The sequence below is a fragment of the Tepidiphilus baoligensis genome (assembly GCF_012911495.1).
GTDB classification, from domain to species: Bacteria; Pseudomonadota; Gammaproteobacteria; order Burkholderiales; family Rhodocyclaceae; genus Tepidiphilus; species Tepidiphilus olei.
In genome coordinates this window covers 280,833-337,200 of record NZ_JAAAUB010000001.1, presented here as the reverse complement: position 1 = coordinate 337,200, position 56,368 = coordinate 280,833, and the positions used below count along the sequence as shown (strand labels likewise).

Annotated in this window: 54 protein-coding genes, 1 tRNA gene, 2 pseudogenes and 1 riboswitch (2 of these 58 only partly in view); of the genes and pseudogenes, 26 read left to right on the top strand and 31 right to left on the bottom strand. The window is 65.4% G+C overall.

From position 1 onward, the window contains the following. Together mutL and GV368_RS01695 are read left to right on the top strand one after the other, a co-directional pair. On the top strand, positions 1 to 991 hold the 3' portion of the coding sequence (gene mutL / locus GV368_RS01700; RefSeq protein ID WP_169114910.1) for a DNA mismatch repair endonuclease MutL. Its footprint begins 887 nt before the window's first position; the window shows 991 of its 1,878 coding nt (coding positions 888-1,878); its start codon lies beyond the left edge, outside the window; its stop codon occupies positions 989 to 991. A gap of 253 nt (positions 992 to 1,244) precedes the next feature. Continuing rightward, positions 1,245 to 2,612: a KamA family radical SAM protein gene (locus GV368_RS01695; protein WP_169114908.1), complete on the top strand. Its 1,368-nt coding sequence runs from the start codon at positions 1,245 to 1,247 to the stop codon at positions 2,610 to 2,612. A gap of 18 nt (positions 2,613 to 2,630) precedes the next feature. Here GV368_RS01695 and GV368_RS01690 read toward each other — a convergent pair whose 3' ends face one another. Beyond that, positions 2,631 to 3,218 carry a YqaA family protein gene (locus GV368_RS01690; RefSeq protein WP_142805253.1) on the bottom strand — a complete coding sequence of 196 codons (588 nt, stop codon included), beginning with the start codon at positions 3,216 to 3,218 and terminating at the stop codon, positions 2,631 to 2,633. A 61-nt stretch (positions 3,219 to 3,279) separates the two neighbouring features. Here GV368_RS01690 and miaA point away from each other — a divergent pair, with 61 nt between their 5' ends. Continuing rightward, positions 3,280 to 4,242: a tRNA (adenosine(37)-N6)-dimethylallyltransferase MiaA gene (gene miaA, locus GV368_RS01685; protein ID WP_169114907.1), complete on the top strand. Its 963-nt coding sequence runs from the start codon at positions 3,280 to 3,282 to the stop codon at positions 4,240 to 4,242. Here the strand turns inward: miaA and purM are convergent. Next, on the bottom strand, positions 4,239 to 5,303 hold the full coding sequence (purM, locus tag GV368_RS01680) for a phosphoribosylformylglycinamidine cyclo-ligase (protein ID WP_142810651.1): 1,065 nt from the start codon (positions 5,301 to 5,303) through the stop codon (positions 4,239 to 4,241). The two genes, miaA and purM, sit on opposite strands and share 4 nt — an antisense overlap. Positions 5,304 to 5,429: 126 nt before the next feature. Here purM and GV368_RS01675 point away from each other — a divergent pair, with 126 nt between their 5' ends. The 9 genes and pseudogenes from GV368_RS01675 (at position 5,430) to panC (ending at position 12,553) form a co-directional block, all read left to right on the top strand. Continuing rightward, a complete protein-coding gene (locus GV368_RS01675; RefSeq protein ID WP_142805250.1) occupies positions 5,430 to 6,512 on the top strand; it encodes an AI-2E family transporter in 1,083 nt (360 codons plus the stop codon). After that, positions 6,509 to 7,243 (top strand): DnaA regulatory inactivator Hda, encoded by a 735-nt coding sequence (gene hda, locus GV368_RS01670; RefSeq protein WP_169114905.1) that lies wholly within the window; start codon positions 6,509 to 6,511, stop codon positions 7,241 to 7,243. The genes GV368_RS01675 and hda overlap by 4 nt, the downstream gene beginning before the upstream one ends. A 2-nt stretch (positions 7,244 to 7,245) precedes the next feature. Then, a complete protein-coding gene (locus GV368_RS01665; protein WP_169115005.1) occupies positions 7,246 to 7,941 on the top strand; it encodes a histidinol-phosphatase in 696 nt (231 codons plus the stop codon). Beyond that, a complete protein-coding gene (gene pcnB, locus GV368_RS01660) occupies positions 7,938 to 9,314 on the top strand; it encodes a polynucleotide adenylyltransferase PcnB (RefSeq protein WP_169114903.1) in 1,377 nt (458 codons plus the stop codon). Before GV368_RS01665 ends, pcnB begins: the two co-directional genes overlap by 4 nt. Then, positions 9,311 to 9,810: pseudogene (folK, locus tag GV368_RS01655) on the top strand (2-amino-4-hydroxy-6-hydroxymethyldihydropteridine diphosphokinase). The gene pcnB and the pseudogene folK overlap by 4 nt, the downstream one beginning before the upstream one ends. Next, positions 9,807 to 10,169 (top strand): DMT family protein, encoded by a 363-nt coding sequence (locus GV368_RS01650; RefSeq protein WP_169114901.1) that lies wholly within the window; start codon positions 9,807 to 9,809, stop codon positions 10,167 to 10,169. The pseudogene folK and the gene GV368_RS01650 overlap by 4 nt, the downstream one beginning before the upstream one ends. A gap of 2 nt (positions 10,170 to 10,171) precedes the next feature. Next, positions 10,172 to 10,810, top strand: coding sequence for a deoxynucleoside kinase (locus GV368_RS01645; protein WP_169114899.1), 639 nt, complete (start codon positions 10,172 to 10,174; stop codon positions 10,808 to 10,810). A 69-nt stretch (positions 10,811 to 10,879) separates the two neighbouring features. Further along, on the top strand, positions 10,880 to 11,698 hold the full coding sequence (panB, locus tag GV368_RS01640; RefSeq protein ID WP_169114897.1) for a 3-methyl-2-oxobutanoate hydroxymethyltransferase: 819 nt from the start codon (positions 10,880 to 10,882) through the stop codon (positions 11,696 to 11,698). Between the two features lie 18 nt (positions 11,699 to 11,716). Continuing rightward, on the top strand, positions 11,717 to 12,553 hold the full coding sequence (gene panC / locus GV368_RS01635) for a pantoate--beta-alanine ligase (protein ID WP_169114895.1): 837 nt from the start codon (positions 11,717 to 11,719) through the stop codon (positions 12,551 to 12,553). 10 nt (positions 12,554 to 12,563) lie between these two features. Here the strand turns inward: panC and GV368_RS01630 are convergent, their stop codons facing one another. From GV368_RS01630 to GV368_RS01615, 4 genes are all read right to left on the bottom strand, one after another. After that, complete coding sequence (locus GV368_RS01630) at positions 12,564 to 14,363, bottom strand: TonB-dependent receptor domain-containing protein (protein WP_169114893.1); 1,800 nt, start codon at positions 14,361 to 14,363, stop codon at positions 12,564 to 12,566. Positions 14,364 to 14,430: 67 nt separating this feature from the next. Then, a riboswitch (cobalamin riboswitch) is annotated at positions 14,431 to 14,645 on the bottom strand. 6 nt (positions 14,646 to 14,651) lie between these two features. Next, the gene (pepN, locus tag GV368_RS01625) at positions 14,652 to 17,420 is read right to left on the bottom strand and encodes an aminopeptidase N (RefSeq protein ID WP_169114891.1); all 2,769 of its coding nucleotides are present in this window, start codon (positions 17,418 to 17,420) and stop codon (positions 14,652 to 14,654) included. 10 nt (positions 17,421 to 17,430) lie between these two features. Then, entirely contained in the window at positions 17,431 to 17,874 is a 444-nt protein-coding gene (locus GV368_RS01620) for an RDD family protein (protein ID WP_169114889.1), read from the bottom strand. A 265-nt stretch (positions 17,875 to 18,139) separates the two neighbouring features. Further along, positions 18,140 to 18,931, bottom strand: coding sequence for a class II glutamine amidotransferase (locus GV368_RS01615; protein WP_169114887.1), 792 nt, complete (start codon positions 18,929 to 18,931; stop codon positions 18,140 to 18,142). 131 nt (positions 18,932 to 19,062) lie between these two features. Between GV368_RS01615 and rplU the strand changes: the two genes are divergently transcribed. From rplU to proB, 4 genes are all read left to right on the top strand, one after another. Further along, positions 19,063 to 19,374 (top strand): 50S ribosomal protein L21, encoded by a 312-nt coding sequence (rplU, locus tag GV368_RS01610; protein WP_028874848.1) that lies wholly within the window; start codon positions 19,063 to 19,065, stop codon positions 19,372 to 19,374. A 24-nt stretch (positions 19,375 to 19,398) separates the two neighbouring features. Next, entirely contained in the window at positions 19,399 to 19,662 is a 264-nt protein-coding gene (gene rpmA / locus GV368_RS01605) for a 50S ribosomal protein L27 (RefSeq protein ID WP_028874847.1), read from the top strand. A gap of 93 nt (positions 19,663 to 19,755) precedes the next feature. After that, positions 19,756 to 20,841, top strand: a complete 1,086-nt coding sequence (gene cgtA, locus GV368_RS01600) for an Obg family GTPase CgtA (RefSeq protein ID WP_169114885.1) — start codon at positions 19,756 to 19,758, stop codon at positions 20,839 to 20,841. Further along, entirely contained in the window at positions 20,828 to 21,961 is a 1,134-nt protein-coding gene (gene proB, locus GV368_RS01595; RefSeq protein WP_142810143.1) for a glutamate 5-kinase, read from the top strand. Before cgtA ends, proB begins: the two co-directional genes overlap by 14 nt. A gap of 1 nt (position 21,962) precedes the next feature. Here proB and GV368_RS01590 read toward each other — a convergent pair whose 3' ends face one another. Then, the gene (locus GV368_RS01590) at positions 21,963 to 22,859 is read right to left on the bottom strand and encodes an AEC family transporter (RefSeq protein WP_194240855.1); all 897 of its coding nucleotides are present in this window, start codon (positions 22,857 to 22,859) and stop codon (positions 21,963 to 21,965) included. Positions 22,860 to 23,022: 163 nt separating this feature from the next. Here GV368_RS01590 and grpE point away from each other — a divergent pair, with 163 nt between their 5' ends. The 7 genes from grpE (at position 23,023) to GV368_RS01555 (ending at position 28,938) form a co-directional block, all read left to right on the top strand. Beyond that, positions 23,023 to 23,628 (top strand): nucleotide exchange factor GrpE, encoded by a 606-nt coding sequence (gene grpE / locus GV368_RS01585; protein WP_169114883.1) that lies wholly within the window; start codon positions 23,023 to 23,025, stop codon positions 23,626 to 23,628. A 60-nt stretch (positions 23,629 to 23,688) separates the two neighbouring features. Then, entirely contained in the window at positions 23,689 to 25,617 is a 1,929-nt protein-coding gene (dnaK, locus tag GV368_RS01580; protein WP_169114881.1) for a molecular chaperone DnaK, read from the top strand. A 90-nt stretch (positions 25,618 to 25,707) separates the two neighbouring features. Next, positions 25,708 to 26,835, top strand: coding sequence for a molecular chaperone DnaJ (dnaJ, locus tag GV368_RS01575; protein ID WP_169114879.1), 1,128 nt, complete (start codon positions 25,708 to 25,710; stop codon positions 26,833 to 26,835). A gap of 171 nt (positions 26,836 to 27,006) precedes the next feature. Then, a complete protein-coding gene (locus GV368_RS01570) occupies positions 27,007 to 27,609 on the top strand; it encodes a peptidylprolyl isomerase (RefSeq protein WP_169114877.1) in 603 nt (200 codons plus the stop codon). Beyond that, positions 27,606 to 28,385 carry a UDP-2,3-diacylglucosamine diphosphatase gene (locus GV368_RS01565; protein ID WP_169114875.1) on the top strand — a complete coding sequence of 260 codons (780 nt, stop codon included), beginning with the start codon at positions 27,606 to 27,608 and terminating at the stop codon, positions 28,383 to 28,385. The genes GV368_RS01570 and GV368_RS01565 overlap by 4 nt, the downstream gene beginning before the upstream one ends. A 7-nt stretch (positions 28,386 to 28,392) precedes the next feature. Further along, positions 28,393 to 28,662: a DUF4160 domain-containing protein gene (locus tag GV368_RS01560; RefSeq protein WP_169114873.1), complete on the top strand. Its 270-nt coding sequence runs from the start codon at positions 28,393 to 28,395 to the stop codon at positions 28,660 to 28,662. A gap of 9 nt (positions 28,663 to 28,671) precedes the next feature. Further along, positions 28,672 to 28,938, top strand: a complete 267-nt coding sequence (locus GV368_RS01555; protein ID WP_055422667.1) for a DUF2442 domain-containing protein — start codon at positions 28,672 to 28,674, stop codon at positions 28,936 to 28,938. Between the two features lie 3 nt (positions 28,939 to 28,941). On the opposite strand, the gene GV368_RS01550 is transcribed toward GV368_RS01555, so the two are convergent. The 22 genes and pseudogenes from GV368_RS01550 to fdxA form a co-directional block, all read right to left on the bottom strand. Then, positions 28,942 to 30,123, bottom strand: a complete 1,182-nt coding sequence (locus GV368_RS01550; protein ID WP_142804966.1) for an O-succinylhomoserine sulfhydrylase — start codon at positions 30,121 to 30,123, stop codon at positions 28,942 to 28,944. Positions 30,124 to 30,133: 10 nt separating this feature from the next. Next, positions 30,134 to 31,669 carry an amidophosphoribosyltransferase gene (purF, locus tag GV368_RS01545; RefSeq protein WP_142804965.1) on the bottom strand — a complete coding sequence of 512 codons (1,536 nt, stop codon included), beginning with the start codon at positions 31,667 to 31,669 and terminating at the stop codon, positions 30,134 to 30,136. Further along, on the bottom strand, positions 31,670 to 32,176 hold the full coding sequence (locus GV368_RS01540; protein ID WP_142804964.1) for a CvpA family protein: 507 nt from the start codon (positions 32,174 to 32,176) through the stop codon (positions 31,670 to 31,672). Continuing rightward, on the bottom strand, positions 32,173 to 32,922 hold the full coding sequence (locus GV368_RS01535; protein ID WP_169114871.1) for an SPOR domain-containing protein: 750 nt from the start codon (positions 32,920 to 32,922) through the stop codon (positions 32,173 to 32,175). The genes GV368_RS01540 and GV368_RS01535 overlap by 4 nt, the downstream gene beginning before the upstream one ends. Further along, on the bottom strand, positions 32,919 to 34,205 hold the full coding sequence (gene folC / locus GV368_RS01530; protein WP_169114869.1) for a bifunctional tetrahydrofolate synthase/dihydrofolate synthase: 1,287 nt from the start codon (positions 34,203 to 34,205) through the stop codon (positions 32,919 to 32,921). Before folC ends, GV368_RS01535 begins: the two co-directional genes overlap by 4 nt. After that, on the bottom strand, positions 34,202 to 35,071 hold the full coding sequence (gene accD / locus GV368_RS01525; RefSeq protein ID WP_169114867.1) for an acetyl-CoA carboxylase, carboxyltransferase subunit beta: 870 nt from the start codon (positions 35,069 to 35,071) through the stop codon (positions 34,202 to 34,204). Before accD ends, folC begins: the two co-directional genes overlap by 4 nt. After that, the gene (trpA, locus tag GV368_RS01520) at positions 35,068 to 35,880 is read right to left on the bottom strand and encodes a tryptophan synthase subunit alpha (protein WP_169114865.1); all 813 of its coding nucleotides are present in this window, start codon (positions 35,878 to 35,880) and stop codon (positions 35,068 to 35,070) included. Before trpA ends, accD begins: the two co-directional genes overlap by 4 nt. 14 nt (positions 35,881 to 35,894) lie before the next feature. After that, entirely contained in the window at positions 35,895 to 37,091 is a 1,197-nt protein-coding gene (gene trpB, locus GV368_RS01515) for a tryptophan synthase subunit beta (protein ID WP_142804959.1), read from the bottom strand. Beyond that, positions 37,091 to 37,741 (bottom strand): phosphoribosylanthranilate isomerase, encoded by a 651-nt coding sequence (locus tag GV368_RS01510; RefSeq protein ID WP_169114863.1) that lies wholly within the window; start codon positions 37,739 to 37,741, stop codon positions 37,091 to 37,093. The genes trpB and GV368_RS01510 overlap by 1 nt, the downstream gene beginning before the upstream one ends. Further along, positions 37,731 to 38,537 carry a tRNA pseudouridine(38-40) synthase TruA gene (gene truA / locus GV368_RS01505; protein ID WP_169114861.1) on the bottom strand — a complete coding sequence of 269 codons (807 nt, stop codon included), beginning with the start codon at positions 38,535 to 38,537 and terminating at the stop codon, positions 37,731 to 37,733. Before truA ends, GV368_RS01510 begins: the two co-directional genes overlap by 11 nt. Positions 38,538 to 38,564: 27 nt before the next feature. Continuing rightward, positions 38,565 to 41,105, bottom strand: coding sequence for a FimV/HubP family polar landmark protein (locus tag GV368_RS01500; protein WP_169114859.1), 2,541 nt, complete (start codon positions 41,103 to 41,105; stop codon positions 38,565 to 38,567). A 43-nt stretch (positions 41,106 to 41,148) separates the two neighbouring features. Next, a complete protein-coding gene (asd, locus tag GV368_RS01495) occupies positions 41,149 to 42,285 on the bottom strand; it encodes an aspartate-semialdehyde dehydrogenase (RefSeq protein ID WP_169115001.1) in 1,137 nt (378 codons plus the stop codon). Between the two features lie 33 nt (positions 42,286 to 42,318). After that, a pseudogene (gene leuB, locus GV368_RS01490) lies at positions 42,319 to 43,379 on the bottom strand (3-isopropylmalate dehydrogenase). Then, positions 43,376 to 44,029 (bottom strand): 3-isopropylmalate dehydratase small subunit, encoded by a 654-nt coding sequence (gene leuD / locus GV368_RS01485; protein WP_169114857.1) that lies wholly within the window; start codon positions 44,027 to 44,029, stop codon positions 43,376 to 43,378. The pseudogene leuB and the gene leuD overlap by 4 nt, the downstream one beginning before the upstream one ends. Positions 44,030 to 44,049: 20 nt before the next feature. Next, on the bottom strand, positions 44,050 to 45,471 hold the full coding sequence (gene leuC / locus GV368_RS01480; protein ID WP_169114855.1) for a 3-isopropylmalate dehydratase large subunit: 1,422 nt from the start codon (positions 45,469 to 45,471) through the stop codon (positions 44,050 to 44,052). Between the two features lie 40 nt (positions 45,472 to 45,511). Beyond that, a complete protein-coding gene (locus tag GV368_RS01475) occupies positions 45,512 to 46,672 on the bottom strand; it encodes an MFS transporter (RefSeq protein WP_169114853.1) in 1,161 nt (386 codons plus the stop codon). A 23-nt stretch (positions 46,673 to 46,695) separates the two neighbouring features. Beyond that, complete coding sequence (gene aroC, locus GV368_RS01470; protein ID WP_169114851.1) at positions 46,696 to 47,826, bottom strand: chorismate synthase; 1,131 nt, start codon at positions 47,824 to 47,826, stop codon at positions 46,696 to 46,698. 62 nt (positions 47,827 to 47,888) lie between these two features. Next, the gene (gene ilvN / locus GV368_RS01465) at positions 47,889 to 48,203 is read right to left on the bottom strand and encodes an acetolactate synthase small subunit (protein WP_142810107.1); all 315 of its coding nucleotides are present in this window, start codon (positions 48,201 to 48,203) and stop codon (positions 47,889 to 47,891) included. Between the two features lie 12 nt (positions 48,204 to 48,215). After that, complete coding sequence (gene ilvB, locus GV368_RS01460) at positions 48,216 to 49,883, bottom strand: acetolactate synthase large subunit (RefSeq protein WP_169114841.1); 1,668 nt, start codon at positions 49,881 to 49,883, stop codon at positions 48,216 to 48,218. A gap of 245 nt (positions 49,884 to 50,128) precedes the next feature. Next, positions 50,129 to 51,805: an AMP-binding protein gene (locus tag GV368_RS01455; RefSeq protein ID WP_169114839.1), complete on the bottom strand. Its 1,677-nt coding sequence runs from the start codon at positions 51,803 to 51,805 to the stop codon at positions 50,129 to 50,131. A gap of 116 nt (positions 51,806 to 51,921) precedes the next feature. Next, complete coding sequence (locus GV368_RS01450; RefSeq protein ID WP_142804947.1) at positions 51,922 to 52,374, bottom strand: CBS domain-containing protein; 453 nt, start codon at positions 52,372 to 52,374, stop codon at positions 51,922 to 51,924. Between the two features lie 35 nt (positions 52,375 to 52,409). Further along, positions 52,410 to 52,733, bottom strand: a complete 324-nt coding sequence (gene fdxA, locus GV368_RS01445; protein WP_142810098.1) for a ferredoxin FdxA — start codon at positions 52,731 to 52,733, stop codon at positions 52,410 to 52,412. Between the two features lie 217 nt (positions 52,734 to 52,950). Here fdxA and trxA point away from each other — a divergent pair, with 217 nt between their 5' ends. Then, a complete protein-coding gene (gene trxA / locus GV368_RS01440; RefSeq protein ID WP_169114837.1) occupies positions 52,951 to 53,277 on the top strand; it encodes a thioredoxin TrxA in 327 nt (108 codons plus the stop codon). 157 nt (positions 53,278 to 53,434) lie between these two features. Further along, the gene (gene rho, locus GV368_RS01435) at positions 53,435 to 54,694 is read left to right on the top strand and encodes a transcription termination factor Rho (RefSeq protein WP_169114835.1); all 1,260 of its coding nucleotides are present in this window, start codon (positions 53,435 to 53,437) and stop codon (positions 54,692 to 54,694) included. 120 nt (positions 54,695 to 54,814) lie between these two features. Here rho and GV368_RS01430 read toward each other — a convergent pair whose 3' ends face one another. Together GV368_RS01430 and GV368_RS01425 are read right to left on the bottom strand one after the other, a co-directional pair. After that, complete coding sequence (locus tag GV368_RS01430) at positions 54,815 to 55,663, bottom strand: 3-hydroxybutyryl-CoA dehydrogenase (RefSeq protein ID WP_169114833.1); 849 nt, start codon at positions 55,661 to 55,663, stop codon at positions 54,815 to 54,817. Between the two features lie 84 nt (positions 55,664 to 55,747). Continuing rightward, positions 55,748 to 55,832 (bottom strand) — tRNA-Leu (locus GV368_RS01425). Between the two features lie 51 nt (positions 55,833 to 55,883). Here GV368_RS01425 and metG point away from each other — a divergent pair. Further along, positions 55,884 to 56,368 carry the 5' portion of a methionine--tRNA ligase gene (metG, locus tag GV368_RS01420; protein WP_169114831.1) on the top strand. The gene runs 1,618 nt beyond the window's last position, so 485 of the gene's 2,103 nt are visible here — the first part of the coding sequence; its start codon is at positions 55,884 to 55,886; its stop codon lies beyond the right edge, outside the window.

Genomic DNA, 56,368 nt, shown 5'->3' with positions numbered 1-56,368 from the left:
TCCGGCCAAGATCGAGGTGCGCTTTCGCGATTCGCAGGCAGTGTTCCGTTTCGTGCTCGACGCGGTACGCCGGGCGCTCGCCCCGAGCCGCATCGTCCTCGAGCAGGAGAAAAACGATGGGGGTGAAGCGGCGGCCGCCACGGTCGAGCCTTCCGTGCCTCGGCAGCCAAGCCTTCCCTCCTCTTCCGTGAGCGACGCTCCGACCTCGCGCGTGATTCCCCCTTCCGCTCCATCCCCTGTGCCGCGCCTGCATGACGCCGCCGCCGAGGCCGCCTATCTTGCTTTCGCCCGGTCGGCACTTGCTCCGGTGCAGGAAATGAATGAAGCATCGGTCGCGGCGCACGCCAAGTCGAGCGCATTCGACGTCCCTGCCCCTGTCGCCGAGATCGCCTCCGACGATGCCATGGCCACGCCGCCGCTGGGCTATGCGCTCGCGCAACTGCACGGGGTCTATCTGCTCGCGCAGAACGCCGCCGGGCTCGTGCTCGTCGACATCCACGCCGCGCACGAGCGCATCCTCTACGAGCATCTGAAGGAATCCTGGGATCGCACGCCGAACGTGCAGCGCCTGCTCGTGCCACTCGTGCTCGCGGTCGATGCTCGGGAATACGCCACCTGGGAAGAACAGCGCAGCACGCTCGAGCGCCTGGGCTTTGACATCGGCGCCCTCGGGCCGGGGCAATTGGCCGTGCGCTCGGCGCCGGCGCTCCTCGCCCAAGGCGCGCTGGAACCCTTGCTACGCGCCCTGCTGCACGAGCTTTCCGAATTTCCACAAAGCCTTGCCGTCGAATCATTCCGTGATAAGATTCTGGCGACGATGGCCTGTCATGGGGCCGTACGGGCCAACCGCCCACTCACGATCCCCGAGATGAACGCGCTCCTGCGTGCCATGGAGCGCACCGAACGCAGCGACCAGTGCAATCATGGTCGCCCCACCTGGGTGCAATTGAGCCTCACCGAGCTCGACCGCTTGTTCCTGCGCGGACGCTGATCCGGCAATCCGACACGCCGCACCCTTTTGCACCGCGCCGATTCCCGCTCGCCTCGGCGCATCGTGTATTCGAGTATTACTATATTGTCATCAAACGAAAAAGGAGGTGACGCCAAGAAAAGCGTCTGGGTTCGTGATCCGAACCGAGCGAGGCCGTCGATTCCCCGGAATCGGCCGTCACGAAGAGACCATCGACCGCCCTCCCCCTGAAATCGTACCGGGCGATGCGCGGTCCCCAACGCAGGAGAACGCCATGAATGCGACCCTTCTCGACTCCAACACCTTCCCCGCCTTCGAAGTCTATACGGCCAGGGATCTCGAACGTATTCCGCAACTGGAGCGCCTGCCACGGCAAGCGCGCTTCGATATGCAAGTCGTATCGACCGTCCTGCCCTTTCGCGTCAACCGCTACGTCGTCGAGCACCTGATCGATTGGGACGCCGTTCCCGACGATCCCATATACCAGCTCACTTTTCCGCAGCGGGGCATGCTCGCCGACGAGCACTATGAAACGATCGCCACCCTCCTAGAACGAGGCGCGGAGAAAGCGCAGTTGGAAGAAGCGGTAAAGCGCATTCGCCAGGCGCTCAATCCGCACCCCGCCGGCCAGATCGAACTCAACATTCCCCGTGACGACTCCGGCGAGCCCATCTGGGGGCTACAGCACAAATACCCGGAAACGGTGCTCTTCTTCCCGGCTCAAGGGCAGACCTGCCACAGCTACTGCACCTTCTGCTTTCGCTGGGCCCAATTCGTGGGCGACAAGACCCTGCGTATCGCCACCTCGCAGGCGCGTCAGCTCACCGAATACCTGCGCCGTCACCCCGAGGTCACCGACGTGCTCTTCACCGGAGGCGACCCGATGGTGATGAAAACCTCCCATCTCGCCGCCTATCTCGAGCCGCTGCTCGAACCCGAATTCGCCCACATTCGCAGCATACGCATCGGCACCAAGGCGCTTACTTTCTGGCCGTTCCGCTTCCTCGATCCCGATGAGGGCGACGCCTTGATGCGGCTCTTCGAGCGCGTGCTGGCCGCCGGAAAACACCTGGCGATCATGGCGCACCTCAACCATTGGCGCGAACTCGAACCCGAAGCGACGCAACGCGCCATCGCCAGACTGCGCGGCATCGGTGCGACCCTCAGAGGCCAGGCCCCCTTGATTCGCCACATCAACGATGACCCCGACGTCTGGGCGAAACTGTGGCAAAAAGAAGTGGAGCTGGGCATCATTCCCTACTACATGTTCGTGGAACGCGATACCGGCGCCAAGCAACACTTCGCCGTGCCGTTGGTACGCTGCTGGACGATCTATCGCGACGCCGCGAGCCGCGTCTCGGGTCTGGCGCGCACGGTGCGCGGCCCCAGTATGTCCGCCTCGCCGGGCAAAGCGGAAATCCTAGGGGTGAGCACGGTCGCCGGCGAACGGGTCTTCGTCCTGAGATTTCTCCAGGCGCGCGATCCTCAATGGACCTATCGCCCCTTCTTTGCCCGATACGACGAAAACGCCACTTGGCTAGACGAACTCGAACCCGCGTTCGGCGAACGGGAATGGTTCTGGAGCGCCGCGTACCGAAGCATGACCGAACGCCCCGCACCCGCCGTAGAACCCGTGAATTGATCCGGGCGAGTCGGTCGCTCAGATCCAGCCCAAGCGATACAGGCCAAAGGCGAGCACGGCCAGCGCCACGCTCGCCCAGCCGAGCCGATCGACGATGCGGTGCAGCCTCGCCTCCATGCGCTCGCCCCCCCAACGCATCAGGGCCGCGACGAGGAAAAAACGCCCACCTCGCCCCACGAGGGAAGCCAGAGTAAAAGGCAGCAACGCCATCTGCGCCACCCCCGCGGCGATCGTGAAGACTTTGTACGGAATCGGAGAAAAGCCGGCGACGAACACTGCCCATACACCCCAATCGTCGAACCACGCCCGCGCCACGAGATAAGACGACCAATACGAGGAACCCTCGAGCCAGGGCCGGATCGTGGCGAACGCGAAGTAACCGATGGTGTAGCCGAGCAATCCGCCCAGCACCGAAGCCACGGTCGTGATCAGCGCCAATACCCAGGCACGGCGCGGGGAAGCCAGAGCCATCGGCGCGAGCATCACGTCCGGCGGCACGGGGAAAAACGAGGATTCGGCGAACGACAGCAGCGCGAGGTACCATGGCGCCCGCGGATGGCGCGACCAACGCATCACGCGGTCGAAGAGCGCAGAGAAAATTTTCATCAAAAATCCAGTGAGCACGAGAAGACAATCGGCCGGATTCTATGCCATCCATGGAAAGAAGATGTACACCCCACTGACTCGGAACGACATCCCCTGCATCCCCTGGTTGCTCGGCCCCACGGCCAGTGGCAAGACCGCCTTCGCGCTCGCGCTCGCCGAGCGTTTTTCGCTCGAGATCGTCAGCGTCGACTCGGCGCTGGTCTATCGCGGCATGGACATCGGCACCGCCAAACCGACTGTGCAGGAGCGCGCGCGCGTGCCGCACCACCTGCTCGACCTCGTCGAGCCGGAAGAAGCCTATGGGGCGGCGCGCTTTCTCGCCGATGCGCTCGCGGCGATCGGGGAAATCCTTGCCCGCGGACGGCTGCCGCTACTGGTAGGCGGCACCATGCTCTACTTCAAGACGCTCAGAGACGGCCTCTCCGACCTGCCGCCGGCCGATCCGCGGTTGCGCGCCGAGATCGACGCGCGGGCCGCACGCGAGGGCTGGCCGGCGCTCCACGCCGAGCTCGCCTGCCTCGACCCTCAGGCCGCCGCCCGGCTCGCTCCCACCGATGCGCAGCGCATCCAGCGCGCGCTCGAGATCGTCCTTGTCACGGGCGAACCGCTCGCCGCGCGCTACGCCCGCCGCAGCACCCCCGATCACGGTTACCGCTGGCTGCCGCTCGCGCTCGTGCCCACGGATCGGGCACGGCTGCACGAGCGCATCGCCGAGCGCTTCCACACGATGCTGCACGCCGGATTCGTCGAGGAAGTGATGCGGCTGCGGCAGCGTCCAAATCTCACGCTCGCCCACCCGTCCATGCGCGCGGTGGGTTACCGCCAGGTCTGGCAGTACCTCGAAGGCACGATGGGCCGCGAAGCGATGATCGAAGCCGGCATCGCCGCCACGCGGCAACTGGCCAAACGCCAGCTCACGTGGCTGCGCCAGTTCGGCGAGAACTGGCCCGAGCTGCGCCGCTTCGATCCCTTCGCCCCGGAGACGCCACGGCGTTTGGCCGAAGCGCTGGCGGAAATGCGTTAGGCCGGAGAGCCCACGATGCGCGCCTGCGGCTCATCCCCCACGCGCGGCACCACCTCGCCGATGCGATAAACCGTCTCACCCTGCGCGCGCAGCAGGGCTTCTACCGCCCCCGCCTGCTCGGGTGCGACCACGAGCACCATACCGATGCCGCAGTTGAAGACACGGGTCATCTCCGCCTCGGCCACCTCGCCCTGCTCCTGCAGCCAGCGAAAGAGTGCCGGCCGGGGCCAACTCCCGAGATCGATGTGCGCGGCGAGCGGCTCGGCCAGGATGCGCGGCACGTTCTCCCTGAGCCCCCCGCCCGTGATGTGCGCGAGTCCCTTGAGCGCACCGGGCAGCTCGCGCAGCAACTCGAGCACACTGCGCACGTAGATGCGGGTAGGCGCCATCACCGCCTCGCGCAGCGGCTTGCCGTCGAGCACGAGTTCGGCATCGCGCGCCGCGTCCGCGCCGTAGCCTGCCTTCGCGAGCACGCGGCGGATGAGAGAATAGCCGTTCGAGTGCGCACCACTGGAAGCCAATCCCAGGAGCACGTCGCCGGCAACGATGCGCGAACCGTCGAGGATGGCCTCCCGCTCGACCGCCCCGACGGCGAATCCGGCCAGGTCGTACTCCCCTTCGGGGTACATGTCGGGCATCTCGGCCGTCTCGCCGCCGATCAACGCGCAGCCGGCGAGCTCACAGCCGCGCGCGATGCCGGCCACCACCCGCGCCGCCACCTCGACGTCGAGCTTGCCGCAGGCGAAATAATCGAGAAAAAAGAGCGGCTCGGCCCCTTGGACGAGGATGTCGTTCACGCTCATCGCCACAAGGTCCTGCCCCACCCCGTCGTGCATCCCCCAGGCAAAGGCGAGTTTGAGCTTGGTACCCACCCCATCGGTGCCGGAAACGAGCACGGGATCGCGATAGCGCCCACCGAGCGCGAAGAGCGCCCCGAATCCGCCGATACCGGCGAGCACTTCCGGGCGCATGGTGCGCGCCGCCAAGGGTTTGATGCGCTCGACCAAGGCATCTCCCGCATCGATGTCTACCCCAGCATCCCGATAAGTCAATCCTGTCACGTCGGCTCCTCTTGCTCAGCGTCCGGTTCCCCGGCGATAATTGACCCCTATATATCACTATCACGAGGCGGCCGTTCCGACCGAGTCCTCGCTCATGGCGAACGATCCAAAATTGTACGACACCGCATGAACGGCACACCCTCCATCCGCACAGAATTTTGGCTGTGGGGCGGGCTAGCGGCGCTCTTCGCGTTCCTCCTCTACTCGCTGCTGCCGGTACTGACCCCCTTCATCATCGGCGCAGTGCTCGCCTATATTTGCGGCCCCATCACCGACCGGCTCGAGGCACTGGGTCTGCCGCGCACCCTGGCAGCCTGGCTCACCATCCTCATCGTCGGCTTCCTGCTCGTAGCCGTCGTCTTGCTCGTGCTACCGCTCTTCTGGCGCCAGATCGCCATCTTCGTCCAACAGTTACCCGATTTGCTGGGGCGTCTCGATTCGTTCCTGCAGCACGTCGGGCAGCGCATCGGGGTCGACGTCGATCGCATCGACCCCGAGTTCGTGCGTGAATGGCTCAAAGAGCACTGGGACAGCGCACAAAATTGGCTGTTGCTGCTGCTGGGCAAACTCAGGAGCGGTGGCGCCGTGCTCATGGCTACGCTCATCAACCTCGCCCTCATTCCCCTGGCGATGTTCTATCTCCTGGTGGAAGCGCCGCACCTGCGTCGCACGCTGCTGCGCCTGCTGCCTCGACACTGCCAACAGCCCGCAGCGAAAAAGATGCGCGGAATCGACCGAGTGCTCTCCGAATTCCTCCGCGGACAGCTGTCGGTCATGGGCTCGCTCGCACTCTACTACAGCATCGGCCTGAGTCTAGCCGGGCTCAATTTCGCGCTCCCCATCGGAATCATCACGGGGTTGATCGCCTTCATCCCCTACGTGGGCTACGGCACGGGGGTGGTCCTGGCGGCATTGGCTACCCTGATTCAGGGGCCGGAGCCCATGCTCGTGGTGCCCGTCATTCTCGTCTTTACGTTGGGTCAAGTCCTGGAAACCTATGTCCTCACGCCTCATCTCGTGGGCGAACGCATCGGGCTTCACCCACTCGCGGTGATCTTCGTGCTGATGGCCTTCGCCCACTGGTTCGGTTTCGTCGGCATGCTCATCGCGCTGCCCACCGGCGCAGTGCTACTCGTCGTCCTGCGCGATCTACTCGCAGCATGGAAGCGCAGCAGCCTCTACCGCGGTCGCCCCGGAGGAGGCACGTGAGCACCCAGCTCGTGTTCGACTTCTTCGACGACGCGGCGCCGACTTTCGAACGTACCGTGATCGGCCGCAATGAGGAGCTGGTGGCGAGGCTGCAAACCCTGGTACTGGAGCGAGACAGCGGCCCGCTGCCCCCCTCGCACCTCTACCTCTGGGGAGCCTCGGGCTGTGGTCGCACCCACCTTTTGATCGCCACCGCCGAATTCGCCCAACGCAACGCCCGCCCGGTGCATTATGTCGCCGCCGAACATTTTCTTGGCGAAGCGCTGCCGGAGACGCCCGGAGCGATCCTGCTCATCGACGACGTACAGCGCGCCGATTCCGTCCTGCAACATGCGCTCTTCAACGCCTACAATCGTGCGCGGGAACTCGAGCAGCGCCTCGTGGTCACTGGCGACACCCCACCACGCAATCTCGGGTTGCGCGAGGATCTTCGCACCCGCATCGGCCAGAGCCTCGTGTTCCACGTCGAGCCGCTCGACGATGCCCAGCGGCTCGGTTTCCTGCAACAATGGGCCCAGGCGCGCGGCATGCAGCTCGAGCGCGACGTGGCGACTTACGTGCTGCATCGCATCGAACGCGACCCACGGCGGCTCGCCGCCTTCGTCGCGGCGCTCGATCGTCGCTCGCTCGAGCGGCAGCGCCCCGTAACCGTGGCGCTCGCCCGCGAAGTGCTCGCAGAACTGGGCGGGCAACCCCAAGGCGGCGAACCCGGTACAATGGCAAAGGAATGAAAGTGAACCTCACCCTCTTCGATCTCGACAACACCCTGCTCGCCGGCGATTCGGACTTCGAGTGGGCACAGTTCCTGATCCGCCGAGGTCTGGTCGATGCCGAGCTCTACGAAGCGAAGAACGCCGAGTTCTATGCCCAGTATCAGGCCGGCACACTCGACATCCACGCCTTCCTCGATTTCCAACTCGCCCCGCTCGCGCGCCACGAACGCCGTGAGCTGGAGGCGCTGCACGCCGAATTCATGCGCGAAGTGATCGAACCCATGATGACGCCGGCGGCCAAAGCCCTGGTACGCGATCACTTGGCCGCTGGCGACGTGGTGGCGATCGTCACCGCCACCAACGCCTTCGTCACGGGGCCGATTGCGCGCGCTTTCGGTGTCTGTCACCTCATCGCCACCATCCCCGAGCAGCACAACGGGCGGTTTACCGGCCGCTGCCGCGGCACGCCGGCCTTCCAGGCGGGCAAGATCGAGCGCGTCGAATCCTGGCTCGAATCGCTGGGGCTGTGGTGGACGAATTTTTCCTGCACTACCTTCTACAGCGACTCGCACAACGACCTCCCCTTGCTCGAACGCGTCGCCGAACCCGTGGCCGTCGATCCGGACGAACGGCTGCGCTCGCACGCACTCCGCCACGGCTGGCGCATCCTGTCGCTACGCCAAGCCGAGCCTTCCTCGGTCACGAGACATCCATGATCCGCAAACTCATCAAAAAAGTCATCGCCAAAGTCACCAAGCCGAGCGCCTCGACCCCGGCCGTTTTACCGGCCGCGCGCTACGGCATCACTCCCGAGCACATTTCCCCCGGCGCCCGCCTCGTGTGCGAGACGCTACATCGTCATGGCCATCAAGCCTATGTCGTGGGCGGCGCGGTGCGCGACCTGCTCTTGTCGCGCACGCCCAAAGACTTCGACGTCGCCACCGACGCCCACCCCGAGCAGGTACGAGCCCTTTTTCGCCGCGCCCACATCATCGGGCGCCGCTTCAAGATCGTGCACGTCTATCACGGCAGGGAAACGGTGGAAGTCACCACCTTCCGCGGCCTGCTCGATCCCGACCGCGCCCCCGTGGATGCGCACGGCAGGCTCCTCGACGACAATGTGTTCGGCACGCACGCCGAGGACGCCCAGCGGCGCGACTTCACCATCAATGCCCTCTATTACGATCCGGTGGCGGGCGTGCTGCACGACTTTCACCATGGCGTGGGCGACATCGAGGCGCGTACCCTGCGCGTGATCGGTGATCCCGAGCAACGCTATCGCGAAGACCCGGTGCGCATGCTGCGCGCCGTACGGCTCGCCGCCAAGCTCGATCTCCTGATCGATCCGGCCGCCCGTGCCCCCATCCGGCGCCTCGCCCCGCTCTTGGAGAACGTCCCACCCGCGCGGCTCTTCGACGAAGTGGTAAAAATCCTTACATCCGGCCATGCGCTCGCCTGCCTCGAACGACTGCGCGAGGAAGGATTGCACGGCGGGCTGCTGCCAGTGCTCGACCTCGTCTTCGACCACCCTTCCGGCGAGCGCTTCGTGCGCCTCGCCCTGGAAGACAGCGACCGGCGCATCCGCGAAGGCAAGAGCGCCTCGCCCGCCTTCAGCTTCGCCGCCCTGCTATGGCCCCGGGTGCTCGAAGAATGGCGCCGACGCCAGGCTCAGGGCGAACCGGTCTTCCCTGCCATGGAAGCCGCGATGGACACCGTGCTGGAGACGCAGGCCGAGTCGCTCGCGATCACGCGCAAGCTCGCCGGCGACATCCGCGAGCTGTGGATGATGCAACCGCGCTTCGAGCGGCGCGCCGGCAAAGCCCCCTATCGCCTCATCGAGCAGCCGCGCTACCGCGCTGGCTGGGATTTTCTCTCGCTGCGCGCCAAGGCGGGCGAAGTGCCCGAGGAACTGCCGCGCTGGTGGCAGCGCTTTGCCTACGGCGATGAGACCGAGCGGGCGGCGCTACTGCGTGAAGCGCGAAGTACCGGCGAGACACCGGCCAAACGCAAGCGCCGCCGCCGGCCGCGCAAAGCGCAATCGGCCGTGCGCGAGATGACCGGGATCACCCCTACGCCGGATGCTCCATGACCCCCGTCCTCGCCCATGTCGCGCTCGGGGCCAATCTCGGTGACGCCGAAGCCACGGTACGCGCGGCGATCGCCGCCTTGGGACGATTGCCCGACACCCAGCTCGTTGCCGCCTCCTCGCTCTACCGCACCGCGCCGGTAGGCGTTCCCGAGCCGCAGCCGGATTACATCAACGCGGTGGCGCGCGTGGCGACGACGCTGCCGCCGGAGGCCTTGCTCGACGAGCTCCTCGCCCTGGAAGCGCGCTTCGGCCGGATTCGCCCCTACCGCTGGGCACCGCGCGCGCTCGACCTCGACTGCTGCTCTATGGCGCCGTCGTGCTCGACACGCCCAGCCTCACCTTGCCCCATCCTCGGTTACACCGGCGCGCCTTCGTGCTCGAACCGCTGCTCGAACTCGACCCCACCCTGGAAGCACCGGGGCTGGGGCCGCTGTCGGCCTGGCGTGAGCGGCTGAGCGACCAGGACGTCGAACGCCTCCTACCCCATCCCGCATGAACGCGCTCTCTCACCTCCCTCTCTGGCTGCAAACGGCGCTGCTGCTTTCCGCTTCCAACCTCTTCATGACTTTTGCCTGGTACGGTCACCTCAAGCATCTGGCCGACCGGCCGTGGTGGCTCGCCGCGCTCGCCTCTTGGGGCATCGCTTTTTTCGAGTACATGCTGCAGGTACCGGCCAACCGCATCGGCGCCCAGGCGCTCGCCCTGCCGCAGCTGAAGCTGATGCAGGAAGTGATCACGCTCGCCGTGTTCGTGCCGTTTGCCATCTTCTACATGAAGCAACCGCTCAAGCTCGACTACCTCTGGGCCGCGTGCTGTCTGCTCGGCGCCGTCTATTTCACTTTCCGGACGACCTGACCATGCTCGACAAAGCCCGCTACCTCGTCATCGAAGGCCCGATCGGCTGCGGCAAGACGCGGCTGGCGCAGAAGCTCGCCGAAACGCTCTCCCTGCAACTGGTGCAGGAAGCGCCCGAGCGCAATCCCTTCATCGGCCGGTTCTATCAACACCGCGACCGCTGGGCCTTGCCGCTCCAGCTCGACTTTCTCTTCCAGCGGATCGAGGCGCTCTCGTCCGTGGCCCAGATGCTCGCCGCCGGACAGCGCGTGGTGAGCGACTTCATGCTGCAGAAAGATCCCCTCTTCGCCGAGCTCAACCTCGAACCGGACGAACACGCCCTCTATCGGCGCATCCATGAGCGGATCGTGCCTGCGAATCTGCCGCAACCCGATCTCGTCATCTACCTGCAGGCCCGCCCCGAGACGCTGGCCGAACGCGTCGAGCGTCGCGCCTGGACGGTCGAGCGCGGCATCACGCTCGATTACCTCACCGAAGTCTGCGCCGCCTACGCCCGTTTCTTCTACGATTACAGCGCCTCCCCCTTGTTCATCCTGGATGCGGAAGTGCTCGACCCCATCCACGAATCGGGCGACTTCGCCCTTGTGCTCGAGCGCCTGCGCGAGATGCGTAGCCACCGCGAGTATTTCGGCTACGCCTGAGCGGCGCGGGTTGTGCGTCGCGATGAAATGCGCCACAATCGCCCGCGTTCCCGTTGTACGGAGGAGGCGATGAGCGCCCAACCCCTGGATGACAAGCCCGTCACCCTCACTCGACTCGCCGAGATGCGTGCCGCCGGCGAGAAGATCGCCATGCTCACTTGCTACGACGCGAGTTTCGCCACGCTCCTGGAGCGTGCCGGCGTTGATGTCCTGCTCGTGGGCGATTCGCTGGGCAACGTCGTGCAAGGGCAGAAGAGTACCCTGCCGGTGACGATGGCCCACATGGTCTATCACACCGAATGCGTGGCCCGCGGCGCCCGGCGCGCCTTCATCGTCACCGATCTGCCGTTTGCCTCTTACCAGGAAAGCCCGCAGCAGGCGCTACGCAACGCCGCCGCCCTCATGGCCGCCGGGGCGCAGATGGTCAAGCTCGAAGGCGGGCAAGTGATGGCCGAGACGGTGCGTTTCCTCGTCGAACGCGGCATTCCGGTGTGCGGGCACATCGGCCTCACGCCGCAGGCCGTGCACCAGCTCGGCGGCTATCGCGTGCAGGGGCGCAGCGAGGAAGACGCGCGCCGCCTCCTCGAAGACGCCCTGGCGCTGGAAGAAGCCGGAGCGGCGCTCCTCGTCATCGAGATGGCCCCGCGCACCCTGGGTGCCGAGATCAGCGCCAAACTGTCGCGCACGGCCACCATCGGCATCGGCGCCGGGCCTGAGTGCCACGGCCAGGTCTTGGTACTGCACGACATGCTGGGCATCTACCCCGGGCGCAAGGCGCGCTTCGTCAAGAATTTTCTCACCGGCCGCGATTCGGTCGAGGAAGCGGTGCGCGCCTACGTGCGCGAAGTGAAGGAAGGGACGTTTCCCGCCCCGGAACACTGCTACTAGAGGCTTTAGAGGCTTGCCATGACCACGATTGCACCGCTCACGACCGTGGCCGAAGTCCGCGCCCTGCGGCCCTCCCTGGGACGCGTGGTGCTGGTGCCGACCATGGGCTGCCTGCACGAAGGGCACCTCGCCCTCGTGCGCCAGGCCAAGACGCTCGCCGACACGGTGGTGGTGAGCATCTTCGTCAACCGCCTGCAATTCGGTCCGAACGAGGATTTCGACCGCTATCCGCGCACCCTGCCGCGCGACCTGGAGCTGCTCGCCGCCGAAGGCGTGCGCTACGTCTTCGCCCCCAGCGAGGCGGAAATGTACCCCGAACCGCAGACCTACACCGTGGCGCCTCCGCCCGAGCACACCGACATCCTCGAAGGCGCCGTGCGTCCCGGGCATTTCCGCGGTGTGGCCACCGTGGTCACCAAGCTCTTCGGCATCGTGCAGCCCGAAGTCGCTCTCTTCGGCAAGAAGGACTACCAGCAGCTCATGGTACTGCGCAACCTGGTGCGCCAGCTCGCCCTGCCGGTGACGATCGTCGCCGGCGAGACGGTGCGCGCCGCCGACGGCCTCGCGCTCTCCTCGCGCAACACCTATCTCTCGCAAGCCGAGCGTGCCGAGGCGCCGCGCCTCTATCGTGTCCTCACGCGCATCGCCCAGGCCGTGCGCGCCGGAGCCGCCGACCATGCCCGGCTGGAGGAGGAAGCAATGGCCGAGCTCGCCGCCCACGGCTGGCAGCCGGACTACGTCACGGTACGCCGCCGCGTCGACTTGCAGCCCCCCGCGCCCGGCGAGCGGGAACTCGTCGTGCTGGGCGCCGCGCGCCTGGGCAGTACGCGGCTCATCGACAACCTCGAGATCTGAATCGCGCGCTTCAGCGCGGCGTATAGCGCAACCCCACGAAGGCGCTCAAGCCGGGCGTATTGTAGCCTCGCGCGCTTTCGTAATTCTTGTCGAAGAGGTTGTCGATGCGCGCCTCCAGCTTCAAGTCCGGCGCGAAACGATGGCTCGCCACGAGGTTGAAGAGGCTGTAGGCGCCGAGCTCGTCGCTCTTGGTATTGTCGTTGTAGCGCCGTCCCACGCCGACCCACTCGAGGCCGGCATTCCACGCCCCCCACTGGCGCCACAGCGAGGCAGTGGCACTGTGCCGCGCGCGGCGCGCGAGTGGTTTGTCGGTGGTCTCATCGATCGCTTGCAACCAGTCGTAGCTCGTGCGCCACTGCCAGCCCGCCGCAGCCCCTTCATAGGCGAGCGTGGCACCTTCGAAGCGCGCTTCACTAACGTTGAAGAAATCAGAGACCACCCAGCCGATCAGGTTTCTCACCCGGTTGTGGTAATAGGTGAGCGAAGCCGACTGCTGGTCTCGTTCCCATACGAGCGCGACTTCGCGGTTGCGCCCTTTTTCCGGCTCCAGATGCGGATTGCCGTAATTAGGATGAAAGAGCTCGTAGAGCGAAGGCGCTTTGAAGGACGTCCCGAGGCTCGCGTGGGCGCGCCACTCGCGCGCGATCTGATAGCCGTAGGCGAGCGCATAGGTATCCTGTCCCCCGAAGGTCGAATGCTGGTCGTGCCGCGCGCTCAGCTGCCAGCGGTGCGGCCCGAGGTTAGCACTCCAGGCAGCCACGGCCGAGTTGATGGCGATCGATTCCTCGCTCGGCGCATCCCCTAACCACGGTGCCTTTTGCTCGAAGCGCTCGAGCGCGAGCATCGCCCGCCCCAGCGGAAGCGCCACGTCGTTCTGCCAGCTGTATTCGTCGTTCTCGGTACGAAATCGGCTGAGCCCGGAAGAGACGTGTTTTTGCCAATCGAGGGTGTGCCCGATGCGCAAGGTGCTCGTCCACGCATCGGTCAGCGCGTTACGCGTATAGACCTGCCACTGCTGCGTACGAAAATCCTGGTATGCATTATAACTATCATCATAATGTGCCCTCCCGTCGTTTTGCCGCAGCACGAAACCCATCTCGTGGCCGGCAAGCGGCGTGAGCACGAGCGAGGCGGTGCCACCGCGGTTGCGGTAGGCGTCGTCGTCCGCGTCCTGCCCAGAGGCATTTTTCATGGCGGAGAAGCCGCCGCTATGGCTTTGCTGGAAATCCGCCCGCAAGCGGACGAGTTCGTTGCCCGCGGACAGACCGACGCTGCCCTGCGCCGTGTCGTACGAACCGTAACCGGCAAACGCCTCGGCCGACAGACCGGGCGCACCGCGCCGGGTGAAGATCTGGATCACGCCGCCGATGGCATCCGCCCCATACATCGTCGCGGCGGGCCCGCGCAGGATCTCGATGCGTTCGACGTCGGCCAAGGAGAGAAAACGCAGGGGCGAGCCGCTGGAGTCAATGGAATTGATGGGGATGCCATCGACCAGCACCTTGGTCTGGTTGGAATTCGTACCACGCACGTAGAGGCTGGCCGACGTCCCAGGCCCCCCGCTGCGCGCCATCTGGATGCCGGGTTGACGCGCGAGCAGATCGATGATGGTCTCGCTTCCCGCGCGCTCGATCTCCTCGCGCTCGATCACCGTGACGTCGGCAAGGATCTCGGAGACCCGCGTCTGCTGCCGCGTGGCCGTCACGACGACCGGCTCCAGCGCCTCCTGGGCCCCGACTCCGAAAGAAAAAGACGACAACAGCAGGCTAGGCGGCAACGCGGCCACCAAAGATTTGACGAAGCGATTCACATGATTCCCCTCGGCCGGCCACCCCGCCGGCCCGAATGGAAAGCCCACCGCAGGCGGATTCACGCGCCTGCGCCCTGCGTTCCTGGCCGGTCTCCGGGCTCGCGAGATTTGACGCGCCGCCTTCCCGGGCATCAAGCCCAGTGGCATTTCGGCGCGCCCGCACTCGCCTACCGTTGCGGGGGCAGCAGCGGATTTGCCAGACAAACACATCCGGCGCACCGCTTTCCCGTTTCACCGCGCCGGGAGAACCCCGGCCGCGGCACCAGAAACGTGAGGGGTGATTCTACCTCAAGGCGCCACGACCTCCTCGTCGGCCATGCGATCGAGGATCTCGCGCACTTCGGTCGAACGAACCTGGCGGCGGGTCGCCTCCAGCACGGGCGCGAAGGCAGCGCGATATGGTTCGGCCCAACGCCGCCAACGCTCCAGCGCCCGGGCAAGGCGCGATCCCACGATGGGGTTGGTCGCATCGAGCCGCAGCACCGCTTCCTGCCAGAAGGCCCAGGCCGGATCGCCCGCCGCGCAGGCTTCGGCGAGATTGTTGGCGAAGAAGTTGAGCACCAAGGCGTAGACCTTGTTCGGGTTGGTCCAGCGAAACGCCCGGTGCTCGGTCAAACGCTGCACGCGCGCGAGCACTGCCCCCGGAGCACCATGCCAGGACCAGCGCATCGCCTGGCGGGCGAACCACTTGTCGAGCACCAGATCGTCTTCGGCATAGCGCGACTCGAAGGCGGAGAGCAGCGCCTCGCCCAGCGCCTCATCGGGGTGCGCGAGCGCCGCATCGAGCGCCGCCAGCCGCTCGGTGAGATTGTCGGCGGCGGCAAACGTGCGCGAGCAGCGTTCGTCCTCACCCAGCAGCGCCTCCATGCGCCAGGCAAACGCGGCGAGCGCACGCCGGCCAGCCTCCAGGGGATCGTAGCGATAGGGGCGTGCAGATCCGCAATCCCGCCAGCGCGGCCACAGATCGCGTCCAGCCCGGGCAAGGTCGATCGAGGACCGCACCAGCGCAGTACGCAGGCGCACCGGATCGGCCGGCGTCATCGTCTCCAGCAGCCAGCGCTCACCGGGCAATGCCGCGGCCTTGACGCGGAACATCGCATCGAGCGATTCATCGGCGAGCAGCTGTTTCCAGGCCGTGACGAAGGTCTCGTCGAGCGTTTCGGTTTCGCCCCGGGTCAGCCGCAGCACCTGGCGCTGCGCCCAGCTCTGCGCCGCATCCCAGCGGTTGAAGGCGTCTGAATCGTAGGCCATGCGATGGCGCAGTGCCTCGTCCGGCTCCTCGAACACCAGGCGCACCGGCGCCGAGAACCCCCGCAGGAGCGAAGGCACCGGCTTCGGCCCCGGCGGCAGGCCGATGAATTCGAGCGTGAGCGCCTCGTCAGTCAGGGTGAAGAGGCGGGTCGTCGCGCCCACGGCGGAATCGCGCGGCGCGATTGGCCGCATCCCTCCGGCTGGCGGCGCTTCGGGTGCGGGTACAGCGTCGCGCTCGTCGGCGAGCACGAGCGGCAGGTCGCGGCCGTCGGCACCGAGCAGCCCCAGGCGGACGGGCAGGATCACCGGCCCATTCTCCGGCTGTCCGGGCGTGGGTGGGGTGAATTGCCGCAGATGCAGCGTGTAGCGCCCTGCGTCGCCGTCCCAGTCTTCCTCGACCACCAGCCGCGGGGTCCCTGCCTGTTCGTACCAGCGCAAAAACGGCGTCAAATCGACGCCGTTCGCCTCGGCCATCGCCGCGACGAAGTCCTCGCAGGTCACCGCTTGGCCATCGTAGCGCTCGAAGTAACGATCCATCCCGGCGCGAAAGCCTTTTTCCCCCAACAAGGTGTGCAGCAGCCGGATCACTTCGGCGCCCTTTTCATACACGGTGGCGGTGTAGAAATTGTCGATGGCGCGGTAGGATTGGGGGCGGATGGGATGGGCCATCGGCCCCTCGTCTTCGGGGAACTGCGCCGTGCGCAACGTCTGCACATCCTCGATGCGTTTCACCGCCCGGGCCGAATCCGCTCGCTCGGGCCCCACGGCCTGGGCCAGCTCGTCGGCACTGAACTCCTGCTCGCGGAACACCGTGAGCCCTTCCTTCAAAGTAAGCTGGAACCAGTCGCGGCAGGTGATGCGGTTTCCCGTCCAGTTGTGGAAATACTCGTGCCCTACCACGGCTTGCACGGCGGCATAGTCCGCATCGGTGGCCGTCTCGGGGCTCGCCAGCACGTATTTCGTGTTGAAGATGTTGAGCCCTTTGTTCTCCATCGCCCCCATGTTGAAATCCGACACCGCCACGATCATGTAGCGGTCCAGATCCAACACGCGGCCGAAACGCCGCTCGTCCCAGCGCAGCGCCGCCTCGAGCGATGCCAGCGCCCAACCCGCCCGCGGCAGATGCTCGGGTTTGACCCACACCTGCAGCAAGGAGCGACGCCCATCGGCCAGCCCCACTTCCCGCTCGATGGCTTGCAAATCGGCCGCCACCAGCGCGAAGAGGTAGCTCGGTTTGGGGAAGGGATCGACCCATACCGCCCGATGCCGCCCTCCGGGCAAACGCACCGTCTCCTGCAGATTGCCGTTGCTGAGCAGCACCGGATAGCGCGCCTCGTCTGCTTCCAAGGTCACGTGGAAACGGGCCATCACGTCGGGACGATCGGGAAACGGCGTGATGCGACGAAACCCCTGCGCCTCGCACTGCGTGAAGAGGCCCGTGCCCGAGCGGTACAGCCCCGAGAGTGCCGTGTTGCGCGCCGGATGAATGCGCACCACCGTTTCCACCCACGCCTCGGGTGCGCGCGCACCATGGAGTCGCAGGCTGACATCGTCGTGCACGAAGCCTCGTCCCCCCGGCCCGGACTGCGGCGAAAGCGGCTCGCCATCGAGAGCCACCGAGACGAGCTCGAGCTCCTCGGCATCGAGTACGATCGGCTCCTCTTCGCTCACCCCCTCCCCGCGCAGGCAGTGCAGCCGCGCCCGTACCTCGGTCGTCTCCTCGTCGAGCGTAAAGGAGAGCCATACCTCGCGCACCGACCACTGCGGCGGCCGATAGTCCTCGCGTCGGATCAGATGTTCCGTCATGGTTCGTTCCTCATCGTTTCGGCGGCAGCAGCACGAGTCGCGTGCCGGCCAACCGGTCATGCAAGAATTGTCCCTCGGTATCGACCAGGGCCCACAGCACCCCAAGCCCCGTCAGCCACGAAGGCCAGCAGAGCACATAGCGCCACGAGCACTGCCCCAGGCGCGGCGGCGCACCCTCAGGGGTCACCAGGCGCAAGCGCCAGGTCTGCATCGCCAGCGTCGCCCCCAGGCGCCACCAGCAGCCGACGAAATAGGCACCCAACAGCACGAAAAGGTGGAGAAAAAGCCAACCGCCGGCGGCGATCTTTCCCCAGAGCGTCCCGACCAGGATCCACGGCAGCATGAATCCGACCCCTACGATCCCCCCCAGCAGCAGGAGCTCGTAGAGGGCGGAAGCCAGCCGCCGTGGCAGCGGCGCGAGCACCGCCACGGTCTTGCATCCCTCGTTCTCCATGTTTCGCTCCGAATTGGTCAATACAGATGCCGTAAGGCATGGAAGAGGCGCTGTTCACCACCACGTTCACGGCCGTCTCGGCGAACCCTCCGTTGGTGAAGAGCCGAAAACCCTCCCACGGCCAAGATCCCTACACCCGGCTGCGGCACCACCCGCACCGCCGCCCACGAGGCACTCCCGGCCAACACGGCCCAGAGCAAATGAGACTTATGAGTCATTGCAGGATGAGCATCGTTCCCGTTTAAATCAATGAGCACGGACTCTATCATTTTCCCAGAGTATAGGTCTGCACTTCCTCCACCGCCCCCTCGCAAAAGCTCACCAGCGTCCCCGGCGGAATCGGAGTCCAGGTTTCGTTGTCGGTGAGCGGAGTGGTGGCGATCACCGCCACGCGATCCCGAGGCGTGGTCACCTCGCTGAAGTCCATCGTCAAGTCCTCGTCACACAGATGCGCCGCAGCAAAGGGCGCCTGCCGCACGAGATGGCACAGACGGGTCGAGGCGTGCGCGTAGAGCCGCTCACCGTTGGAGAGCAGAAAGTTGAATTCCCCGTGCGCGGCGATTTTCCCCACCACCTCGCGCAGCGTGGCGAAGAGCGCCGCGGGTGCCGGTGGTCCATCGGGAAAACGCCGTGCCAAGGTATCGAGCAGGTGGCAGAAGGCCCGTTCCGAATCGGTATCCCCCACGGGCAGGAAACGGCCGCTCAAAGGAGGCGCATAGTCGAGGAGATTGCCGTTGTGCGCAAAGACCCAATAGCGTCCCCACAGCTCGCGCACGAAAGGGTGCGTGTTCTCCAGCCGCACCACCCCTTGCGTGGCCTTGCGGATGTGGGCGATCACGTTGAGCGAACGGATGGGGTAGTGGCGCACGAGCTCGGCGATCGGCGAATCTGCGCTCGGCTGTGGATCGAGGAAGACGCGCACGCCGCGGCCCTCGAAAAAAGCGATCCCCCAGCCGTCGCGATGGTGGTCGGTGCGTCCGCCCCGCGCGCGGAAGCCGGTGAAGGAAAAGCAGATATCGGTGGGAACGTTGCAGTTCATGCCAAGCAGCTGGCACATAGACAGACCTCACGAGGACGACGTGGTAACGACGGAAGACAGTCTAACGCAACCGGACTTTTGCTTGACCATGACTCCACCTCTCGTTATAATTTCATGTTCTTCCATACTCTTTTTTTCGGAGCAGCGCCATGTACGCGGTCATAAAAACCGGCGGCAAGCAGTATCGCGTCACCGTCGGCGAAAAGATCAAAGTAGAACAGATACCTGCTGAAGTGGGCGCCGAAATTTCCCTGGACCAGGTCCTGATGGCCGGTGAAGGTGATTCGGTGAAAATCGGCACGCCCGTGCTCGAAGGTGCGCGCGTGAAGGCCACGGTCGTCGCCCACGGCCGGCACCCCAAAGTGCGCATCTTCAAGATGCGTCGCCGCAAGCACTACCAAAAGCACCAAGGCCACCGGCAGAATTACACCGAATTGCACATTCAGGCGATCGAAGCCTGATCCCCTTGCGCGAGGACAACGACCATGGCACACAAAAAAGCGGGCGGCAGTTCCCGTAACGGCCGCGATTCCGAATCGAAACGGCTCGGCGTGAAGCGCTACGGCGGCCAATTCGTGATCGCCGGCAACATCATCGTGCGTCAGCGCGGCACCCAGTTCCACGCCGGCGACAACGTCGGCGTCGGGCGCGACTACACGCTCTTCGCCCTGAAAGACGGTATCGTCGAATTCACCGTCAAAGGCCCGAAGCAGCGCCGCTACGTCACCATCCGGCCGCTCGAAGCCTGATTCACTGCGCCGCCACCGCGGCCCGAAAGTTCGTGATTGTGCGGAAAGCCTCGTCCGGCGCACCGGGTGAGGCTTTCCCTCTTTGGAAGACCCATGAAATTCATCGACGAAGTCCGCATCGAAGTCATTGCCGGCAAGGGAGGCGACGGCTGTGCCTCGTTTCGCCGGGAAAAGTTCATCCCCAAGGGCGGGCCCGACGGCGGTGACGGCGGACGCGGCGGCAGCATCTGGTTCGAGGCCGACGAGAATCTCAACACCCTCATCGACTACCGCTACACTCGGCTCTTTCGCGCCAAGCGGGGCGAAAACGGTCGCGGCAGCGACTGCTACGGCGCCTCCGGCGAGGACATGACGCTGCGCGTGCCGGTCGGCACCCTGATCTTCGACGACGAGACCGGCGAGCTCCTCGCCGACCTCGCCCGGCCGGGCGAGCGGGCGCTCATCGCCAAAGGCGGCCGCGGCGGGCTGGGCAACCTCCATTTCAAGTCGAGCACCAATCGCGCCCCGCGCCAGCGCACCCTCGGCGAGCCGGGCGAACACCGCCTGCTGCGCCTCGAACTGCGCGTGCTCGCCGACGTGGGGCTGCTGGGGCTGCCCAACGCGGGCAAATCCACGTTCATCCGCGCCGTCTCCGCCGCGAAGCCCAAAGTGGCCGACTATCCTTTCACCACGCTCCACCCCAACCTCGGCGTGGTCCGCACCGACGTCAACCACAGTTTCGTCATCGCCGACATCCCCGGCCTGATCGAAGGGGCGAGCGAAGGCGCCGGACTCGGTCACCGATTCCTGCGTCACCTGCAGCGCACGCGCCTGCTGCTGCATCTCATCGACCTCGCCCCCCTCGACCCGGAGGCCGACCCGGTGCACGATGCGCACGCGCTCGTCGAAGAGCTGCGCCGCTACGACGAGGCGCTCGCAGCCAAACCCCGCTGGCTCGTGCTCAACAAGATCGACCTGATCCCGGAAGACGAACGCGAGGCCCGCATCGCCGCGTTTCTCGACGCCTACGGCCCTGCGCCGCGCCACTTCGCCATCAGCGCGGCCACCGGTGAAGGCTGCCAGGCGCTCGTCTATGCGGTCCAAGAAACGCTCGATGCGATGAAAGCCGAAACGCCCGCGCTCCAGGGTCCGGAAGACGCCCTGGACGACCTCGACGAGGCCGAGCATGACGAATCCTGACCGCCGCGCAGCGCTCGCCGCCGCCAAGCTGCTCGTCGTCAAGGTCGGCAGCGCCCTCGTCACCGCCGACGGCCGTGGTCTGGATCACGAGGCGATTCGCGGCTGGGCGGCCCAGATCGCCCGCCTCTTCGACGAAGGACGGCGCGTGTGCCTCGTCTCCTCGGGAGCGATCGCCGCCGGCATGCAGCGCCTGGGCTGGACGCAGCGCCCCAAAGAGACGGCGCTGCTGCAAGCGGCCGCCGCCGTCGGCCAAGCGGCATTGGTCGATACCTACGAGTACGCCTTCCATCCCTACGGTCGCCATACGGCCCAAATTCTCCTTACGCACGCCGATCTCGCCGATCGCACGCGCTATCTCAACGCCCGCAGTACCCTCAAAACCCTGCTCGATCTGGGCGTGGTGCCCATCATCAACGAGAACGACACCATCGTCACCGACGAGATCAAGTTCGGCGACAACGACACGCTCGGGGCCTTGGTGACCAACCTCATCGACGCCGACGCCCTCTTCATCCTCACCGACCAGCAAGGGCTTTACACCGCCGATCCGCGCGTCCACCCCGAAGCCGAACTCGTGCGCGAGGGCAACGCCGAAGATCCGCGCTACGCCGCCATGGCCGGCGGTGCCGGCTCCGCGATCGCCAAGGGCGGCATGATCACCAAGATCCGCGCCGCCGCCCGTGCCGCCAAGAGCGGGGCGCACACCGTCATCGCCTCCGGGCGCGAGCCCGAAGTGATCGTGCGCTTGGCCCACGGCGAGGCGCTGGGTACGCTCCTCTACGCCGAACGCAGTCGACTCGCTGCCCGTAAGCAGTGGCTCGCCGATCATCTCAAGCTCGCCGGCACGCTGCACGTCGACGCCGGCGCCGCCCGGGCGCTACGCCAAGGCAAGAGCCTGCTGCCAGTGGGCGTGACCCGGGTAGAAGGAGAATTCGTGCGCGGCGCCGTCGTCGCCTGCCTCGACCCCGAAGGGCATGAGATTGGCCGCGGTCTCATCAACTACGACGCCGCCGAAGCCCGCGCCATTATCGGCCTGCCCTCGCGCCGGATCGCCGAGCGGCTGGGTTATATGGCCGAGCCCGAGCTCATCCACCGCGACAACTTCGTGCTCACCGGCTGATTCATCGCAGCAGGCTCAGAATCCCCCCCAGCGTGAGCGCCGAACCGAGCGTGGTGAGCGAGATGAGGCGCGCCACCGCCGGCGCATCTCCCCCGAGGCGGCTCGCCAAGATATAGGCCGAGCTGGCCGAAGGAAGTGCCGCGAAAAGAATCAGCATCTCGCGCGCCAAGCCCTCGATCCCCCACCACGTGGCGATGCCCCAGGCGATTGCCGGCAAGGCCAGCAGCTTGATCGCCACGATACCCCAGGATGCGGGCCGCAAGAGCGAACGATCGATCCGCAACGCAGCTCCTACGCCGATCAGCCCCATCGCCACTGCCGCCGCCCCCAAGCGCCCGAGCAGGGTATCCATGGCCGCCGGCAAGGAAAACCCGGCGAAATGATAGGCCGCCCCGGCCAGGGTGGCCAACACCAGCGGATTCGTCCCCAACGTGCGCAGCGTGACGCGCACGCCGCCGCGGCTCATCGACCCCACTGCCAAGACGTTTACCAGCGGCACCATCGTGCCGCACACCGCGCCCATGAGCGCGGAGCCGCTCGCCCCGGCCAACTGCCCGGCGAGCGCCATGCCGATGTAGGTATTGAATCGGTAAGCGCACTGGATCTGCGACGCCGCGCGCACCGGATTGGGATCGATTGCACGTCGAAGCATCCAACCCAGCGCAAAGCCGGCCAGCACCGTCACTGCGGCCGCGCCGAGCAAGGCCAGCGCCCCCGCGCCCAATGCCGGCGCGTTCGCCAGCGAGCGAAAGAGCATCGCGGGGAAGAGCACGTAATACACCAACCGTTCCACACCGCTCCAGAATTCCGGCTGCACCATCACCCAGCGCGCCAGGATCGCTCCCAACACGATCAAGGTGAAATCCGGCAAAACGAGCAAGAACCCATCCACCGTCATGCATCCTCCGTCGACCAAACCCGTCATTGTACGGACTCTCGCCCCCGGGGCACGACATGCTCGGATGAATCCGTACCGGGCGATTTTGACCTCTGCCCCTTGAATTACCCCTCATCCACCCCCATAATGACTCCACGATCACGAATCGGCGGAGCATGAGGTTATGACCGAAGGAACCAAACCCAAGCACGACACCCCTGAGGGCGGGGAACAAACCCCTCGGGAGCATCCCACCACGCCCGAACCCCAAGCGGATGCCGAAGTGATGCCCAGCCTCGAAGAGATGCTGCGCATCGCCGAGCAGAAGGCCGCCGAACACCACGACGCCTGGCTGCGGGCCAAGGCCGAAGCGGAAAACGTCCGCCGCCGCGCCCAGGAAGAAATCGCCAAGGCGAGCAAGTTCGCCAGCGAGCGCTTTGCCGCCTCCATGCTGCCGGTCAAGGACAGCCTCGAGGCCGCGCTCGGCACGCCCAACCAGACGCTGGAAACCCTGCGCCAGGGCGTGGAGCTCACCCTGCGCCAGCTCGAGAATGCCTTCGAGAGCGCCAACGTGCGCCAGATCGATCCGCAGGGCGAAAAATTCGACCCCCACCTGCATCAGGCGGTGGGCATGCTCGAGAGCGACGCCGAACCCAACACCGTCGTGCAGGTGCTGCAGAAAGGCTACCTGCTGCACGACCGGGTCCTGCGGCCGGCGCTCGTCATGGTCGCCAAGCCCAAGTCCGAAGCGGCAAGCGCCGAAGGCGGCGACGGCAACGCCTCCTCTTGAAAAACCGCCGCCTCACCGCCATCTGAACACCAACCGCATTCAAACGAGAGGAACGCAATCATGGGAAAAATCATCGGTATCGACCTCGGCACCACCAATAGCTGCGTGGCCGTGATGGAAAACGGCAAGCCGAAGGTGATCGAGAACTCCGAGGGCGCTCGCACCACGCCCTCGGTGGTCGCCTATCTCGAAGACGGCGAAATCCTGGTGGGTGCCCCGGCCAAACGCCAGGCCATCACCAACGCCGCCAACACCATCTACGCCGTCAAGCGCCTCATCGGCCGCAAGTTCGACGACCCGGAAGTGCAGAAGGACATCAAACTGATGCCCTACAAGATCGTGCGCGCCGACAATGGCGACGCCTGGGTCGAAGTGCGCGGCAAGAAGATCTCGCCGCAGCAGGTCTCGGCCGAAATCCTGCGTAAGATGAAGAAGACCGCCGAAGACTACCTCGGCGAGGAAGTGACCGAAGCGGTCATCACGGTGCCCGCCTACTTCAACGACGCCCAACGCCAGGCCACCAAGGACGCCGGCCGCATCGCCGGGCTCGACGTCAAGCGCATCATCAACGAACCCACCGCCGCGGCGCTCGCCTACGGCATGGACAAGAAGCCGGGCGACTCCAAGATCGCCGTCTATGACCTCGGCGGCGGTACCTTCGACATCTCCATCATCGAGATCGCCGAAGTCGACGGCGAGCACCAGTTCGAAGTACTCTCCACCAACGGCGACACCTTCCTCGGCGGCGAAGACTTCGACAACCGGCTGATGGACTACATCGTCGACGAGTTCAAGAAAGAACAGGGCGTCGACCTCAAGAAAGACCCGCTGGCCATGCAGCGGCTCAAGGAAGCCGCCGAGAAGGCTAAGATCGAGCTCTCCTCGAGCCAGCAGACCGAGGTAAACCTCCCCTACATCACGGCCGATGCGAGCGGCCCCAAACACCTCGCCATGAAGATCACCCGGGCGAAGTTCGAAGCGCTCGTCGACGATCTCATCGAGAAGACGCTCGAACCCTGCCGCATCGCCCTCAAGGACGCCGGGCTCAAGGTCTCGGACATCGACGACGTCATCCTCGTCGGTGGCCAGACTCGCATGCCCAAGGTGCAACAAAAGGTCAAGGAATTCTTCGGCAAGGAACCGCGGCGCGACGTCAACCCCGACGAAGCCGTCGCCATCGGCGCCGCCATCCAAGCCGGCGTTCTGCAAGGCGAAGTCAAGGACGTGCTACTGCTGGACGTCACGCCGCTGTCGCTGGGCATCGAGACGCTCGGCGGGGTGATGACCAAGCTCATCCCGAAGAACACCACCATCCCCACCAAGGCGACGCAGATCTTCTCCACGGCCGAGGACAATCAAACGGCCGTCACCATCCGCGTCTTCCAAGGCGAGCGTGAACTCGCGCGCGACAACAAGCTGCTCGGGGAATTCAACCTCGAGGGGATTCCACCCGCGCCGCGCGGCGTGCCGCAGATCGAGGTCACCTTCGACATCGACGCCAACGGCATCCTGCACGTGTCGGCCCGCGACAAGGCCACCGGCAAGGAGAACAAGATCACCATCAAGGCGAACTCCGGTCTCACCGAAGAGCAGATCCAGCAGATGATCCGCGACGCCGAAGCGCACGCAGAGGAAGACCGCCGCATGCGCGAGCTGATCGAGGCGCGCAACCAGTGCGATGCACTCATCCACTCGGTGCGCAAGAGCCTCGAAGAGCTCGGCGACAAGGTGAAAGCCGACGACAAGGAAAAAATCGAAGCGGCCATCAAGGAAGCCGAAGAAGCGATGAAATCCGACGACAAGGGTAAAATCGAGGCCGCGATGCGCAAGCTCGGGCAGGCGAGCGCCGAGATGTCCCAGCATCTCTATGGTGCTGGTGAAGCAGGTGCTGCGCCCGGTGGTGCGGGAACGTCCGCGGGACAACGCGCCGGCGACAGCGACGTGGTCGACGCCGAGTTCACCGAGGTCAAGGACGACAAGAAACACTGATCGGCCCTGCCCCGCACCCTGAAAGCCGAGCCCGCGCCGGACACTCCCGGCCCGGGCTCGGCTGCGTCATGACCCCACACTGGCGAGACGATGACACAAAAAGATTATTACGCGATCCTCGAAGTGAGCCGCGAAGCGACGGCGGCCGAGATCAAAAAAGCCTACCGGCGTCTGGCGATGAAATACCACCCGGACCGCAATCCGGGCGACAAGGCGGCCGAAGAGAAATTCAAGGAAATCCAGCGCGCCTACGACGTGCTGAGCGACGAGCAAAAGCGCGCCGCCTACGATCGCTACGGGCATGCCGGCGTAGATGGAGCCGCGGCCGGCGCCGGGGCAGCCGGGTTCGACGACTTCGCCGAAGCCTTCTCCGACATCTTCGGCGATCTCTTCGGCGGTAGCCGGCGCGGCCGCTCCCAGGTCTATCGCGGCGCCGATCTGCGCTACCAGCTCGAGATCTCGCTCGAAGAGGCCGCGCACGGCACCACCAAGACCATCCGCATTCCCACGGCCGAGACCTGCGACACCTGCCACGGCACCGGCGCGCGCCCCGGTACGCAGCCGCGGGTGTGCCCCACCTGCGGCGGCATCGGCCAAGTGCGCATGCAGCAGGGATTCTTCTCCATCCAGCAGACCTGCCCCGAATGCCATGGCAGCGGCAGTATCGTCGCCGACCCCTGCCCGGACTGCGGCGGCGCGGGGCGGGTGCGGCGCACGCGCACGCTGGAAGTGAAGATCCCGGCCGGCATCGACACCGGCATGCGCCTGCGCCAGAGCGGCTACGGCGAGGCGGGCATCAACGGCGGTCCGCCGGGCGATCTCTACGTCGAGATCCGCATCAAGCCCCACCCCATTTTCCAGCGCGATGGCGACGATCTGCACTGCGAGATGCCCATCTCCATCACCACGGCCGCGCTGGGCGGCGAGATCGACGTTCCCACGCTCGATGGCATCGCCAAGTTGCGCATTCCCCCGGGCACGCAGACGGGCAAGGTCTTCCGCCTGCGCGGCAAGGGCATCCGCAACGTGCGCAACCAGGGCGTGGGCGACCTGCTCTGCCACGTGGTGGTAGAAACGCCGGTCAATCTCACCGAGCGGCAGAAAGAGCTCTTGCGCGAATTCGAAGAGATCGCTCATGAAAACGCCGAGCGCAACAACCCGCGCAGCAAATCCTGGTTCGACCGCATGCGCGAATTCTTCACCGGTGAAGCACAATGAACGCGGAGCACACGAAAAAATCCTGCAACCGGCCACGGAACACGGCGTGCGCGGTGTAAAAAGTGCGATCCACCACATCGACGGCACGTGCATTCGGAAAACGGAAAACGCCGTCATGCACCCGCGCGCCAGACCGTACGCATCGTCTTACCCTAGCCCAGGAACCCGTCCATGCCCCGACCGACCTCTGCCCTGAACCGAGTACGCCGTGCCCTGCTCGCGGCGCTTCTCGCCTGCACCTTCCCCACCCTTTCCTTTGCCCAAGGAGCCCAAGCCGTGCAAGTCAAACTCGCCACCAACCGCGGTGACATCGTGCTCGAACTCGATCCCATCAAAGCCCCCAAGACGGTGGAAAATTTTCTTGCCTACGTCGAGAGCGGTCACTACGACGACACCATTTTTCATCGCGTCATCGACGGATTCATGATCCAGGGCGGCGGGCTCACCGCCGACATGAAGCAGAAACCGACGCGTGCGCCGATTCCCAACGAAGCCGACAACGGCCTCAAGAATCTACGCGGCACCGTCGCCATGGCGCGCACCCAGGACCCCCATTCGGCCACGGCCCAGTTCTTCATCAACGTCGCCGACAACGACTTCCTCGATCATCGCGCCCCCACGACCCAGGGTTGGGGTTACTGCGTCTTCGGCAAGGTCGTGCAGGGCATGGAGGTGGTCGACGCCATCAAGTCGGTGAAGACCGGCGCCGTCGGTCCTTATCGAGACGTACCGCTCGAACCGGTGGTGATCGAGCACGCCGAGGTGCTGCGATGACGGCGCTGCCGACATTCGAGGCGCCGCGCCTGCGCCTGCCGCGCGCCACGTTCGTCTCCGACCTGCACCTCGACATCGATCGCGACACGCCGCGCCTGCACGCTTTCTGCGAATGGCTCACCCGGCGCCCGGCGGAAGAACCCGTCTTCCTCCTGGGCGACATCTTCGAATTCTGGATCGGCGACGACTGGACGCACCCGGTGATGGAATCCCTCGTCGCCGCCTGCGCCGCGGCCCGCGCACGCGGCGTCTCATTCCACTTCCTTACCGGCAACCGCGATTTCCTCGTGGGCGAGACCTTTGCCGCGCGCGCCGGCTGGGCGATGCTGCCCGATCCGGTGGCGGTGGAGATCGCCGGGCGAGCCTTCGTGCTCACCCACGGCGACCTCCTATGCACCGACGATCACGCCTATCAAGCCTGGCGTGCCCAGGCGCGGCAGCCGGCCGCCCAAGCCGCTTTCCTCGCCCAGCCGCTGCCGGCGCGCATCGCCTTCGCCCAGCGCTCGCGCGAACAGAGCCGTGCCTACCAGGGCGCGCTGGAATCGCCGATCGACGTCAATGAGGGCGAGGTGCGCCGTTGGCTCGAAACCTACCCTTCAGCGGTGTTGCTCCACGGTCACACCCACCGCTGCGCCGTGCATCGTTACTCGATCGCAGACGAGCAGCGCGAGCGCTGGGTGCTGCCCGAATGGCACGACACCGCCCGCTGGCTGGAGATAGTCCCCGAAGGCGCCACTTGGCACGGCGTGACACCGGCCAGGGTCGAGCACCGTTGAGGATGCCATGCCGACGATCAGCCTCTTTTACGGCATCCTCATCAACATGTACTTTTTCGACGACGAGCGGCACAAACTTCCCCACATTCACGCAAAATATCAGGGAATGGAAGCCGCTTTCTCCATCCTCGACGGCTCATTGTTGAGCGGGGATTTCCCGGCAACGAAAGCCCGGCTCGTCCAAGCATGGATCGAAATCCATCGAGAGGATCTCTTGGCCGATTGGGAACTCGCCATCAACGGCCAAGCGCTTTTTCCCATCGACCCCTTGCGTTGAGGATCTGCCATGGAATCGGTCGTCCGCGTCATCCCGCACGAGAACTTCACGCTCGAGCTCTGGTTCGACGACGGAAGTCATCGCCTCTTCGATGCCCGCCCCTATCTCGAACGTGGCATTTTTACCCGCCTGAAACGGTGGGACGAATTTCGGCTGGCCCACGTGGGGCTCGGCACCGTCTGCTGGCCTGGAGGACTGGACATCGCCCCGGAGACGCTCTACGACAAATCGGTGCCGCTCGCATCCGGGGAACCTCTGAATCTCGCCACCGGCTGAATCCTACCCCCCGATCGCGTCCAACCCGCGCGCGAGGTCGGCTTTCAGGTCTTCGACCTCTTCCAGGCCGACCGAGACGCGCAGCAGGTCTTCGCCCACGCCCATCGCCTGCCGCACTTCCGGGGCCAGCCGCCCGTGCGTGGTGCTCGCCGGGTGCGTGATGGTGGATTTGACGTCGCCGAGGTTGCCGGTGATGGAGAATATCCGGGTGGAATCGATCACGCGCCAGGCCTCGCTGCGTCCGCCTCGCACGCGAAAACTCACCACACCGCCCCCCAGTTTCTGCTGGCGCCGCGCGAGCGCGTACTGCGGGTGGGATTCGAGCCAGGGATAGCGCACCTGCACCACGTTCGGATGCCCCTCGAGCCAGCGCGCGAGCGCGAGCGCCGCCTCACTCTGCGCCCGCACCCGCAGCGGCAGCGTTTCCAGGCTCTTCACCAGCACCCAGGCGTTGAAGGGCGAAAGGCTGGGCCCTGCCGTGCGCAGGAAGCGGTAGACCGAATCGACGAGCGAGCGGCTGCCGAGCACTGCCCCACCGAGCACCCGGCCCTGACCATCGAGGTATTTGGTGGCCGAATGGATGACCAGATCCGCCCCCAGGGCGAGCGGCTGCTGTCCGATGGGCGTGCAAAAGGTGTTATCGACCGCGAGCAAGGCACCGACCCGGTGTGCCCGTTCGGCAAGCGAGGCCAAATCGACGAGCTCCATGAGCGGGTTGCTGGGCGTCTCGCAGAAGACGAGCCGGGTGCGCGGGGTGAGCGCCGCCTCCAGCGCCGCGGCATCGCCCAGATCGACGAAGCGCGTGGTGATGCCGAAGCGCGGCAGGATCGCCGAGAAGAGCTGGTGCGTGGCGCCGAAGAGCCCCTGGCCGGCCACGATCTCCTCGCCCTGGGAGACGAAAGTCATGGCCGCGCACAGGATCGCCGCCATGCCCGAGGCGGCGGCGATGCAGGATTCGGCCCCTTCGAGACTCGCGAGCCGCTCCTGGAACATGCTCACCGTCGGGTTGGTAAAGCGGCTATAGGTATAGCCCTCTTCCTGCTCGAGGAAGCGCGCCGCCGCTTGCGCTGCGTCGGCGAAAACGAAACTCGAAGTGAGATAGAGCCCTTCGGCATGCTCGCCGAATTGGCTACGCAGCACGCCATCGCGCACCGCGCGCGTGCCCAGGCCCTTGTCGTCGTTCATGACCGTCCTTTCATGCGTCCTGGTCGAGGGGCAGGTTGAGATCGAGCTGGGCCGCTCCCTCGCTGTCTTCGCGCTCGGACAGAGCAGCCGGTGCGTCGCCGCGCCGTTCGATCCGTTCGAGGTATTCGGGCGTGACGTCGCCCGTGATGTAGCGGCCGTCGAAGCAGGAAGACTCGAAACGCCGGATCGCCGGATTGACGCTTTGGATGGCGCGTTTGAGGTCTTCGAGTTCCTGATAGAGCAGCCCGTCGGCGCCGATCTGGCGGCGGACTTCTTCCTCGTCGCAGTAGGCGGCGATGAGCTCGCGGCGGCTCGGCATGTCGATCCCGTAGACGTTGGCGTAGCGCACGGGCGGAGCCGCCGAAGCGAGAAAGACTTCCACGGCACCGGCGTCGCGCGCCATCTGGATGATCTCGCGACTGGTGGTACCCCGCACGATGGAGTCGTCGACGAGCAACACGCGCTTACCGCGGAATTCCTGATGCACGGCGTTGAGCTTCTTGCGCACGGAATTCTTGCGCACCGTCTGCCCCGGCATGATGAAGGTGCGGCCGATGTAGCGGTTCTTGACGAACCCCTCGCGGTAGGGCAGCCCCAGGCGAGTAGCCATCTCCAACGCCGCCGGACGGCTGGAATCGGGAATGGGGATCACCACGTCGATGCGCGTGTGCGGAAAGCGGGTGCGGAAACGCTCGGCGAGGTATTCGCCCATCTTCACGCGCGCCTCATAGACCGACACCCCGTCGATCACCGAATCGGGGCGGGCCAGATAGACGAATTCGAAGAGACAGGGCGCGAGCAACGGGTCATCGGCGCACTGGCGCGCGCGCATCGTGCCGTCGATGCCGAAGAGGATCGCCTCGCCCGGCGCGACGTCGCGCACCAGCCGAAACCCCAGCGTATCGAGCGCGACCGACTCGGAAGCCACGAGCCACTCCGTCCCTGAAGGCGTGTCGTTGCGGCCGAAGACGAGCGGACGGATGCCGTAGGGGTCACGAAAGGCGAGCAGACCATAGCCCGCGATCATCACCACCACCGCATAGGCGCCGCGGCAGCGCCGATGCACCCCCCGCACCGCCGCGAATACCGCCTCGTCGTCGGGGCGCGCCCCCTTGGAGGCGGCCGCGAGCTCGTGGGCGAAGACGTTGAGCAGAATCTCGGAGTCGGAATTGGTGTTGATGTGACGCAAGTCGGTCTCGAAGATCTCTCGCTTGAGCGCCTCGCCGTTGGTGAGGTTGCCGTTGTGCGCGAGCAGCAGACCAAAAGGCGAATTGACGTAGAAGGGCTGCGCTTCGGCCGGATTGCAGGCATCGCCCGCCGTGGGGTAGCGCACGTGGCCGATACCCCAGTTGCCCACGAGACTGCGCATGTTGCGCGTGCGAAAGACGTCGCGCACCAGTCCCGGCCCCTTGTGCATGTAGAAGCGATCGTCACTGCCGGTGGCGATGCCCGCCGCATCCTGCCCCCGGTGCTGCAGCACCATCAATCCATCATACAGGAGCTGGTTGACCGGCTGATGGGCAACCACCCCGAGGATTCCGCACATTCAAATGATCTCCCTAGGCAAAGGCAATTTCTCGATCAAGCCTCGCGGCAACCACGGCTCCAGGCGTTGCAAGGCTGCGACGATCCACGGCGCGGTGCTCGATTGTCGCCACCACGGGGCTTCCTGGACGCCGACCGCCAGCAGCGCCGCCGTACACAACAACACCACCGCCACACCTCGCACCACCCCGAAAACCGCACCGAACACGCGGTCTATCCCCCCTAGGCCGACGGCACGCAACAGTTCGCGCAGGGCGTAGCGCATTAGTGCCGCCAGCATGAACACGGCGAGAAAGATCGTGGCAAAGCCCAAGACGCGCTGCAACAAAGGATCACTGAACCAGCGCGCATAGAACACCTGACCGATCGGCCAACAGAACACCCACCCCAAGACGATCGCCACGACCCATGCCATCACCGACAGCAGCTCGGAGACGCCGCCACGCCAAGCGCCCACGAGCAGTGAAATACCGATCACTGCGACTACCGCGTAATCGAAACCGTTCATGGCGAGGCGACGTACACCACGCGAGGGCTCAAGTGTTGCTGCTCGGCGATCGCCTTGGCAGAATGGGCTTTGGATTCGTGCACGAAAGGACCGATGCGCACGCGATACCAGCCATCGGCGCCGTTTTCGACGAAGGCTTCGAGCCCGGCAGCGCGCAGCTGCCCGGCCACCTGCTTCGCCTTGCTTCCATCGCGAAAAGCACCCGCCTGCACCACCCAATACCCAGGCAGCTTTTGTCCTGGTTTCAATACGCCCTCCAAGGCGGCGAGTGCACGCGCCTTTTCCTGCAAGGTATCGGATTTGACGGTCGGCACCGGACTGGATTCGGTCACCGGCTTGGGCGGCTCGGGCGGCGCAGTGGATCGAAGTGGCGCCCCCTCCGTTTGCGGGAGCGCAGGAGCGGATGTCGTCTGCTGCGACAGAGGATCTCGGGCGGAAGGAGGTTCTTGCCCGATCGGAGGCGTTGGCAGCGGGATGGACACCTCGGCGCGCTCGACTTCCGGCAGCCGAGAGGATTCGGAAACACGTTCCGATATCGCATCGGGACTAGCCTCGGGCGGCGGCAAAGAATCGGGCGCTTGCTCGCGGGAAGGAATCCGTACCTCGACCGGATCCCTCGGTCCTCGAGGCTCCTGTTCCATCACCAGAGGCAGCGTGATGAGCGCAGCCAACAGCAGGACGATCGCGCCGACGAAACGCCGCCGTATCCTGCGCAACCGCTCGAGAGTTTCTTCCTGGGTAGTCACCGTGCTTCCGTGTCCTGGACGCGCAGCGCACGCAGCGCATCGGCCACCGTGAGGAAAGAGCCGAACACGACGATTCTATCATCGTCCTTGGCCTGTGCCTTAGCCGCAGCAAGCGCCTCGGCCACCGAGGCGAAGGTTTCCCGAGACGCCTTACCCGCGGACTTCAACCTCGCGGCGAGCGCTTCGGCCGTCAGCGCACGCGGTCCTTGCAGGCCGGCAGCAAACCACGCATCGACCCGGGGAGCGAGCACCCGTGCCACCCCTTCTACGTCCTTGTCGGCGAGCATGCCGACCACGGCCAAGGTGCGACGGTACCCCGGCATCGCGGCGAGGTTCTCGGCGAGCACCGCCGCGGCCTGCGGATTGTGCGCGACGTCGAGGATCACGCTCGGACGGCCCGGCAGCACCTGAAAACGCCCCGGGAGTTCCACCGTCATCAAACCCTCGCGCACCGCCTGCATCGCCAGCGGCAGACGATCGCGCACACAGGTGAGCGCCATCAGGGCCGCGGAGGCGTTCATCAGCTGATTGACTCCGCGTAGCGCCGGATAGGGCAGACCACCGCGGTTACCCGCCGCGCTCGACCACCAGCGCCACTGCTGGCGGTCGCCATCGTAGCCGAAGTCCACGCCGAGGCGGTAGAGCTCGGCACCGAGCGCGGCGGCCGTCTCCAGCACCGAGCGCGGCGGCACCGGATCGGCGACGATGGCCGGCCGGCCGGGGCGGAAGATACCGGCTTTTTCGCGCCCGATCGCCTCCCGGTCCGGCCCGAGCCAGGCTTGATGGTCGAGCGCCACGCCGGTGAGGATCGCGGCATCCGCATCGAACACGTTGGTCGCGTCCAGCCGCCCGCCCATGCCGACTTCCAGGATGATCGCATCGAGCGGTTCGCGGCAGAAGGCCACCCAGGCCGCCAGCGTGCCGTGCTCGAAATAGGTGAGCGGCACGTCACCGCGCGCCGCCTCTACCGCTTCGAAGGCGGCAAGCAGGGCTTCGTCGCCGATCGGCTGGCCGTCGAGGCTCACGCGCTCGTTGTAGCGCAAGAGGTGGGGTGAGGTGTAGCAGCCCACCCGATAACCGCCGGCGCGCAGCATGGCTTCGAGCAACGCGCAGGTCGACCCTTTGCCGTTGGTACCGGTCACCGTGATGACCACTGCATTGGAGGTAAACAGCAGGCGCTCGCGCACCGCCCGCACCCGCTCGAGCCCCAGGGCGATCACGTGGCTCGCCGCGCGCGCTTCGAGCTGCTCCAGCCAGCGATCCAGGGCGGAGGTCTGCGTCATGCCACCTCGTGCGGGCGCAGCCCCAGCAGGGAGAAGGTGCGCGCGAGCCACGGCCGCAGCCGACGCCGGTCGACGATGGCATCCAATGCGCCTTTCTCCAGCAAAAACTCGGCGCGTTGAAACCCTTCCGGCAACGTTTGACGCACCGTCTGCTCGATGACACGCGGCCCGGCAAAACCGATGAGCGCTCCCGGTTCGGCCACGACCACGTCCCCCATGAAGGCGAAACTGGCCGACACGCCCCCCATCGTCGGGTCGGTGAGCACCGAGACGAAGGGCAGCCGCGCCTGGGCGAGCTGCGTGAGCGCGGCATTGGTCTTGGCCATCTGCATGAGCGACAGTACCCCTTCCTGCATGCGGGCGCCGCCGCTCGCCGCGATGCACACGAATCCGCAGCGATGTTCGATGGCGTGGCGTACCCCACGCACGAAGCGCTCACCCACGACCGAACCCATGGAGCCGCCCATGAATTCGAACTCGAAACAGGCAGCCACCACCGGCAGGGTCTCGAGACGCCCGGCGAGCACGATGAGCGCCTCGCTCTCGCCCGTGGCCTTGGTCGCTTCCTTGAGTCGGTCGGTGTAGCGTTTGCTGTCCTTGAATTTCAACGCATCCACCGGCCGTACTTCAGCGCCGATTTCCACTCGCCCTTCGGAGTCGAGCAGCGCCTCGAGCCGGGCACGGGCGCGGATGCGATGGTGATGGCCGCATTTGGGACAGACGCGCAACTCGCGCTCGAGGTCGGCGGCATAGAGCACCTCGTCACAGGCTTCGCACTTGGTCCACAACCCCTCGGGGACGTTGTGGCGCGCGCCGCTCACTTCACGCCGGATACGCGGCGGCAGGATCTTGTCGAGCCAGCTCATCGAGTCACCCCTTCATCGAGCGCCCGACGGATCGGGCGCAGAAATTCTTCCACCCGGCGGCACGCCTCGTCGGCATCCGATGCGCCTTCCAGGGTTTCGAGCAGCCGGCTGCCGATGACCACGGCGTCGGCCACGGCGCCGATCTCGGCGGCCGTTTGGGCATCCCGGATGCCGAAGCCCACGGCGATGGGCAAGCCCGTGCGTTCGCGCAAACCGGGAATGCGCGCGAGCACCGACGCGACGTCGAGTGAGCCCGCCCCCGTCACGCCGGTGAGCGAGACGTAATAGACGTAGCCGCCGCCGAGCCGCGCCACCTCGTCGGCCCGCTCCGGCTTCGAGGTCGGCGCGAGCAGAAAGATCGGGTGCAGCCCCGCTTCGCGCAGCCGCGCGGCGAACGGTTCGGCCTCCTGCGGCGGATAATCGACGGTGAGCACGCCGTCGACGCCGGCTTCGCGCGCCGCCTCCACGAAACGCACTTCGCCCATCGCCTCGATCGGATTGGCGTAGCCCATCAGCACCACGGGCGTATCGGCATCAGTGCGGCGAAAGTCGCGCACCAAGTCGAGCACCCGAGCGAGCGTCATACCCTGCGCCAAGGCCCGTTCGCTCGCACGCTGGATGGTCGGCCCATCGGCCATGGGATCGGAGAAAGGGATCCCAAGTTCGATCAGGTCGGCGCCGGCGCGCACCAACGCCGGCAAGAGCGCCCGCGTTGTTTCGACCGAGGGAAAACCCGCCGTCACGAAAGGGATGAGCGCCTTGCGCCCCTGCTCGCGCAGGCGGGCGAAGGTACGATCGATACGGTTCATGGGACGCTCCTCGTTCACCAGCGAATGCCCGAGCGTTCGGCCACGGTGTGCATGTCCTTGTCGCCACGCCCCGAGAGGTTGACGAGCAGCACCGTCTCGCGCGGCAGGCTCGGCGCGAGCTTGGCCGCGTAGGCGAGCGCGTGCGAGGATTCGAGCGCGGGGATGATGCCCTCGTAACGGCACAGCGCGTGGAAGGCCGCCAGCGCCTCGTCGTCGGTCACGGCCACGTACTCGGCGCGCCCCAGATCCTTGAGGAGCGCATGCTCCGGCCCCACGCCGGGATAGTCCAGACCGGCGGAGATGGAATGCGTCTCGCGGATCTGGCCGTGCTCGTCCTGCAGCAGGTAGGTGCGATTGCCGTGCAGCACGCCGGGACGACCGGCCACGAGCGTGGCCGCGTGCCGCCCCGTTTCGACCCCCTCACCGGCCGCCTCCACCCCGATCAGACGCACCGATTCGTGCTCCAGATAGGGGTAGAAGATCCCGATGGCGTTGGAACCCCCGCCGACACAAGCGATCACGTAGTCGGGCTGACGGCCGATGAGCTCGGGCATCTGCCACAGGCATTCCTTGCCGATGACGGACTGAAAGTCGCGCACCATCTCCGGATAGGGATGCGGCCCGGCCACGGTGCCGAGGATGTAGAAGGTGTCATGGACGTTGGTGACCCAGTCGCGCATGGCCTCGTTGAGGGCATCCTTGAGCGTGCGCGAACCGGAGGAGACCGGCACCACTTCGGCCCCCAGCAGCTTCATGCGATAGACGTTGGCCGCCTGCCGGTGCACGTCCTCCTCGCCCATATAGACGATGCAGCGCATGCCGTAGCGCGCCGCCACCGTAGCGGTGGCCACGCCGTGCTGCCCCGCGCCGGTCTCGGCGATCACGCGCGGTTTGCCCATGCGCCGGGCGAGCAGCGCCTGGCCGATGCAGTTGTTGATCTTGTGCGCGCCGGTGTGGTTCAGGTCCTCGCGCTTGAGGTAGATCTGAGCCCCGCCCAACGTCTCCGACCAGCGTTTGGCGTGGTAGATGGGGCTGGGCCGGCCGACGTAGTGTTTGAGCTCATCCTCGAACTCGGCACGAAAAGACGCGTCGCGCTTGGCCTCCTCATAGGCCTGGGCGAGCGCCTCGAGCGCCGGCACGAGCGTCTCGGCCACGTAGACGCCTCCGTAGGGACCGAAGTGGCCCCGGGCATCCGGGTAGTGATAATCCATCAGTGCATTCCTTGGGTCACGGCGGCGAAGAACGCCGCCATCCTCTGCGGGCATTTGATCCCTTTGGCTGCCTCGACCCCGCTCGAGACATCGACTGCCCAGGGCCGCACCCGGGCGATCGCCTCGGCCACCGTCTCGGGCGTAAGGCCCCCGGCGAGCACCACCGGGCGCGGCAGGGCGGGCGGGATCAGGCTCCAGTCGAAGGCACGGCCGCTACCGCCCCAAACGGCGGAGTCGGCATCGAACAGCAGCCCCTTCGCGTCGGGATAACATCGCGCCAATTCTAGCAGATCGAGCCCCGGGCGCACTCGCAGCGCCTTGAGATAAGGCCGGGCGAAACGCCGGCACAACTCGGGCGGCTCGTCGCCATGGAACTGCAGCAGATCGAGCGGCACACGCTCGAGCACCGATTCCACCTCGTCCGGTGCTGGATTGACGAAGAGCCCCACCGTGGTGACGAAAGGGGGCACTTCGGCGAGCAGGGCTTCGGCCTGCGTGGGCGTCACCGCTCGGGGGCTGGGCGGATAGAAGACGAAACCGAGCGCATCGGCGCCCAAGCGGCACGCCTCGCGCACGTCTTGGGGCCGCGTCAGGCCGCAGATCTTCACCCGTACGCGCCAGGGCCAGAGGGAATCTAGATTATGGGACATCCACTTCCTCGTATAGACCGAATTCGGGCCGGCGCACGATACGCTCGGGCAACCCCAACCCCGGAGGATACTCGACGCCGCAGAAATAGAGCCCGGCGGCAGCGAACGTGGGGGCGGCAAGCGCACGCTCGCGCCGTTCGAGCACTTCGCCGACCCATTCAGGCGGGAAACGCCCTTTGCCCACGTAGACGAGGGCGCCGACGAGATTGCGCACCATGTGATGCAGGAAGGCATCGGCGTGCGCATCGAAATGCAGGAAGGGACCGCGGCGCGTGATCTCGAGACGATGGAGCGTCTTCACGGGCGAGCGCGCCTGGCATTGGGCGGCACGAAAGGCCGAGAAGTCATGCGTACCGAGAAAGAGCGCCGCAGCCGCGCGCATCGGTTCGAGCGCGAGCGGCCGCATCTCCCAACCGACCCGGCCGGCGAGCGCTGCCGGGCGCACCGGCGCGTTGTAGAGTACGTAGCGGTAGTGGCGGGAAGTGGCGCGATAGCGCGCGTGAAACGCCTCGGATACGGACCAAGCCGCCCGTACGGCGACGTCTTCGGGCAAACGGGCATTCACCCCCCGCACCCAGGCAGAGGCGGGACGTTCGGCCGAAGTATCGAAATGCACCACCTGGGCAAGCGCATGAACCCCCGCATCGGTGCGGCCTGCGCAATGCAGACGGACGGGGTGAGCGGCAAGTGCAGAGACCGCCGCTTCCAGCACTCCCTGCACCGTGCGCCCACCCGCCTGCGTCTGCCAGCCGTGAAAGCCTTGCCCGGCGTATTCGACGAGCAATGCCCAGCGCATTACCTCACCTCTGCCGGCAATGGGCGGTCATGCCTTGCCTGCCTGGATCCTGTCCATGAGCTGCTGCGCCGTCGCACGTTGCGCCTCGCTACCGTCGCGTAGCACTTCTTCGAGCAGCTCGCGCGCTCCTTCGAGGTCACCCATCTCGAGATACGCCTGTGCGAGCTGAAGCCGGGTGGCATGATCTTCACCACTACCTTCTGCTGCAAACCGTTCGAGGTCGATGTCCATGACATCGGTGGGAGGACCGGACTCGGCGATTTTCTGTGCTTCCGCCGTAGCCGGAGCAGACAGGGACTCCGCTCCGTCCTCGGCCAGAGAGCGAGTGGGTTCTTCCGATTCGGGGGAGACTTCGGCCAGATCGAAGTCGATCTCGTCCAGCATTTCTTTCAGATCGCCGACCCCCGTGCTTGGCGAATCCGTCGCATCGGGTTTCGCGCCGGCTTTTTGCACTTGCACTTCATCTTCTTCGAGGATCAGCTCCGGAAAATCGCTCGCTTCTTCTTTCTCGGCAGCCGCCGTACGATCACTTTTCGTTGTCTGCGATTCGTCGAGGGACACGTTTTCCGTCGACTTCGTCTGCTCCGGTTCCGCGACGGGGAGTTCGAGATCGAACTCGAGGAGATCGTCCCCCCCTCCAGCTGGCGGGGTTTTTTCGGGCGACGCGGGCTCTTCCGCCATCCGTTGGCTCAACTTGTCCAAGTCGAAATCGAGTTCGACGAATTCCTGCGCGGAATCCGGGCGTGTCGTCTCGAAGGATTCTGCCGTCTCGGCAGGGACGGCGGCCGAGGGCTCGGAGCGGACGTCGGGACGAGCCGGCCCGGACGCAGCGGCGACTCCGCCCACCCCCCCTGCCTCGGGGAAAGATCCGCGAGGCGGAATTTCCGTTTTCGGTCCCTCATGGGCGAGCACCGAGGCAAAACGTTCGTCGTCTGGCCAGGCCCGTTTGCCGATACTCAATGCCATGTCCCAATCCGCCCCCTGCTCTCCGCTCAATTCGGACAGAGTGCGCAGATACTGGTCGAATTTGGCTCGATCGCCCCGCTTCGCGTAGACCTCGAGCAGCTTCAGGTAAATCGCCGGGCGCCGGGGCGTTTGCTTGAGGGCATCGAGCAAGATCTCCTCGGCCTGAGGATCGCGTCCATAAGCAAGATAGACCTCTGCCTCCGCAACGGGGTCGACCCCTTCGTCGGCATGCAGGGCGTTGAAAGCCACCTGGGTGAAATCGGTCCCGAGAATGCTGGAGGTGTCGATGTTCTGGCCTGAGGTGACGGCACGGCCAGACTCGGTGGCCGGGCCGGAATGCTCCAGGGTCGAAGCGGCTGCGGCTGCCGACAGGGTCGGGGCGTGCAGCGGCTCGGATGCAGGCGCAGGAAGCGCTTGCGCTTCGCGTCTGCGGCGATAAGCCGACCATCCCAGGGCCGCAGCCAAGGCAGCGAGCGCTCCGCCAAACCAGGGCAAGATACTCGACAACATCGAGCCTTGTTCGGCTTCTGTCATTCGTTCGACTTGCGCCTGCATTTGAGCCAAGGAGGCATTCTGCGTTTCGACGAGCTTTTGCAGCCGCGCAATTTCGGCTTCGAGCCTGACGATGCGCTCGTTCGCCTCACCGAGCGCCGCCTCCGAGGCCGCCAACGTCTCCTGCAAAGCCGACACCTCGGGCGAAGGCGGTGCGGGTGTCTCCCCATCGGCCATCGGCTCAGGGCTCGCGCCCACTTTCAGACGATCCTCGGGCTCAGCCGCTGAACCCTGCCCGAGGTCTTCGCGCGCCACGACCACCCCTCTGTCCACCCGCTCCTCGAGCCCACCTGGTGCCTGCTGGGTGCTTTCTTGGGCTGCAACCGGCGCCGCCCGCCGGGCTTGGGAACGCAACAGCGCACGGGCCTCAGCCAAGGAGATCTGCCGTATTTCTTCGGCCGACGGGGTCCTCAACGTAACCCCGGCCTTGAGCCGATTGACGTCGCCTCCGATGAAGGCATCTGGATTGGCCCGCCATAACGCCACCAGCGTTTGTTCCGGTGAAGTTCCGGCAGGCGCCACCTGACGGGCGATCCCGTAGAGCGTCTCTCCGGGGCGAACGGTCCATCGATCGGGTTGCCTCTGCGTGACGGGGGCACCCCGACTGGGTTCGAGGGCGACGTCTCTACCAGCGGCCGAAACGGGGCGAGCCGGTGCGGCAACCTCGGGCGGGTCGAGCAAGATGGGAAATTCGCGAACGAGGCGTCCACTGCTCCAACTCATGTCGAGCAGCACGTTGACGAAGGGCTCCCGAACGGGCACACGACTGGAGAGGACGATTTTTGCGCGCGATCCATCCCGGACCAATTTTGCGTCGATTTGCTGCACGAGGTTGCTATAGGGCACACCGACCTGGCGAAAATAATCGGGATCCGCGATGCGCGCCGACAGAGAGCGCAACTCTTCAGGGGTGGCCCGAACGGTGATTTCCGCCCGCAGCGGCTCGCCCAAGCGGGAACGCACGACGAGCTCGCCGAATCCCGCACTCCAGGCATTTCCCCACAAAGCGCCCAACAACAGGGCCAAGGGCACCTGCTTCGTTCGTTTCATTTTTTGCGCTCCCTCATCAGCATCGAACCTCGACCGTGAATCCCTAGCCCTGCAGCAGGATCCGCAGCATTCGGCGCAACGGCTCGGCCGCTCCCCACAGGAGTTGGTCGCCTACCGTAAACGCCCCCAGATACTCCGGTCCCATGGCGAGCTTGTGCAAACGCCCGATGGGTACCGTCAACGTCCCCGACACGGCCGCCGGCGTGAGCTCGCGCTCGCTCGCCTCGCGCTCGTTCGGTACCACTTTCACCCACTCGTTGGCCCCGGCGATGATCGCCTCGATCTCGTCGAGCGGTACGTCGCGTTTGAGCTTGACCGTCAGCCCATGCGAATGGCAGCGCATGGCGCCGATACGCACGCACAGGCCATCGATGGGAATCGAGCCCGGCGTGCGGAAAGGCGGTTTGCCGAGGATCTTGTTGCACTCGGCCCCACCTTTCCATTCCTCTTTCGACTGGCCGTGCTCGACCGGCACGTCGATCCAGGGAATGAGACTGCCGGCGAGCGGCACACCGCGAAAATTCTTGGTGGGAAAATCGGGCGAGCGCATCGCCGCCGTCACCTTACGGTCGATCTCCAAAATGGCAGAGGCCGGATCGGCAAGCTCGGCAGCCACCGCCTGATGGAGCCGCCCCATCTGCTCGAGCAGTTCGCGCATGTTCTGCGCTCCGGCACCGGAGGCCGCCTGGTAGGTCATCGAGGAGACCCACTCGATGAGCTCCTCGCGGAACAGCCCCCCAAGGGCCATCAGCATGAGCGAGACGGTGCAATTGCCGCCGATCCAGTCGCGCCCGCCCTTGGCGAGCGCCGCATCGATCACCGGGCGATTGACCGGATCGAGGACGATCACCGTGTGCGGTTCCATGCGCAGGGCGCTCGCCGCATCGATCCAATGCCCTTTCCAGCCGGCTGCGCGCAGCTTGGGATAGACGGCCTTGGTGTAGTCGCCACCCTGGCAGGTGAGGATGATGTCCATCCGGGCGAGCGTTTCCAGGTCGTAGGCATCCTGGAGCGGCTCGGCCGGAGTCACGCCGCCGAAGCTCGGGGCGGGTTTGCCCGCGGCCGAAGTGGAAAAATAGACCGGCTCGAAGAGGGCGAAATCCTTCTCTTCTTCCATGCGCTGCATCAGGACGGAACCGACCATCCCACGCCAACCGACCAATCCGACTCGTTGTTGCATTGCCATTCTCTATTCCTCGTCTCGTTTTTTCCGTCAGTGCAGCGCCGCGACCACCGCGTCGCCCATCTCGGCGGTGCCGACGAGCGCGTACCGGGCTCGAAGATGTCGCGCGTGCGCAGCCCTTGCGCGAGCACGGTGCGCACGGCGCTTTCGATGCGCGCGGCCGCGTCTTCCCAGCCGAAGCTGTGGCGCAGCATCATCGCCGCCGACAAAATGGTGGCGAGCGGGTTGGCCACGCCTTGCCCGGCGATGTCCGGCGCCGAACCGTGACAGGGCTCGTAGAGCCCCTTGCCCTGCTCGTCGAGTGAGGCCGAGGGCAGCATGCCGATGGAACCGGTGAGCATGGCCGCCTCGTCCGAGAGGATGTCGCCGAACATATTGCCGGTGACGATCACGTCGAACTGTTTGGGCGCGCGCACGAGTTGCATCGCGGCGTTGTCGACGAGCATGTGCGTGAGGCTCACGTCGGGATACTCCGGCGCGAGCTCGTTCATCACGTCGCGCCACAACTGGGTGGTCTCGAGCACGTTCATCTTGTCGACCGAGCACAGCTTCTTGCCGCGGCGGCGGGCGGTTTCGAAGGCCACGCGACCGATGCGGCGGATCTCGCTTTCGCGGTAGATCATGGTGTTGAAGCCGACGCGCTCGCCGTCGCGCACCTCGATACCACGCGGCTCGCCGAAGTAGATGTCGCCGGTGAGCTCCCGCACGATGACGAGGTCCAGCCCCGAGACGATTTCGGGTTTCAGGGAAGAAGCCGAAGCGAGCTCAGGAAAGAGCACGGCCGGGCGCAAGTTGGCAAACAACCCCAGATCTTTGCGGATGCCCAAAAGCCCTCGCTCGGGACGCTGGGCGCGCGGCAGCTCGTCCCACTTCGGCCCGCCCACGGCGCCGAGCAGCACCGCGTCGGCCCGGCGCGCCGCCGAACGCGTTTCCTCGGGATAAGGCTCGCCGGTGGCGTCGATCGCCGCGCCGCCCAGAAGGGCATATTCGTACTCGAGCGGCAGCGCAAGAGCGTCGAGTACTTTCACCGCCTCGGCGACGATCTCCGGGCCGATGCCGTCGCCGGGAAGTACGCAGATTCGTTTCTTCATGCCGCCGACTCCTCGACGAAGTAATAGGGATGACGCGCGCGATAGGCTGCTTCGAAGCGACGGATCTCGTCGGCGTGGCGCAGCGTGAGCGCGATGTCGTCCCAGCCGTTGAGCAGACACTCCTTGCGGAAGGGGTCGATCTCGAAGGAGATCACCCGCCCTTCGGGCGTGGTGATGGTCTGCGACGGCAGATCGATCACCAGGCGGTAGCCAGGCGTGGCCTCGCACTCGCGAAAGAGCCGATCGACTTCCTCGGCCGGCAGCACGATGGGCAAGAGCCCATTCTTGAAGCAGTTGTTGTAGAAGATGTCGGCGAAGCTGGGGCCGATCAGCGCGCGGAAACCATAATCGAGCAAAGCCCAGGGCGCGTGCTCGCGCGAGCTGCCGCAGCCGAAGTTCTCACGCACGAGCAGGATCTGCGCCCCCTCGTAGCGCGGCTGGTTGAGCACGAAATCGGGATTCTTCGGCCGTTTGCTGCAGTCCATCCCCGGCTCACCGTGGTCGAGGTAGCGCCATTCGTCGAAGAGGTAGGGGCCGAAGCCGCTGCGGTGGATGGACTTGAGGAATTGCTTGGGAATGATGGCGTCGGTGTCGACGTTGGCCCGATCGAGCGGAGCGACCAAGGCGTCGAGGCGGATGAATTGTTCCATGTCTTTGTCTCTCTCGGGTCTCAGACGGCGGCCGGCAGCAGTTCGCGCACGTCGACGAAATGTCCGGCGATCGCAGCGGCAGCGGCCATGGCCGGGCTCACGAGGTGGGTACGGCCACCAGCGCCCTGACGGCCTTCGAAGTTGCGGTTGGAGGTCGAGGCGCAGCGCTCACCGGGTTCGAGCCGATCGGCGTTCATCGCCAGGCACATGGAGCAGCCCGGGTCGCGCCATTCGAAGCCGGCCTCCAGAAAAATGCGGTGCAGCCCCTCTTCCTCGGCCTGTTTCTTCACCAGGCCCGAACCGGGTACCACCAGCACGCGCTTGACCTTGGGCGCCTTCTTGCGCCCGCGCACGACGGCGGCGGCCGCGCGCAGATCCTCGATGCGGGAATTGGTGCACGAGCCGATGAAGACCTGATCCACCGGGATTTCGGTGATCGGCGTGCCCGGCTCCAGCCCCATGTAGGCGAGCGCCCGCTCGGCGGCGGCGCGCTTGACCGGATCGGCGAAAGCCGCCGGATCGGGCACCCGCCCTTCGATGTCGGTGACCATCTCCGGCGAAGTGCCCCAGGTGACCTGCGGTTTGAGGGTGGAAGCATCCAGCACCACCTCGCGGTCGAACCGGGCATCGGCGTCGGAGACCAGGGTGCGCCAGTAGTCGACCGCCCGTTCCCACAGCGCACCCTTGGGCGCGAGCGGCTTGTCGCGGAAGTAGTCGATGGTCTTGTCGTCGACCGCGACCATGCCCACGCGCGCGCCGGCCTCGATCGCCATGTTGCACACCGTCATGCGTCCTTCCATGGAGAGCGAGCGGATCGCCTCACCGGCGAATTCGATGGCGTGCCCGGTGCCGCCGGCGGTGCCGATTTGCCCAATGATCGCCAAGATCACGTCCTTGGCGTAGACGCCCGGCGGCAGGCTGCCGTCGACGCGCACGCGCATGTTCTTGGCTTTCTTCTGGATGAGGCACTGGGTGGCGAGCACGTGCTCGACTTCGGAGGTGCCGATGCCGTGAGCGAGACAGGCAAAAGCCCCGTGCGTGGAGGTGTGCGAATCACCGCACACCACGGTCATGCCCGGCAGCGTCGCCCCGCTCTCCGGGCCGATGACGTGCACGATGCCCTGGCGCGGGTCGCGAAAGGGGAAGTAACGCAGCGCCCCGAAGGCACGGATGTTCTGGTCGAGGGTGACGACTTGCTCGCGCGAGACGGGATCGCGGATCTCGCTCTCGCCGGGGTCGGTGGGGACGTTGTGATCGGCCGTGGCGACGACGGAAGCCGTTCGCCAGGGCTTGCGTCCTGCCAAACGCAGCCCTTCGAACGCCTGGGGGCTCGTTACCTCATGGATCAGGTGGCGATCGATGTAGATGAGGGCGGTGCCGTCGGGCTCCTGGCGCACCAGATGCGCGTCCCACAATTTGTCATACAAGGTCTTGTGGTTCATCGAACGTTCTCTCCGGGTCGATCGCGCCCATGGCGCGCAATTATTTCACAACCTCGTCATCGACGCTAGCACCGTGGCGTAGCGCGATGGCAACGAAGCCCATTCCGGACAGCGCAAACGCACTGCCGAGGGTATAGGTCCACTCTGGCCCCAGGGCCGACCAAGACCAGCCGGACACCATGGCTCCCAGCATTCCGCCTGCCCCGAAGGACAAGCTGCCATAGAGCGCCTGGCCGCGCGCGAGCAAGGGGCCGGGAAACCACTGCCGCAGCAAGTGCACGTTCGCGCCGTGGAACACGCCGAACGTGGCCGCGTGCAACAGTTGCGCCAACACCACGACCACCGGCCAGGCTCCGCCCCATCCGATTGCGAGGAAACGTACCACGGCCGCACCGTAGGCAACGAACAAGAGCGTGCGCACGGTAAAACGCCGCAGCAGCCCAGGCAAAGCCCAGAATAACACGATCTCGGAAGCCACACCCAGCGCCCAGAGCGCGCCGATTGCCTCCTTACCGTACCCCAAGCGATCGAGGTGCATGGAATAGAAAACATACAATGGCCCATGCGCTGCCGACATGGCGAAAGAGGCGAGCAGAAAAGCCGTCACCTCACGACGCGCCAACACGGTACGCCATGGCGGCAAGGTCCGGACCAAAACTCGCGTCGGAGTGGGTTCTGGCAAGGCGAAGGCCATCAAGACCCCGCCGGCCAGTGCCGCCACCAACCATACCGGTAACGTCTCCACGCCGTCTCGCTCGAGCCAATGACCGAGACCGAGCACCGCGACGATGAAACCGATCGAACCCCACAGCCGGATCCGCGCATAGCGGTGTGCCTCTTCGCGCAAGTGCGCGAAAGTGAGCGCCTCGAACACCGGCAGCGCTCCACTCCAACAAAAACCGATCACTGCCACGGCGGGTAACACCCAGCGCGGCTCACCGGCCACCAAGAACACGCCCCCGGCCGCGAGCGCCATCACGGCCGCCCGACGCAACAGAGCGACATGGCCCACTCCTCGTTCCAAGGGCAGAGACCACAAGGGAGGCGCAAGCACGCGCATGGCTTGCATCAGCGCCATCGCGGCAGCGATCGCGCCGGCCGTCCAACCGAGCGCGGCGAGGTAGAGAGAAAAATAAGGGGCAAAAATACCCAGGAAGGCGAAATAGCTCAGGTTATAGAGCGACAAGCGCCAATAAGGCAATGCCTCCCGCTGCACCACGGGGGTCAGCGGGGGGAGGGAACCGGACCCACCACGCCCGGCGCCACCCCGGGGAGAGGGGAAACAGGAGGCACCACGTCGCCGCACTGCGCCCGATGGCGCAACGCCTGATCCATCAGCACCAGCGCGAGCATGGCCTCGGCGATGGGCGTGGCGCGAATCCCCACACAGGGGTCGTGCCGTCCGTGCGTGGCCACCGTGGTCGGCGCCCCGCGCAGATCGATCGAGCGTCGCTCGAGCCGGATGCTGGAGGTGGGTTTCACCGCCAGATGGACGACGACATCCTGCCCGGTGCTGATGCCGCCCAAGATGCCGCCGGCGTGGTTCGAGAGAAACCCCTGCGGCGTGAGCTCGTCGCCATGCTCGCTGCCGCGTTGGGTCACGACGGCAAAACCGTCGCCGATCTCCACTCCCTTGACGGCGTTGATGCTCATCATTGCCGCGGCGATCTCGGCATCGAGCCGACCGAACACCGGCTCGCCCCAACCGGGGGGCACGCCGCTTGCCACCACGGTGAGTTTCGCTCCGACCGAGTCGCCCGCCTTGCGCAGCGCATCCATGAAGCGCTCGAGCTCCGGCGCCAGCTCGAGATTGGGGGCGAAGAAAGGATTGTGCTCCACGTGTTCCCAGGAGATGAAGGGGATCTCGATCGGCCCCAATTGCGCCATGAAGCCGCGGATCACCACGCCGTGACGCTCGCGCAGCCATTTCTTGGCGATCGCGCCGGCCGCCACCCGCACCGCCGTCTCGCGCGCCGAAGAGCGCCCGCCGCCGCGCGGATCGCGCCGGCCGTATTTCATCGTATAAGCGTAGTCGGCATGCCCCGGACGGAAAGTCTCCACGAGGTTGCCGTAATCCTTGGAACGCTGGTCGACGTTGCGAATCAGGAGCGCGATCGGCGTGCCCGTGGTCATACCCTCATAGACGCCTGAGAGGATCTCGACGGTGTCGGGCTCGCGCCGCTGGGTGACGTGGCGCGAGGTGCCGGGCTTGCGCCGATCGAGCTCGCGCTGGATGTCGGCCTCGCTGAGCGCCAAGCCCGGCGGGCAGCCGTCGACCACACAGCCGATCGCCGGGCCGTGCGATTCCCCGAAGGAAGTCACCGTGAACACTGTGCCGAAGGTGTTGCCCGCCATCGCTTACCTTGTCGCCCATACGCAGAGGAGCAAGTGTAGCATGTGCCCCGGCCCACTTCGGCTCACTGAAAAAAGCGCTCCAACTGCACGAACACCTCGTGGTCGGCACCGTGGCGCCGTACCTCGAGCACGTCGACCAGGCGCTCGAGCTGGTGGATGAGTTGTTCTAACCGCTGATCGGCGAAAACGGTGAGCCAGATACGGCTGCGCTGCCCGTCGGGCAAGGGCATGCACAAAATTCCTTCGACGTTGAAAGCGCGCCGGGCAAAGAGCCCGCAAATGTGACTCATCACCCCGGGATGGTTGTTGACTTCCAGCTCCAGCACCACTTTCTCGAAACCGCTCGTGGGCAGCGGCTCGGCCACTTGTTCGATCATCTCTCTCTCCTGTCAGCCCTCGATCATCTCGGTGTTGGCGGCGCCCGGCGGCACCATCGGATAGACGAAACGCTCGCGATCGATCGAACAATGGATCAGCGCCGGGCCGGGGCGGCGCAGGATCGCCGCCAGATCGGCCTCGGGATGCTCACTGTGATCCAGATCGAGCGTCTCCAAGCCGAATCCCTCCGCGATCTTGACGAAATCGGTCGGTCGACGGTAGTTCGAAGCGATCACACGCTTGCCATAGAAGAGGTTTTGCTGCTGGTAGACGAGGCCGAGCGACTGGTTGTTCATCAGCACGATCTTGACCTTGCCCCCTTCTTCGGCGAGCGTGGCCATCTCCTGGATATTCATCTTCAGGCTGCCGTCGCCAGTGAAACACACTACCGTACGCTGGGGCTCGGCGAGCGACGCACCGATCGCCGCCGGCAGTCCGAAACCCATCGTGCCCAGCCCGCCGGAAGTGAGCCACTGCCGCGGCCGGCGCAGCGGATAGGCCTGCGCCACCCACATCTGGTGCTGGCCGACGTCGGTGACCACCACCGCGTCGTCGTCGAGCGCCTTGGTCACCGCCTGAATGAGCCCATAGTGGCTACGTGGGTCATCCCGCCCTTCCAGCACCAGCGGGAAGCGCGACTTCAAACTCGCCACGTGGCTCAGCCAGCGTTTGCGCAGCTGAGCCCGCACCCGGGGCAACAGCGCCTGCAGCACGGCCTTGACGTCGCCATGGATCGCCACGTCGGGACGGCGAATCTTGCCCAGTTCCGCCCGGTCGATGTCGATGTGGATCACTTTCGCCTCCGGGCAGAACTGCGAGGCCTTGCCGATCGCCCGGTCGTCGAAACGCGCTCCGACGCACACCAACAAGTCCGATTCCTGCAAGGCGAAGTTCGTATAGCGCGCGCCGTGCATACCCAGCATCCCCAGCGACAGGGGATGATCGACCGGCATCGCCCCCAGCGCCATCAGCGTCATGGTGGTGGGCATCGCCGTCTGCTCGGCCAGTGTCACCGCGAGCGGGGCGGCATCGGCATGGATCACCCCGCCGCCCAGATAGAGCACGGGACGCTCGGCCTCGTCGATCAAACGCGCTGCCGCCGCGATCGCCGTTTCATCCAGCGGCGGCAGCGGATCGGGCACCGCCGGCGCCGGCAGGCGCTCGAACGTGACGAGCTGGTTCTGCACGTCCTTGGGCACGTCGACGAGCACCGGCCCCGGACGCCCGGACATGGCGATGCGAAACGCCTGCGGGATCACCTCCAACAGTTCGGCGGCGGAGCGCACGAGGAAATTGTGCTTGGTGATGGGGATGGTCATGCCGTAGATGTCGACCTCCTGGAACGCGTCGGTGCCGATCATGGCGAGCGGCACCTGCCCCGTGATCGCCACCAGCGGAATGGAGTCGAGACGCGCATCGGCGATCGCCGTCACCAGGTTCGTCGCCCCCGGGCCGCTCGAAGCAAAGCACACCGCGGGCTTGCCCGTCACCCGCGCCATGCCCTGGGCCATGAAACCGGCACCCTGCTCGTGGCGCGCGAGCACGTGCCGAATCCGTTTCGACTGACTCAGGGCATCGTAGAGCGGCAGGATCGCCCCGCCGGGAATGCCCACGATCGTCTCTATCTCCTGCTGTTCCAACAAGCGCACGATCAATTCGGCGCCGGTCATCGTCATCATCGCCCTACTCCTCGTGCCTGAAAAAAACGAAACCCCCTCGGGAGACTGGCTCCGGAGGGGGTCGGGTTCGAATCGGTCGTACGGTTTGATCCGGTTTCAGTCCCTCCGGGGCGCATGCGGCCCTACGCCTACGCGTACGAGCAGCAAAACGGCCAGGGGAAGGGGGAAACGGATCACCAAGGCACTCCCACTCGACTCACGGGCAAAAGTAAAACATGAAATCCGACCTCTGACAAGCGGTTTTTTCACCCCTGCCGCCGAGCCTCCTCGCGCAGCGCGCGACGCAGGATCTTGCCCACCTGCGTCTTGGGCAGCTCCTCGCGGAATTCGAGGTGGTGCGGTACCTTGTAGGGCGTGAGCCGTTCGCGGCACCATTGCCGGATCGCTTCGGCATCGAGCGACGGGTCGCGGCGCACCACGTAGGCTTTCACCGCCTCGCCGCTGTGTTCGTCGGGCACGCCCACCACCGCCACTTCCAACACCCCGGGATGCAGGGCGATCACGTCCTCGACTTCGTTGGGATAGACGTTGAAGCCCGACACGAGGATCATGTCTTTCTTGCGATCGACGATGTAGAGGAAGCCGCGCTCGTCCATTCTCGCAACGTCGCCCGTGCGCAAGAATCCATCGGGGAAGAATACCTTGGCCGTCTCGTCCGGACGATTCCAGTACTCCCGCATCACTTGCGGCCCGCGCACGCACAGCTCACCCTCCACACCCAGCGGCACCTCGGCTCCGGCATCGTCGCGCAGACTCACGTCCGTGGAAGGAAGAGGCAGACCGATCGAATGATTGAACGCCGGCAAATCCAAGGGATTGATCGTCACGGCCGGCGAGGCTTCGGTCAAGCCATAGGCTTCGAGCAGCGGCCGTCCGGTGATCTTCTGCCACTTCTGCGCCACCGCTTGTTGCACCGCCATTCCTCCACCCAGGGTGAGCTTGAGCGGGGAAAAATCGAGCTTGGCAAACTCGGGATGATGCACCAAAGCGTTGAAGAGGGTATTCACGCCGGTGATCGCGGTAAACGGCCACTTGCTCAATTCCCGCACCAGGCCGTCGATGTCCCGGGGGTTGGTGATGAGCAGGTTGTGCCCCCCCAGGCGGAAGAAAACGAGGCAGTTGGCCGTGAGTGCGAAGATGTGGTACAGCGGCAGAGCGGTCACGACGCGTTCCTCGGCCTCGCGCAACACCGATCCGACCCAGGCCGTCGCTTGCAGCACGTTGGCGATGAGGTTGCGGTGCAGGAGTACTGCCCCCTTGGCCACCCCCGTGGTCCCCCCCGTGTATTGCAGGAAAGCGATGTCCTCGAGCCCCGGCTCGACGCGCGTCATCGAGCGCACGGCCCCGCGCCGCAAGGCCTCCCCCCAGCGAAGGTGCCCCGGCAGACGCCACGGCGGCACCATCTTTTTCACTCGGCGCACGACGAAATCCACCACCCACGAGCGAGGCGCGCCCAGCATCTCCGCAAGAGAGGTCACCACCGCCGCCTTCAGCGAGCGCACCTCGGGCACCTCGTCGAGCGTATGGGCGAAATTCTCCAGCACGACGATCGCCTCGGCGCCGGCGTCGCGCAACTGGTGCGACACTTCGCGCGGCGTGTAGAGCGGATTGACATTGACCACCACGCAGCCCGCCCGCAGGATGCCGAACATCGCCACCGGATACTGCAGCACGTTGGGCAGCATCAGCGCCACCCGCGAGCCCGGCGCCAAGCCAAGTCCATGCTGCAGGAAAGAGGCGAAGTTGGCCGAAAGACGGTCCACCTCGCGGTAAGTCAACGTCCTGCCCATGTGGGTGAACGCGGGCAGGTCGGCGAAACGCGCCACGCTGCGCTCGAACAAGTCGACCAGCGAGGCATGCTCGGTCGGGTCGATTTCCGCCGGCACGCCCGGCGGATAGCTCCTGAGCCAGATTTTTTCCATGGATTCTCCTCCACCTCGGATCACGCCGCAGGCTGATTCCCGCGGCCTCGATCCCTCCTCCCGGTAGCGCCGACGCCTCTTACGGGCGACTGGCATGGATATCCCTGGACCCTCGATCAAACTTCTTTTTCGCCGGTCTCCGGCCAATTGCGGATGTAGTCTTTCAACATCCGATTCTCGAAGTCTTTTTCTTCGAGCACCGCCTTGGCCACATCGTAGAACGACACGACGCCGAGCAAGGTGCCCTCCTCCATCACGGGAAAATAGCGCTGCCGCGTCTGCACCATGCGCAGGCGCAAGGCATCGAGCTCCATGTCGGGATCGGCGACGATGGGCTGGCGCAGCATCGCCTCCTCGACCGTCAACATGCCCCAGGAAGCACAGGCATGATGCACGGCCACCAGCACTTCACGAAAAGTGAGCAGCCCCACCATTTTCCCCGCGTCGAACACCACCAGAGAGCCGATGTCCTGCTCCACCATCACCGCCACCGCGTCGGAGAGGAAACGATTGGGGGTAATGGTGAAGAGCGCCGTTCCCTTGATCGCCAAGATCTCCCGTACTTTCATGGTTTCCTCTCCCTACGCACGTGGTCGAAAGCGACTCAGCGCAGCAGCTGGTCGCGCTTGTCCTTGACCTTGGCCCATTCGTCGGCATCGGGCAAAGGATCCTTGCGCTCCACGATCGGCGGCCATTGCTTGGCGAGTTCGGCGTTCAGGGCGATGAAATCGCGCTGATCGGCCGGAACGTCGTCCTCCGCGTAAATCGCCTCCACGGGGCATTCTGGTACGCACAGCGAGCAGTCGATGCACTCATCGGGGTCGATCACCAGCATGTTCGGCCCCTCGCGGAAACAGTCGACGGGACAGACATCCACACAATCGGTATACTTGCAGCGAATGCACGCTTCGGTCACGACATAGGTCATGGGAAAACCCCTTTGCTTGCGAACACCGGGCAAACGACATCCCGAGTTTTTTGCATTTATACCACGCTCCCCGTATTTTGCGCCCCATCATGCCCGATTCGACGTCGATCCTCTTGACGTCTCGTCGCCAATGCCCTAAGTTACGCCCTATTGCCCCGAAGCCATACGGCCGGGGCTTTCCTTCTCACCCCCTATCAGTCCATCCCCGAGACACACGATGAGCGAACACATCCATCACGTGAGCGATTCCACCTTCGAGCAAGAAGTCCTACAGGCAAAAATGCCTGTGCTGCTCGATTTTTGGGCCGAATGGTGCGGTCCATGCAAGATGATCGCTCCGATCCTAGACGAAATCGCCCGAGAGTATGCAGGAAAGCTCAAGGTCTGCAAGCTCGACATCGATCAGAACCCCGAAACCCCTGCCAAATACGGCGTGCGCGGCATTCCAACGCTGATGCTCTTCAAGAACGGCAACGTCGAAGCCACTCGCGTCGGCGCGATGGCCAAATCCCAACTCGTCGCCTTCATCGACAGCAATCTTTGACGCCGGCCGCGCGACCGGCGTAATTTCGGCGTATTTTTCAGGCCGGCCTTTCGTGCCGGCGCACTTTCAGACTTTCCCCGTCCGGCGGCCCGCGTCGACCTTCGCGGCATGCCTTCTCAGATCTCATTTACTACAGAACCTTCATCGACCAAAAACCATGCATCTGTCCGAGCTCAAGTCGCTGCACGTCAGCCAGCTCCTGGCGCTAGCCACCGAACAAGGCATCGAAGGCGCCAACCGCCTGCGCAAACACGAACTCGTGTTCGCCATGCTGAAGAACCGCGCCAAGAAAGGCGAACCCATCTTCGGCGAAGGCGTGCTCGAGGTGCTGCCAGAAGGATACGGCTTTCTCCGTTCGCCCGACACCTCCTACCTCGCGAGCCCCGACGACATCTACGTCTCGCCCTCACAGATCCGTCGCTTCAACCTGCACACGGGCGACACCATCGAGGGCGAGATCCGTATCCCCAAGGAAGGAGAGCGTTACTTCGCCCTGGTGAAGCTCGACCGCATCAATGGCGAGCCGCCCGAGAAGTGCAAGCACAAGATCCTTTTCGAGAACCTCACGCCGCTGCACCCGAACGAAGCCTTCAAGCTCGAGCGCGACATCCGCAGTGAGGAAAACCTCACCGGTCGGGTCATCGACATCATCGCCCCGATCGGCAAAGGTCAGCGTGGCCTCATCGTCGCCCCGCCCAAGACGGGGAAAACGGTGATGCTGCAGCACATCGCGCATGCCATCACCTCGAACCATCCCGACGTCGTGCTCATCGTGCTCCTGATCGACGAGCGTCCCGAAGAGGTCACCGAAATGCAGCGCTCGGTGCGCGGCGAAGTGGTCGCCTCCACCTTCGACGAACCGGCCTCGCGCCACGTGCAGGTCGCCGAGATCGTCATCGAGAAGGCCAAGCGCCTCACCGAGCACAAGCGCGACGTGGTGGTGCTGCTCGACTCGCTCACACGCTTGGCGCGCGCCTACAACACCGTCGTCCCGTCCTCGGGCAAGGTGCTCACCGGCGGGGTGGATGCCAACGCCCTGCAAAAGCCCAAGCGCTTCTTCGGCGCGGCCCGCAACCTCGAAGAAGGCGGCAGCCTCACCATCATCGCCACGGCGCTCATCGACACCGGCAGCCGCATGGACGACGTGATCTACGAGGAATTCAAGGGCACGGGCAACATGGAGCTGCACCTCGACCGGCGCATGGCGGAGAAGCGCGTCTACCCGGCGATCAACGTCAACCGCTCCGGCACCCGGCGCGAAGAGCTCCTGATGAAACCCGACATCCTGCAAAAGGTATGGATCCTGCGCAAGCTCCTCTACGGCATGGACGATTTGGAGGCCACCGAATTCCTCCTCGACAAGCTCAAGGCGACGAAGAACAACGCCGAGTTTTTCGACGCCATGCGCCGGGCCTGAAACCGGAAGTCGAGAGCACGGCCGTCTTCACTGGCTGACCTGCCCTACGAGGCGTAAAAAAAACCGCGGCGCCCGGGCCGCGGTTTTTGCTCGAGCCATGACGCTCGGGGCGATTCAGGCTCACTTGTCGTAGCGGTAGAACCCTTCGCCCGTCTTGCGTCCGAGCTTGCCCGCCTCCACCATCTCGACGAGCAGCGGCGCCGGGCGGAATTTCGGATCCTTGAACCCCTCGTAGAGCACCTGCATCACCGCGAGCTCCACGTCCAGGCCAATCAGGTCGGCCAGTGCGAGCGGACCGATCGGATGGTTGCAGCCCAGTTTCATCGCCTCGTCGATCCCCTCGGCGCTCGCGAGCCCCTCTTGTAGCGCAAAGATCGCCTCGTTGATCATGGGGCACAGCAGGCGATTGACCACGAAGCCCGGGCTGTTTTTCACCGCCACCGGCGTCTTGCCCAGCGCCTTGGCGATCGCCTCGGCCTTCTGGTAGGTCTCGTCGGACGTTTGCAGACCGCGGATGAGCTCAATGAGAGCCATTACCGGCACGGGGTTGAAGAAGTGCATGCCGATCACGCGCGACGGATGCTTGGTAGCCGCGGCGATCTTGGTGATGGAAATGGAAGAGGTGTTGGATGCGAGGATCGCCTCCGGCTTGGCGAGCGCGTCGAGTTTGGCGAAGAGTTCGAGCTTGAGCGCCTCGTTCTCGCTCGCCGCCTCGATCACCAGGTCGGCCGCAGCCACGCCGTCGAGTTGGGTCACCGTTTCGATGCGCGCGAGCGCCGCGTCTCTATCCGCCGCCGTGAGTTTCTCTTTTTTCACGAGGCGGTCGAGATTGCCAGAGATCGTGGCGCGCGCCCGTTCGAGCTGCTGCGCGGCAATGTCAAAGAGCTGCACCGAAAATCCGCTCTGGGCCGCGACCTGAGCGATGCCGCTGCCCATCGTTCCTGCACCGACGATGAAGATGGTCTGCATGAATGACTCCTCTTGGTGGAAGGGAAACGCCGATCGATCGTTGCAGCGTACCACAAAAATGCATCTTGCAAAATTCGGGAGACTTGGTGCCCGAGGGGGGACTCGAACCCCCACGCCTTGCGGCGCCAGAACCTAAATCTGGTGCGTCTACCAATTTCGCCACCCGGGCACGGCGAACCATTATAATCCAAGCTCACTGCCGCAACGATCAGGACCGGAGATGACCCGCAAGATCCTCGTCACGAACGCGCTGCCCTATGCCAACGGCGACATCCATCTCGGCCACCTCGTGGGCTACGTACAGGCCGACGTCTGGGTGCGCTACCAACGCATGTGCGGGCACACGGTCCATTACGTCTGCGCCGACGACACGCACGGCACCCCCGTGATGCTGCGCGCGGAAAAAGAAGGCATCACGCCCGAAGCCCTGATCGCCCGCGTCCAGCAGGAACACGCCCGCGATTTCGCCGATTTCCTCGTCGCCTTCGATCACTACCACAGCACGCACAGCGAGGAAAACCGCTTTTTCGCCGAAGACATCTACCGCAAGCTCAAGGCGACAGGCTTGATCGAAGCGCGCGAGATCGAGCAGTTCTACGACCCGGTCAAAGGCATGTTCCTGCCGGATCGTTTCATCAAAGGGGAATGCCCTCGCTGCGGCGCGCCGGATCAATACGGTGACAACTGCGAGGCGTGCGGTGCGGC

Bases quoted from the DNA above. Each gene is read 5' to 3' on its own strand.
- GV368_RS01695 (WP_169114908.1), top strand. From the start codon at position 1,245: ATGAATGCGACCCTTCTCGACTCCAACACCTTCCCCGCCTTCGAAGTC.
- GV368_RS01690 (WP_142805253.1), bottom strand. From the start codon at position 3,218: ATGAAAATTTTCTCTGCGCTCTTCGACCGCGTGATGCGTTGGTCGCGC.
- miaA (WP_169114907.1), top strand. From the start codon at position 3,280: ATGTACACCCCACTGACTCGGAACGACATCCCCTGCATCCCCTGGTTG.
- GV368_RS01675 (WP_142805250.1), top strand. From the start codon at position 5,430: ATGAACGGCACACCCTCCATCCGCACAGAATTTTGGCTGTGGGGCGGG.
- pcnB (WP_169114903.1), top strand. From the start codon at position 7,938: ATGATCCGCAAACTCATCAAAAAAGTCATCGCCAAAGTCACCAAGCCG.
- GV368_RS01650 (WP_169114901.1), top strand. From the start codon at position 9,807: ATGAACGCGCTCTCTCACCTCCCTCTCTGGCTGCAAACGGCGCTGCTG.
- GV368_RS01645 (WP_169114899.1), top strand. From the start codon at position 10,172: ATGCTCGACAAAGCCCGCTACCTCGTCATCGAAGGCCCGATCGGCTGC.
- panB (WP_169114897.1), top strand. From the start codon at position 10,880: ATGAGCGCCCAACCCCTGGATGACAAGCCCGTCACCCTCACTCGACTC.
- panC (WP_169114895.1), top strand. From the start codon at position 11,717: ATGACCACGATTGCACCGCTCACGACCGTGGCCGAAGTCCGCGCCCTG.
- pepN (WP_169114891.1), bottom strand. From the start codon at position 17,420: ATGACGGAACATCTGATCCGACGCGAGGACTATCGGCCGCCGCAGTGG.
- GV368_RS01620 (WP_169114889.1), bottom strand. From the start codon at position 17,874: ATGGAGAACGAGGGATGCAAGACCGTGGCGGTGCTCGCGCCGCTGCCA.
- GV368_RS01615 (WP_169114887.1), bottom strand. From the start codon at position 18,931: ATGTGCCAGCTGCTTGGCATGAACTGCAACGTTCCCACCGATATCTGC.
- rplU (WP_028874848.1), top strand. From the start codon at position 19,063: ATGTACGCGGTCATAAAAACCGGCGGCAAGCAGTATCGCGTCACCGTC.
- rpmA (WP_028874847.1), top strand. From the start codon at position 19,399: ATGGCACACAAAAAAGCGGGCGGCAGTTCCCGTAACGGCCGCGATTCC.
- cgtA (WP_169114885.1), top strand. From the start codon at position 19,756: ATGAAATTCATCGACGAAGTCCGCATCGAAGTCATTGCCGGCAAGGGA.
- proB (WP_142810143.1), top strand. From the start codon at position 20,828: ATGACGAATCCTGACCGCCGCGCAGCGCTCGCCGCCGCCAAGCTGCTC.
- GV368_RS01590 (WP_194240855.1), bottom strand. From the start codon at position 22,859: ATGACGGTGGATGGGTTCTTGCTCGTTTTGCCGGATTTCACCTTGATC.
- grpE (WP_169114883.1), top strand. From the start codon at position 23,023: ATGACCGAAGGAACCAAACCCAAGCACGACACCCCTGAGGGCGGGGAA.
- dnaK (WP_169114881.1), top strand. From the start codon at position 23,689: ATGGGAAAAATCATCGGTATCGACCTCGGCACCACCAATAGCTGCGTG.
- dnaJ (WP_169114879.1), top strand. From the start codon at position 25,708: ATGACACAAAAAGATTATTACGCGATCCTCGAAGTGAGCCGCGAAGCG.
- GV368_RS01570 (WP_169114877.1), top strand. From the start codon at position 27,007: ATGCCCCGACCGACCTCTGCCCTGAACCGAGTACGCCGTGCCCTGCTC.
- GV368_RS01565 (WP_169114875.1), top strand. From the start codon at position 27,606: ATGACGGCGCTGCCGACATTCGAGGCGCCGCGCCTGCGCCTGCCGCGC.
- GV368_RS01560 (WP_169114873.1), top strand. From the start codon at position 28,393: ATGCCGACGATCAGCCTCTTTTACGGCATCCTCATCAACATGTACTTT.
- GV368_RS01555 (WP_055422667.1), top strand. From the start codon at position 28,672: ATGGAATCGGTCGTCCGCGTCATCCCGCACGAGAACTTCACGCTCGAG.
- GV368_RS01550 (WP_142804966.1), bottom strand. From the start codon at position 30,123: ATGAACGACGACAAGGGCCTGGGCACGCGCGCGGTGCGCGATGGCGTG.
- purF (WP_142804965.1), bottom strand. From the start codon at position 31,669: ATGTGCGGAATCCTCGGGGTGGTTGCCCATCAGCCGGTCAACCAGCTC.
- GV368_RS01540 (WP_142804964.1), bottom strand. From the start codon at position 32,176: ATGAACGGTTTCGATTACGCGGTAGTCGCAGTGATCGGTATTTCACTG.
- folC (WP_169114869.1), bottom strand. From the start codon at position 34,205: ATGACGCAGACCTCCGCCCTGGATCGCTGGCTGGAGCAGCTCGAAGCG.
- accD (WP_169114867.1), bottom strand. From the start codon at position 35,071: ATGAGCTGGCTCGACAAGATCCTGCCGCCGCGTATCCGGCGTGAAGTG.
- trpA (WP_169114865.1), bottom strand. From the start codon at position 35,880: ATGAACCGTATCGATCGTACCTTCGCCCGCCTGCGCGAGCAGGGGCGC.
- trpB (WP_142804959.1), bottom strand. From the start codon at position 37,091: ATGGATTATCACTACCCGGATGCCCGGGGCCACTTCGGTCCCTACGGA.
- GV368_RS01510 (WP_169114863.1), bottom strand. From the start codon at position 37,741: ATGTCCCATAATCTAGATTCCCTCTGGCCCTGGCGCGTACGGGTGAAG.
- truA (WP_169114861.1), bottom strand. From the start codon at position 38,537: ATGCGCTGGGCATTGCTCGTCGAATACGCCGGGCAAGGCTTTCACGGC.
- GV368_RS01500 (WP_169114859.1), bottom strand. From the start codon at position 41,105: ATGAAACGAACGAAGCAGGTGCCCTTGGCCCTGTTGTTGGGCGCTTTG.
- asd (WP_169115001.1), bottom strand. From the start codon at position 42,285: ATGCAACAACGAGTCGGATTGGTCGGTTGGCGTGGGATGGTCGGTTCC.
- leuD (WP_169114857.1), bottom strand. From the start codon at position 44,029: ATGGAACAATTCATCCGCCTCGACGCCTTGGTCGCTCCGCTCGATCGG.
- leuC (WP_169114855.1), bottom strand. From the start codon at position 45,471: ATGAACCACAAGACCTTGTATGACAAATTGTGGGACGCGCATCTGGTG.
- aroC (WP_169114851.1), bottom strand. From the start codon at position 47,826: ATGGCGGGCAACACCTTCGGCACAGTGTTCACGGTGACTTCCTTCGGG.
- ilvN (WP_142810107.1), bottom strand. From the start codon at position 48,203: ATGATCGAACAAGTGGCCGAGCCGCTGCCCACGAGCGGTTTCGAGAAA.
- ilvB (WP_169114841.1), bottom strand. From the start codon at position 49,883: ATGATGACGATGACCGGCGCCGAATTGATCGTGCGCTTGTTGGAACAG.
- GV368_RS01455 (WP_169114839.1), bottom strand. From the start codon at position 51,805: ATGGAAAAAATCTGGCTCAGGAGCTATCCGCCGGGCGTGCCGGCGGAA.
- GV368_RS01450 (WP_142804947.1), bottom strand. From the start codon at position 52,374: ATGAAAGTACGGGAGATCTTGGCGATCAAGGGAACGGCGCTCTTCACC.
- fdxA (WP_142810098.1), bottom strand. From the start codon at position 52,733: ATGACCTATGTCGTGACCGAAGCGTGCATTCGCTGCAAGTATACCGAT.
- trxA (WP_169114837.1), top strand. From the start codon at position 52,951: ATGAGCGAACACATCCATCACGTGAGCGATTCCACCTTCGAGCAAGAA.
- rho (WP_169114835.1), top strand. From the start codon at position 53,435: ATGCATCTGTCCGAGCTCAAGTCGCTGCACGTCAGCCAGCTCCTGGCG.
- GV368_RS01430 (WP_169114833.1), bottom strand. From the start codon at position 55,663: ATGCAGACCATCTTCATCGTCGGTGCAGGAACGATGGGCAGCGGCATC.